The 57,671-nt window shown below is 58.5% G+C and carries 46 protein-coding genes and 1 pseudogene (1 of these 47 running past the window's edge); 29 read left to right on the top strand and 18 right to left on the bottom strand.

The window, feature by feature from the left end; genetic code table 11:
* The 4 genes from ACIOU6_RS08040 to ACIOU6_RS08025 form a co-directional block, all read left to right on the top strand.
* Window positions 1-2,146 carry the 3' portion of a hypothetical protein gene (locus ACIOU6_RS08040; protein ID WP_401135233.1) on the top strand. Its footprint begins 1,034 nt before the window's first position, so only the last 2,146 of its 3,180 coding nucleotides appear in the window; its start codon lies beyond the left edge, outside the window; the stop codon is at window positions 2,144-2,146.
* A 146-nt stretch (window positions 2,147-2,292) separates the two neighbouring features.
* Complete coding sequence (locus ACIOU6_RS08035) at window positions 2,293-5,937, top strand: Tc toxin subunit A (RefSeq protein ID WP_401135230.1); 3,645 nt, start codon at window positions 2,293-2,295, stop codon at window positions 5,935-5,937.
* Between the two features lie 53 nt (window positions 5,938-5,990).
* The gene (locus ACIOU6_RS08030; RefSeq protein WP_401135228.1) at window positions 5,991-10,094 is read left to right on the top strand and encodes a neuraminidase-like domain-containing protein; all 4,104 of its coding nucleotides are present in this window, start codon (window positions 5,991-5,993) and stop codon (window positions 10,092-10,094) included.
* Complete coding sequence (locus tag ACIOU6_RS08025) at window positions 10,087-14,112, top strand: hypothetical protein (protein WP_401135225.1); 4,026 nt, start codon at window positions 10,087-10,089, stop codon at window positions 14,110-14,112. Before ACIOU6_RS08030 ends, ACIOU6_RS08025 begins: the two co-directional genes overlap by 8 nt.
* A gap of 8 nt (window positions 14,113-14,120) precedes the next feature.
* Here ACIOU6_RS08025 and ACIOU6_RS08020 read toward each other — a convergent pair whose 3' ends face one another.
* The 6 genes from ACIOU6_RS08020 to ACIOU6_RS07995 are packed head-to-tail and all read right to left on the bottom strand — an operon-like array spanning window position 14,121 to window position 20,840.
* Window positions 14,121-15,452 carry a DUF58 domain-containing protein gene (locus tag ACIOU6_RS08020; protein ID WP_221730658.1) on the bottom strand — a complete coding sequence of 444 codons (1,332 nt, stop codon included), beginning with the start codon at window positions 15,450-15,452 and terminating at the stop codon, window positions 14,121-14,123.
* Window positions 15,449-16,450 carry an AAA family ATPase gene (locus ACIOU6_RS08015; protein ID WP_401135222.1) on the bottom strand — a complete coding sequence of 334 codons (1,002 nt, stop codon included), beginning with the start codon at window positions 16,448-16,450 and terminating at the stop codon, window positions 15,449-15,451. The genes ACIOU6_RS08020 and ACIOU6_RS08015 overlap by 4 nt, the downstream gene beginning before the upstream one ends.
* Window positions 16,447-17,610, bottom strand: a complete 1,164-nt coding sequence (locus tag ACIOU6_RS08010; RefSeq protein WP_401135220.1) for a DUF4350 domain-containing protein — start codon at window positions 17,608-17,610, stop codon at window positions 16,447-16,449. The genes ACIOU6_RS08015 and ACIOU6_RS08010 overlap by 4 nt, the downstream gene beginning before the upstream one ends.
* Window positions 17,607-19,154: a DUF4129 domain-containing protein gene (locus tag ACIOU6_RS08005; RefSeq protein ID WP_401135218.1), complete on the bottom strand. Its 1,548-nt coding sequence runs from the start codon at window positions 19,152-19,154 to the stop codon at window positions 17,607-17,609. The genes ACIOU6_RS08010 and ACIOU6_RS08005 overlap by 4 nt, the downstream gene beginning before the upstream one ends.
* The gene (locus ACIOU6_RS08000; RefSeq protein WP_401135215.1) at window positions 19,141-20,118 is read right to left on the bottom strand and encodes a stage II sporulation protein M; all 978 of its coding nucleotides are present in this window, start codon (window positions 20,116-20,118) and stop codon (window positions 19,141-19,143) included. Before ACIOU6_RS08000 ends, ACIOU6_RS08005 begins: the two co-directional genes overlap by 14 nt.
* Window positions 20,115-20,840, bottom strand: coding sequence for an RDD family protein (locus tag ACIOU6_RS07995; RefSeq protein ID WP_401135213.1), 726 nt, complete (start codon window positions 20,838-20,840; stop codon window positions 20,115-20,117). The genes ACIOU6_RS08000 and ACIOU6_RS07995 overlap by 4 nt, the downstream gene beginning before the upstream one ends.
* A gap of 181 nt (window positions 20,841-21,021) precedes the next feature.
* On the opposite strand from ACIOU6_RS07995, the gene sbcB reads away from it, so the two are divergent.
* Window positions 21,022-22,452, top strand: coding sequence for an exodeoxyribonuclease I (gene sbcB, locus ACIOU6_RS07990; RefSeq protein ID WP_401135210.1), 1,431 nt, complete (start codon window positions 21,022-21,024; stop codon window positions 22,450-22,452).
* 99 nt (window positions 22,453-22,551) lie between these two features.
* Here sbcB and mvaT read toward each other — a convergent pair whose 3' ends face one another.
* A complete protein-coding gene (gene mvaT, locus ACIOU6_RS07985) occupies window positions 22,552-22,929 on the bottom strand; it encodes a histone-like nucleoid-structuring protein MvaT (protein ID WP_221730665.1) in 378 nt (125 codons plus the stop codon).
* 312 nt (window positions 22,930-23,241) lie between these two features.
* On the opposite strand from mvaT, the gene purU reads away from it, so the two are divergent.
* Together purU and ACIOU6_RS07975 are read left to right on the top strand one after the other, a co-directional pair.
* Entirely contained in the window at window positions 23,242-24,090 is an 849-nt protein-coding gene (gene purU, locus ACIOU6_RS07980) for a formyltetrahydrofolate deformylase (protein ID WP_221730666.1), read from the top strand.
* Between the two features lie 86 nt (window positions 24,091-24,176).
* Window positions 24,177-24,371, top strand: coding sequence for a hypothetical protein (locus tag ACIOU6_RS07975; RefSeq protein ID WP_401135206.1), 195 nt, complete (start codon window positions 24,177-24,179; stop codon window positions 24,369-24,371).
* On the opposite strand, the gene ACIOU6_RS07970 is transcribed toward ACIOU6_RS07975, so the two are convergent.
* The 5 genes and pseudogenes from ACIOU6_RS07970 to ACIOU6_RS07950 form a co-directional block, all read right to left on the bottom strand.
* A complete protein-coding gene (locus ACIOU6_RS07970; protein ID WP_401135203.1) occupies window positions 24,337-25,335 on the bottom strand; it encodes a YbhN family protein in 999 nt (332 codons plus the stop codon). The genes ACIOU6_RS07975 and ACIOU6_RS07970 overlap by 35 nt on opposite strands.
* Complete coding sequence (locus ACIOU6_RS07965; protein WP_401135200.1) at window positions 25,332-26,108, bottom strand: DUF2334 domain-containing protein; 777 nt, start codon at window positions 26,106-26,108, stop codon at window positions 25,332-25,334. The genes ACIOU6_RS07970 and ACIOU6_RS07965 overlap by 4 nt, the downstream gene beginning before the upstream one ends.
* The gene (locus tag ACIOU6_RS07960; RefSeq protein ID WP_221730670.1) at window positions 26,101-27,213 is read right to left on the bottom strand and encodes a glycosyltransferase family 1 protein; all 1,113 of its coding nucleotides are present in this window, start codon (window positions 27,211-27,213) and stop codon (window positions 26,101-26,103) included. Before ACIOU6_RS07960 ends, ACIOU6_RS07965 begins: the two co-directional genes overlap by 8 nt.
* Before the next feature lie 230 nt (window positions 27,214-27,443).
* Window positions 27,444-28,208 carry a methyl-accepting chemotaxis protein gene (locus tag ACIOU6_RS07955; RefSeq protein WP_401135294.1) on the bottom strand — a complete coding sequence of 255 codons (765 nt, stop codon included), beginning with the start codon at window positions 28,206-28,208 and terminating at the stop codon, window positions 27,444-27,446.
* Window positions 28,209-28,301: 93 nt separating this feature from the next.
* Window positions 28,302-29,333: pseudogene (locus ACIOU6_RS07950) on the bottom strand (cache domain-containing protein); the annotation flags it as partial.
* A gap of 188 nt (window positions 29,334-29,521) precedes the next feature.
* Here ACIOU6_RS07950 and ACIOU6_RS07945 point away from each other — a divergent pair.
* Entirely contained in the window at window positions 29,522-31,009 is a 1,488-nt protein-coding gene (locus ACIOU6_RS07945) for a helicase HerA-like domain-containing protein (RefSeq protein ID WP_221730672.1), read from the top strand.
* A gap of 45 nt (window positions 31,010-31,054) precedes the next feature.
* Here the strand turns inward: ACIOU6_RS07945 and ACIOU6_RS07940 are convergent, their stop codons facing one another.
* Window positions 31,055-31,510: a DUF721 domain-containing protein gene (locus tag ACIOU6_RS07940; RefSeq protein WP_221730673.1), complete on the bottom strand. Its 456-nt coding sequence runs from the start codon at window positions 31,508-31,510 to the stop codon at window positions 31,055-31,057.
* Between the two features lie 307 nt (window positions 31,511-31,817).
* On the opposite strand from ACIOU6_RS07940, the gene secA reads away from it, so the two are divergent.
* The 4 genes from secA to ACIOU6_RS07920 all read left to right on the top strand — a co-directional run bounded on the left by secA (window position 31,818) and on the right by ACIOU6_RS07920 (window position 37,558).
* Complete coding sequence (gene secA, locus ACIOU6_RS07935; RefSeq protein WP_221730674.1) at window positions 31,818-34,553, top strand: preprotein translocase subunit SecA; 2,736 nt, start codon at window positions 31,818-31,820, stop codon at window positions 34,551-34,553.
* 122 nt (window positions 34,554-34,675) lie between these two features.
* Window positions 34,676-35,893 carry a bifunctional glutamate N-acetyltransferase/amino-acid acetyltransferase ArgJ gene (argJ, locus tag ACIOU6_RS07930; protein ID WP_221730675.1) on the top strand — a complete coding sequence of 406 codons (1,218 nt, stop codon included), beginning with the start codon at window positions 34,676-34,678 and terminating at the stop codon, window positions 35,891-35,893.
* 91 nt (window positions 35,894-35,984) lie between these two features.
* The gene (locus ACIOU6_RS07925) at window positions 35,985-36,617 is read left to right on the top strand and encodes a glutathione S-transferase family protein (RefSeq protein ID WP_401135194.1); all 633 of its coding nucleotides are present in this window, start codon (window positions 35,985-35,987) and stop codon (window positions 36,615-36,617) included.
* Complete coding sequence (locus ACIOU6_RS07920; protein WP_221730677.1) at window positions 36,614-37,558, top strand: Nudix family hydrolase; 945 nt, start codon at window positions 36,614-36,616, stop codon at window positions 37,556-37,558. The genes ACIOU6_RS07925 and ACIOU6_RS07920 overlap by 4 nt, the downstream gene beginning before the upstream one ends.
* A 118-nt stretch (window positions 37,559-37,676) precedes the next feature.
* Here the strand turns inward: ACIOU6_RS07920 and ACIOU6_RS07915 are convergent, their stop codons facing one another.
* Genes ACIOU6_RS07915 through ACIOU6_RS07905 form a run of 3 tightly spaced genes read right to left on the bottom strand, consistent with a single transcriptional unit; the run spans window position 37,677 to window position 41,264 of the window.
* A complete protein-coding gene (locus ACIOU6_RS07915) occupies window positions 37,677-38,261 on the bottom strand; it encodes a cob(I)yrinic acid a,c-diamide adenosyltransferase (RefSeq protein ID WP_401135192.1) in 585 nt (194 codons plus the stop codon).
* 3 nt (window positions 38,262-38,264) lie between these two features.
* Complete coding sequence (locus tag ACIOU6_RS07910) at window positions 38,265-40,301, bottom strand: ATP-binding protein (protein ID WP_401135190.1); 2,037 nt, start codon at window positions 40,299-40,301, stop codon at window positions 38,265-38,267.
* A gap of 45 nt (window positions 40,302-40,346) precedes the next feature.
* The gene (locus tag ACIOU6_RS07905) at window positions 40,347-41,264 is read right to left on the bottom strand and encodes a putative 2-dehydropantoate 2-reductase (RefSeq protein ID WP_401135187.1); all 918 of its coding nucleotides are present in this window, start codon (window positions 41,262-41,264) and stop codon (window positions 40,347-40,349) included.
* 140 nt (window positions 41,265-41,404) lie between these two features.
* Between ACIOU6_RS07905 and ACIOU6_RS07900 the strand changes: the two genes are divergently transcribed.
* The gene (locus ACIOU6_RS07900; RefSeq protein ID WP_027619814.1) at window positions 41,405-41,890 is read left to right on the top strand and encodes a YajQ family cyclic di-GMP-binding protein; all 486 of its coding nucleotides are present in this window, start codon (window positions 41,405-41,407) and stop codon (window positions 41,888-41,890) included.
* Between the two features lie 185 nt (window positions 41,891-42,075).
* On the top strand, window positions 42,076-42,918 hold the full coding sequence (locus ACIOU6_RS07895; protein ID WP_221730681.1) for a mechanosensitive ion channel family protein: 843 nt from the start codon (window positions 42,076-42,078) through the stop codon (window positions 42,916-42,918).
* A 156-nt stretch (window positions 42,919-43,074) separates the two neighbouring features.
* On the opposite strand, the gene ACIOU6_RS07890 is transcribed toward ACIOU6_RS07895, so the two are convergent.
* A complete protein-coding gene (locus tag ACIOU6_RS07890; RefSeq protein ID WP_221730682.1) occupies window positions 43,075-44,346 on the bottom strand; it encodes an OprD family porin in 1,272 nt (423 codons plus the stop codon).
* A gap of 896 nt (window positions 44,347-45,242) precedes the next feature.
* Between ACIOU6_RS07890 and ACIOU6_RS07885 the strand changes: the two genes are divergently transcribed.
* Entirely contained in the window at window positions 45,243-45,668 is a 426-nt protein-coding gene (locus ACIOU6_RS07885; RefSeq protein ID WP_401135291.1) for an HIT family protein, read from the top strand.
* 3 nt (window positions 45,669-45,671) lie between these two features.
* Window positions 45,672-45,878: a SlyX family protein gene (locus ACIOU6_RS07880; RefSeq protein WP_221730683.1), complete on the top strand. Its 207-nt coding sequence runs from the start codon at window positions 45,672-45,674 to the stop codon at window positions 45,876-45,878.
* Window positions 45,879-45,948: 70 nt separating this feature from the next.
* Here the strand turns inward: ACIOU6_RS07880 and ACIOU6_RS07875 are convergent, their stop codons facing one another.
* Window positions 45,949-46,551 carry a cold-shock protein gene (locus ACIOU6_RS07875; protein ID WP_221730684.1) on the bottom strand — a complete coding sequence of 201 codons (603 nt, stop codon included), beginning with the start codon at window positions 46,549-46,551 and terminating at the stop codon, window positions 45,949-45,951.
* Between the two features lie 311 nt (window positions 46,552-46,862).
* Here ACIOU6_RS07875 and ACIOU6_RS07870 point away from each other — a divergent pair, with 311 nt between their 5' ends.
* The 13 genes from ACIOU6_RS07870 to tolB all read left to right on the top strand — a co-directional run bounded on the left by ACIOU6_RS07870 (window position 46,863) and on the right by tolB (window position 57,571).
* A complete protein-coding gene (locus tag ACIOU6_RS07870) occupies window positions 46,863-47,333 on the top strand; it encodes a Dps family protein (RefSeq protein ID WP_007912745.1) in 471 nt (156 codons plus the stop codon).
* Window positions 47,334-47,515: 182 nt separating this feature from the next.
* Entirely contained in the window at window positions 47,516-47,830 is a 315-nt protein-coding gene (locus ACIOU6_RS07865) for a ribbon-helix-helix domain-containing protein (RefSeq protein ID WP_221730685.1), read from the top strand.
* 155 nt (window positions 47,831-47,985) lie between these two features.
* Window positions 47,986-48,207, top strand: a complete 222-nt coding sequence (locus tag ACIOU6_RS07860; protein ID WP_064119106.1) for an FmdB family zinc ribbon protein — start codon at window positions 47,986-47,988, stop codon at window positions 48,205-48,207.
* A gap of 108 nt (window positions 48,208-48,315) precedes the next feature.
* Window positions 48,316-50,091, top strand: coding sequence for an aspartate--tRNA ligase (aspS, locus tag ACIOU6_RS07855; RefSeq protein WP_221730686.1), 1,776 nt, complete (start codon window positions 48,316-48,318; stop codon window positions 50,089-50,091).
* A gap of 128 nt (window positions 50,092-50,219) precedes the next feature.
* On the top strand, window positions 50,220-50,966 hold the full coding sequence (locus tag ACIOU6_RS07850; RefSeq protein WP_122589593.1) for a YebC/PmpR family DNA-binding transcriptional regulator: 747 nt from the start codon (window positions 50,220-50,222) through the stop codon (window positions 50,964-50,966).
* Window positions 50,967-51,124: 158 nt separating this feature from the next.
* Window positions 51,125-51,652, top strand: a complete 528-nt coding sequence (ruvC, locus tag ACIOU6_RS07845; protein ID WP_007962095.1) for a crossover junction endodeoxyribonuclease RuvC — start codon at window positions 51,125-51,127, stop codon at window positions 51,650-51,652.
* Window positions 51,653-51,766: 114 nt separating this feature from the next.
* Window positions 51,767-52,375, top strand: coding sequence for a Holliday junction branch migration protein RuvA (ruvA, locus tag ACIOU6_RS07840; protein ID WP_123467207.1), 609 nt, complete (start codon window positions 51,767-51,769; stop codon window positions 52,373-52,375).
* Window positions 52,376-53,437 (top strand): Holliday junction branch migration DNA helicase RuvB, encoded by a 1,062-nt coding sequence (ruvB, locus tag ACIOU6_RS07835; protein WP_221730687.1) that lies wholly within the window; start codon window positions 52,376-52,378, stop codon window positions 53,435-53,437.
* 128 nt (window positions 53,438-53,565) lie between these two features.
* Window positions 53,566-54,033 carry a tol-pal system-associated acyl-CoA thioesterase gene (gene ybgC / locus ACIOU6_RS07830; protein ID WP_123530109.1) on the top strand — a complete coding sequence of 156 codons (468 nt, stop codon included), beginning with the start codon at window positions 53,566-53,568 and terminating at the stop codon, window positions 54,031-54,033.
* The gene (gene tolQ, locus ACIOU6_RS07825; RefSeq protein WP_007912733.1) at window positions 54,023-54,718 is read left to right on the top strand and encodes a protein TolQ; all 696 of its coding nucleotides are present in this window, start codon (window positions 54,023-54,025) and stop codon (window positions 54,716-54,718) included. The genes ybgC and tolQ overlap by 11 nt, the downstream gene beginning before the upstream one ends.
* Before the next feature lie 23 nt (window positions 54,719-54,741).
* Window positions 54,742-55,194: a protein TolR gene (gene tolR, locus ACIOU6_RS07820; protein ID WP_221730777.1), complete on the top strand. Its 453-nt coding sequence runs from the start codon at window positions 54,742-54,744 to the stop codon at window positions 55,192-55,194.
* Complete coding sequence (gene tolA, locus ACIOU6_RS07815; protein WP_401135177.1) at window positions 55,194-56,273, top strand: cell envelope integrity protein TolA; 1,080 nt, start codon at window positions 55,194-55,196, stop codon at window positions 56,271-56,273. Before tolR ends, tolA begins: the two co-directional genes overlap by 1 nt.
* A gap of 17 nt (window positions 56,274-56,290) precedes the next feature.
* The gene (gene tolB / locus ACIOU6_RS07810; protein WP_221730778.1) at window positions 56,291-57,571 is read left to right on the top strand and encodes a Tol-Pal system beta propeller repeat protein TolB; all 1,281 of its coding nucleotides are present in this window, start codon (window positions 56,291-56,293) and stop codon (window positions 57,569-57,571) included.
* The last annotated feature ends 100 nt before the right edge of the window (window positions 57,572-57,671 follow it).

The following is a 57,671-nucleotide window of genomic DNA, read 5'->3' as shown; positions in this document are numbered from 1 at the left end:
GGGCCGCAACGGATTGCTCGGCGCCCTGATCGAGGTCTTTGAGGATCAGAATACGCGGGTGTATGGCACGAGCAGGGTGTCTGCGGAAAATGGTGATTGGAGTGTGTCGGTCACCGGACTGTCGCCCGGCAATATCGGCCTTGTTGTTGAACAGTCGGTAGGCAACATGCGATCGGGTCGTGGTAACCCCCGTGCCTTTAAAATCCGCCCCCCGGTATTGGAAAGTGTTGACATCAATTTCCCCACTGATACATCGGCGACTTTCTTCGGCAGCGGCCATTTCGATGGGAGGCTTGAGACCCAGATCCAGTTCACCGTCAAGAGTGGCCCAGGGACTGCTCCCCCCAATACCAAGGTTAACCAGGACGGTAAGTGGCAAACGGCTGCGACGGACTGGCCCTTTGGCACCAGCACAGTCGAGGTCATTCAGAAAGTTCCCGATGGTGACAGTGGCTGGATCGAATCACATCCGTATGGTTTCGTGGTCACAAGATCGTTGACGAATGTCGAAGACATCACATTCACCCCGCAATACCGACCGAGCTTCAGTGGTAAAGGCTTCAGCGGTGCGACGGTCAGGCTGGTTGAGTCAGACCTCAACACGCCCATTGCTCCCGCCGTGCAAGTGCAAAATGGCAAATGGTCGAGCGCGGCGCTTGAGGAATGGGGGCCGACGTTCGAGCGCAAAGTCTATTTAAAGCAGTTCAAGGATGAGCATCAGTCACCGGACTGGATCGAGTTGCTGGTCAATATTCCACCCCTGGCACCGGGGGTAAACGAGCCCATCGAAGACGGTCTTTCGCCGAAGTTCAGTGGTACATGCTGGCCGGGAGCCCAGGTCAATTTGATATTCAACGACAATGGCTTAACGGAAAACGCGGTCACGTCCAATGACACTTGGACATACCAGCGACCCACCCCGTTTGCTCCAGATGTTGAGCATACCGTCGCCGTTTACCAGATTGCTGCCTGGCAAAAATCTGTGTCTGAGGTCAAAAGCTTTAGGGTTTCCGAGGCCATGCGCCAACCGATCATCACCTTTCCCCAGAGTGATACCCAGGTCGGCCGCGACGTGACCATCGAAGGAACCTGTGGAATGAGGGGCGCCACGCTGCAGTTGTGGGATGCGCAATACGGCTGGGAGTTGGGCGAGCCAAAAGTGTTGGAGGAGGACGGTGAGTGGGCGATAGAACTCACTGACCTGAAATTTGGTCCGTTCACGATCTACGCGGTGCAAAAGCGCAATGAACATGAGTCCGAACGCAGTGAATACTGTCGGTTTGAAGTGGTGCTGCTGCCACCACAAATCACCACCCCGGCGCCCGACGGCAGGTTGACGCGCACCGCGAAGCTGGAAGGACGTGGTATGCCGTCCGGGCAGGTCGAGGTCTGGCGCGTGGGCGAGAACGAACCCTGGCAGCGCGATATTTTGGTGGGCGCGGACGGTGTTTGGGCGCGTGAGGTGACGTTGCCAGTGGGCCTCCACACCCTTCGGGCGCGACAGACGTTCGTTAACGACGGCAAGCCTTACGAGTCCGACTTCACGCCGCTTTTGACCTACGCCGTGGTCCCGGCGGCGCCTTTTGTCGAGACCCCGGTCGCAGGTGAATCGGTCGGGCAGCGGGTGGTGGTGTCGGGGTTTGGTGTGCCGGGCGATACCGTCGGCGTGACGCTGGGTAGCGGACCGCGAGAGATCGGGGTAAGCAGCGCTGTGCTTGAGGATCGCACCTGGTCGGTGACGCTGGAACTTGATCAGCCTGATGGCAATTACGTTCTGGGCGCTGTGGCCACGTGTGACGGTTTTGAGTCGGCCGTCGCCCGGCGATCAATCGTACTGGGCACCTATCGGCCCAGTATCGATGAACCGACAGCGGGGGGGTGGGTCAGCGATCCGGTGTCCTTTGCCGGTCAAGGTCGAGAGGGCAGCGGACAAGTCGTGAGCTGGTTCAATCCGGATGTGAAGTGGTCGCCGCTGCTGTCCGTTTCCGAAGAGGGATGGCGCGGCGAATACACGGTGGCGCGAACGGGCGGCCAGTGGTGTCGGTTCCGGCAGACGTTCAATGACGAAACCGGCAAGACAACGTTTTCCGCTTGGGTCGACAGTGCGCGTTTTGACGTGCAGTCCGCCCCCTTGAAGAAGACTTGAATCCAGAGCCGACGAACGGTCATTAAACCTGTCAGATCTGACAGTAGACGGTAATCGTCATTCGGCGCCAAATCCTGATGAATGAAATGACTGCCGGGCGAAACGCCTGGCCGTTCTGGCCGGTTATCGACCCAAGGAATTTGATCATGGCTGATCCTCGCCGCCCTGGCTTGCAACTGTTTGATCAGTTGTTCCCCTCAGAAGAGCAAAACGTTCAGAACGCAGGTTTGAAAAAGCTCAGGGATTACCTTGAACAAGGCGGTTCGATTTTATCGCTGGTCGCAAAGGGCGTGCAGGGCATGGTCAGGGACGAGCAGGTGAGTCCGCAGGACGCTAAACGGTTTTTGTACCGTGCCAACAGCATGGCGACTTTCCTGCGTCGCCAGTACATCGAGTGCACGCTTGGCGGTGGCAACGTCGATGATCAGAGCGGCTTCGCATCACTGGTCGACGGACCGACGTTTGAAGTGCTTTTCAAACCTAATTTCAACGCCATGTGTCCGCCCGATGCGCTGGAGTCTCTGGCATCACCGGTGGCTTATCTGATGGACCTGCTGCGCTGGCTCGTCTTCAGCATCGAGCCTGATCGGCGCGAGTTGAGCTATGCGATCGACAAGCGCCGTCCAGACTTGATGCCGCAGATGATCGACTTCAATGCGGTGTATCAGTCAGTGTCCTCGGTGGAAATCATTGTTCGGGTGCTGGAGACGTTTATCAATGAGCACCGGCCAGTGGGCCAGCCGGGGACGATCGAGGATGCTTTGATCGAGGCGCGTTATCCCAATGGTCTTCCTTACTATCAGCATTGGGTCACGCTTGACGGCATTGCGGGTCTCAAAAAACTGTCGGTCGGCGATTTTGCCCAGACGGTCGATCTGGCCTATCCCTACTTCTTGCGGGCGCAATTGCAGGCGCCAGATTTCGAGCGGGCGCTGGCGCATGCATCGCGGTTGGGGCCCTATCAGCGCAAGTTGCTGACCGAGCCAGGGCCGGATTCCGATAGGGAACGTCTGAACCAGTTCTATCTGGATAACTTTGGTACAACCGAAACTAAAGTGGCCGACCTGGGCCGGATCGAGTTTTTTGCAAAACATACAAAGCTCGATACACAGGGAATCGAGCGCTTGTTATCGATCAGGGATTTTGCACCGGTGCGTACGAGGAATGAGCACCCCCCCTACCCAGTACCTGAAAAACCGGAAAGCGGTCTCTGCGGCTCGGTTTACATCAATGCCCACTCCAGCACGCCAATTGACATCCTCCGTGGCAGTTCAAACGTTTCCGTTATGCATCGCCTGTCAGTGGCGCCTATCGCGGATTTTGCCGCATTCGACCGGATGAATCGCATGATTCGCCTGTGCAACTGGCTGGAACTGCCCAGTGACCAGGTGGATGCCGTGCTGGCCGCTGCGATGAGCGCTGACGTGCGCGGCGGTGCAGAAAACGACTGGTGGATAACACCCAACGTTGTGCATGCCCTTGGCCTGTTTCAGACATTGCGCGAGCGTTACAACTGCACCGCTGCGGAGTTCGCGGCGTTTGTCGATCATCTGTCGATTTACGGGCGGGGGGAGGCACTCTCGCAATTCGATCAGTTGTTCAACAGCCGAGAAGGCTACGCCGAGCCTTTGAAGCTGAATGACGGGGTGTTTCCCGTGACGCCGGAGCCGGGGCAAATCGATCTGACGATCAATCGGTTGTGCGAGGGCTTGGGTATTGATCTGCAAACCTACCAATATCTGGCAATGACGGTAGCCAGGGCACACGGAATTGAAAACAACGTGCTCTCGCCCAGCCTGCCCATCCTGTCCAGTTTTTATCGACTGACGAGATTGCCCCGGATGCTGGGGATCAAACCAGTCGAAGGTGTGCTGATGCTGAGTCTGCTGGGCGCAGACGAATGGCTCAATGGTCTGGCGGGCGAGCCACGGATTTGCAACAGCACCGACGGTGCGGTGGACGTGCTGAAAATTATCGGGGCCATGCAGGCGTTTGTGCAGTGGTGTAACGAAAACAAGCTGGAGGTGACGTGGGTGATGCAGCATCTGGCCGTGCCGCAACCCGCCTCCGAGGTCTCCGAACAGGATCGGCAGTTGTTCGATCAGATACGCGGTTTGCTGCCGACGGCTCAGCTTACCAATGCGACGGTGCTGATGGCGGGGGTACCTCCCGCCGGAGCGGCCAGTTGGCTCGACTTTTTGGCGACGGAGGGCGTTGAGGGGCCGACTGTTATTGATAGAGACGGGCTGGTACTGGCAGCCGTCGGTACGCCGCAACAGTATCTGATCGATGCCCGCGTACGGATCGATTGGGCGGTCAGGAACGCCCTTGGGGATCTGGAAACGGACGTACACACACACATTGTCGACACCTTGCTCACATTGCTTGTGGATGCCCGGGATGCTCAGGTGTCGCTGGTGAAAGAAACACTCGCGGTCTATGCAGGGGTCGGGGTCGATCTGGCGATACCGGTATTGAACTGGGCCAACTCAACGGTTTACGACTTGCTGCGGCAAGTCAGCGACCTTGTTGATCCGGACGAGCAATCGCTGCGCCAGCGTCCAGTCAATACGAATGCTGGGGCCCTTCGGTTGGCCGAAATACGGCGACTTGGCGACGTAGCGGCTGCATTGAGGATCAGCGCCGCCACGTTGCAGGAGTTTCTGGATTACGGCCATCAGGCTTGGCTGGATCAGTCCGACAAGCATGCGTTCTCGGTGTCCACCCTTTATGGCTTGATGACGCTGACCCGGGTTATTGAGTTGCGCTTGCAACCGGAGCAGGAGTTGCTCGATTACCTGCGTGATGTCAACGAGCTTCCACCGATTCTGGGCGCAGATGCCAAGCGCTTGGCGCAACAGGTCTCGGCTATCCGACTGGCCGGTATCTGCGGCTTGAGCGTGCAGGAGGTGCTTGAGTGTGTTCATCGCGTGGCGCCCCAAATGCCAATCCTGAAAAACCTGACCCAACTGGATCTGTTGATGCGTGTGCGTGAACTGTCCGCAAAAACGGGGATGGATGCGCTGACGATTTTCCAGATCGGTAACTTGCCGGAAGACGTGGATAACGAAAACAGAAACATCTACGCCGAGGCCGCCGAACTGGCCTTGCTGAGCGAGTCGGGCTCACGTCCATCGCCTGTCCAGGTGTCGGGAGCTGTGAAACAACTGGTGAGCACTGAGTCTTCTGTCGTGCCTACCGAAATCGTCGCCGGATCTGAGCAAACCGCCACCTACACGGTATGGGTCAAGGACGCCGACGGGACGCCATTGAGCGGTGTCAGGGTCAATTTCCGCGCAAGCCTTGGCACTGTCGAGGCGAGCGCCGACACAAACACAGATGGCGCCGCCAAGTTCACCTATACCCCCGGCACGACGATGGGAACAGACATCCCCGTGTATTGGCTGGATCTGTTCGAGCCTGAGAATGCCTGGCCCATCAATCTTATTTCCGATAGAGATAGCCTGGGATTTGTGCTGCGGCTGAGGTCGCCGGTGCCATCGGGTGTTGTGCCCAAAGGCCAGGAAGTCGAGCTCTACGCAACACTTCAAGACACCTACAAGAACCTTGGGAAGGACGAGATAGTGGATTGGGGCTGGAGCACGCAACACCGGCAATCAAAAGCGCAGGTTCGCCCTTCGCACATGAGAACCAATCAGGAGGGGCTCACACGGGTTTTTGTCTCCAGCCTCAGCGGTGGAACCTATACGTTCAGTGTCATCTGCCAAAAAAGCGCAAAGGTGGCCATCTTCGGGCCGATCGAGTTTGAAGGGGGTGGCCCCGCGCAGTGATACATCGCCGCCTCAGCGTTTAGCCCGCAATTCTCACTCAAGGAGCAAGGATCATGGCACTGAGCAACATTGCCAGTCTGCTGGAACAACGTCGCTCGGCACTGCTCGAGTATTGCATCGGACATGCCACCAGAGCGGATTACTCTATCGTCGAGACGTCGGCCGATCTGCTTGAGCTGTTACGCCTGGATCCGCTTGACACCTACGCGGTGCAAAGTTCTTGGGTGGCTGAAAAGACCAGTTGTGTGCAGCAGATCATGCATGCCGTGTTCAGCGGTCAGGAACCCGGGTTTGCGGGGTACGAGTTTGCCCCTCAGGATCTCGCTCAATGGTCGCTTTACAGCAACTATCCCGACTGGGCGGCTGTTCAACTGATTGCGCTTTACCCGGAAAACTACATCAGTCCGTTCGTTCGTCAACGCAAAAGCAGCCTGTTCAAAAACCTGGAAAACGACCTCAACCAGGCGCGCCTGACCACCGACTCGGTTCAGGTGGCCATGCGCAACTACCTGCAAGCGTTCGAGCAGACCTGTGATCTGGATGTCATCAGTTGCTACATGCACGGCGACAGGCCGTACCGCGCCGATTACTACTTTGTCGGGCGTCAGCGAATGCCACCGTTCCAGTATTTCTGGCGCAAGGCCGAGATTGAACTCACGCCCACCTGCGTTGCGGTCAATCCGGCGGCCTGGAGTGAATGGCAGGCCGTGGAAATTCAGCCGGCCAACCGGGTGATCGAGATGCGCCCGGTGTTCTGGAATGGCCGGTTGTGCCTGGTCTGGGCGGAGTGGCGCGACGAGGTGAAGGGGTCGACCGATCAGTCCCTGCCTCATAAGCTGGACGTCAACCTGGCCTTTATGACGCAGAACGGTCAGTGGTCAGCGCCGCTGAGTTTGTACAGTGCCGAGGTCGATGAGAGCCATGCAGAGGCGTTCCGACTGATCGCCGTCGTGCGCACCGATACCCTTGATCCCAAGGGCAAGTTGGGGGTTTTCATCTCAGGGGGAAAAACCCCGGAAACTGATACCTCGACGGTGAAGACATCACGGGTTGCGGAGCCTCTCAAGGTGCCCATGATTTACGATGTTTTGATGCGTCTCGACCACAATGACGCCGGTGAGTGGCTGGAGGATGCGCAGGGCCGGTTCACGACGCCCGAAACGGTGCAGCACTCACTGGGCAGCCAAGTGTCGATGACCTCCGAGGCCAAGCCACACGGGTCTATCTCGAGTTACCTGGAACTGAACGCCGTGGCCTTGCGTGAGAACGATAACGATGTACTGACGGTGAACGGTTATTGCAGACCGACCGGGTTGCCTGAAGGCGTTGACCCTGTCTTCAAATTGACATTGGTGAACCCGACCGGAGGTGATGCCCCACCTTTAGTAAGCCCCTATTCACAGGCTGGCGGCTGGAAAACCGGCTCGATGAGGTTCATACGTAGCAAGGGGTCATGGCCCCAACCCACCCGATTCACTTTCGGGACTGACCTGCCTGAGTATGGCAGCCGTGAATTCCAGCTCACGATTGTCGATCTGGCGTCTTTCGAAGCGCCAGTGCTGTTGAAAAACGCGGGCGATGCAGCGCAGTTTCTTTCATTCAACCTGCCTGATCCGTACCTCAAATGCACTCGCTTGAACTCGCTGTTCGGCCCGGAACTGGTGCAGCGCTCGAATATCTCCGTTGATGCCGTACTGGACTGGGATACCCAGTTTCTCGCCGAGCCGCCGCCCACAGGTCAAGTGTTTGAGGAGTTCAATGGCGCATTTGACGGCGCCAACGGCCTGTTTTTCTGGGAGCTGTTTTTCCATCTGCCGCATCTGGTGGCCACGCGTCTGCGTGATGAAGAACGCTTTGCCGATGCGCAATCCTGGTTGCAATACGTGTTCAATCCACAGGCCAGTGAGAGCTCTGCGAAGACGGCGCCCAAAGTGGCGTACTGGCGCTGCCGGCCGTTGGCCAATGAGGCGGGTAATGCCGGTTGTGAATCGCTGGCTCCTATCGACCCCGATGCCATCGGCTACTCGGCCCCCAAACACTTCAAAATCCTGATGTTTTGCGATTACGTGAAGAATCTGATGGCGTGGGGCGACTGGTATTACCGTCAACTGACCCGCGATAGCCTGGTGGCGGCCAAGCTGTGTTATGTGCAGGCGGGATCTCTGATGGGCAACGCGCCCCTGGCCCGTGCGGTGACTCGCTGGCAAACCGATTCTGTGGAAAATCTGTTGGCCATGAGTTGCACGCGTTCGGCGCTTGAGCAGTTTGAACAGACACTGGACTTCAGCCTGGCGGATGTCCCCGCGGGTTCCGATGCCGCACCCATGCTCGGCCTGTTGGCCTGCGAGCCTTTCAAAGCACCGCTCAACCAGCCTTTGCTTGACTTGTACGCAGCGCCTGAGCAACGCCTCTATACCTTGCGCAACAATATGACCATTGACGGCAAACCGCTGGATATTCCGTTGTTCAGCCCGCCGACAGACCCGTCCCAGTTACTGGCCGATCTGGCGGCCGGTGGCGTCGGTGGGCCACGTCCGATGGGCGGGCGACCGGTGGTCAACGCGTTCCGCTGGCGAGTGACGTACGAAGTCGCATTACGCGCGGTGCAAGCACTGCAGGATTGGGGTAGCCAGGTGCTTAATCTGCTCGAACGCCGTGATCGAGCCTTGCAGGAAGAACTGCAGCAATCTCATCTGGTGGAATTGGGCAGCTACGCCCAGACCGTACAGGAGCAGTCTATCGCGCAACTGGAAGCGAACGTGACGGCACTAGCGCAGAGTCGGGCCGTGGCGCAGCAGCGGGCGCAAGCCTACGCACAGCGCTATGACGACAACGTCTCGGCCGTTGAGTATCAGGTCATGGCGAGCCTGAAATTGTCGAAAGTGTCTGCGTTACAGGCAAAAGTCCTCAAGGTGACCGCCGGCGTCACTGCGGCGTTGCCGAAAATCATTGGCATGTCCAACGGCGGCATGAAACCCGAGAATGCAATTGAAGCGGTGAGTTTCGGTCTGGAGGTCGCGTCGTCGCTGTTGCAGATCGATGCCGACACCCAGGCCACCACCGAAGGCTACCGCCGTCGTCGCAACGAGTGGGGGCTGCAACGTGACCAGGCGTTGGCGGAAGTTGAAGCCATCGATGCGCAAATCGAGGCGCAGCAGCACGCTGTCGCGGCAGCCAGAACCAGCCTGGCGCAAACCCTGCGGGCCAACGATCAGGCGTTGGCGGTTTACAACTTCCTGAAAAAACGTGCGACCAATGCCGAGCTGTTCGGCTGGATGCTGGGTCAAATGAAGGCCTTGTATTATCAGGCCTACGACGCCGTGATCAGCCTGTGCCTCAGCGCCCAGGCATCGATGAACGCCGAAACCGGCGATTATGACGCACAGAGGCCTCTGCCCAGGATGTGGCTGGATCAGTTTCACGGGATGGCGGCGGGCGAGCATTTGCGCTGGTTTTTACTGTCTCTGGAACGCGAGTATGTGCAACGGTACGAGCGACGGCTGGAGTTGGTGAAAACCGTTTCTCTGCGCAAGTTGTTTGAGGACAAGGTAGACCCACAGGCAGACTTCGACGGCTGGGCGGCAGCGCTGCAGCAGTTACGGACTACCGGCGTACTGGAATTCCAGCTGAGCCAGTTGCTGTTTGACCGTGATTACCCGGGACATTACTGCCGGCAGATCAGTTCGGTGGAAATAGACCTGCCGATTCTGACCGGGCCTTTTGAAGATGTACGGGCCACCTTGCTGCAGATCGGTAGCATGACGGCTATCCGGCCCACAACGCAGTCGGTGCAGTATCTGTACAAGCCAGAAGGTCAGGCACCACTGGATGTGTTGTTCAATTTACGCAGCGCTCAGCAGATCGCCCTGTCGGTCGGCATCGCCGACAACGGCGTGACAACGATGAAGCCCGATGAAGGCTTGCTCCATTCCTACGAAAAAACCGGGTGTGTTTCTTGCTGGCAACTGAGTTTTCCGCGAGCCGGAAAAGAGCCGCAAGTGAGCATGCTCCAGTCTTTGAACGACGTCATCGTCCGTATCCGCTATACGGCCAAAGCCGGCGAGCCGACCTTTGCCCGTAAAGTCGAAGATTTGGTCACCGAGGCTGAAGAAGCCAGAGAAAATGCCAAGACCCAGGGAGCGGACAGTCATGCGTGAACCTACCGTTCAAGCGAACCAGAATCTTGTACTCAATGGTGACTTCAAAAAAGGAACGGTTGGCTGGAAAACAACCGGTACCGCAATCGGCGTTGACCTGGAATTTTATGACGACGAGCCAATCCCGGTCCTGGCCCTCTCTCATGAAAGTTGGGTCAGTCAGTCATTTCAGATACCCAGCACGCCTGGGCTCCAGGTGCAGTACTCACTGAGTTTCCTGTGGCAGACGCACCACACCGAATCGGGCTGGCTGCGCATCTTCAAGGCTCAAACGGTGTTACACGAATTCGAGCTCAAGCCAACGCCCCCGCAAGATAGGCAACATGAACGGTCGCCACTGACGGCCGGGCAGTCACTGAAGTTTGCTCCGGAGGAAGGCACGCTGACGCTGGATTCGTTATTCGCTGCCGGCGATACGCTGCGCATCGAGATACGCAGTCCGAAGAACGTCCCGAATGACGACGACTCGAAAATACAGGTCACCCGCCTCGACCTGCAATTGCGGCTGGAGCCGTTGAGCCTGCAGGAACTTGATCTGGACGGAATGATTTGGGCGCCGAACACGCAAAACCAGTTGTACCTGTGCCTGGGCGCAACAGGCCTGCAATCTCACCGATTGAGGTTCACACCCGTACCGGACAGCCCGTGGCTGGACACCGAGGCGTCTTTGTCGGTAGCCGATAATCCACAGGGAGCGATCATCGTTACACCGGCAGAGGATGCCGAGCAGTTGCTGACCCTCCCATGGTTGCTCGACTGCCCGATTGTCGGGGATGAGGATCGGTATGCGTTCACGCTGAATCTGATCAACCGCTACAACGCCGAGCCTTGCGCCTTTGCTGTCTCGCTGGGGCATCATCGCTTGGTATTTCGCGAGACTCGTGGCGCTGACTATTACCCGGTACTGGGCCAAAGCGTCCGCCTTGGGGTTCAGGTCGCGTCTTTTTATACCGGTCAGCCCCTCGATGGGCGCACGATTGACTGGTCGGTGTCAGGGCAGGGCGTGAAAAGCGCCAAGGTCAGTGATGAACACGGCTGGGCCTGGTTCGAGTTTGAGACCGACACGGCGGGGGATGTTGTAGTCGAAGCGTCGGTCGACAGCCCCTATTACATCAATGCCAAGTTGACGGAAACGTTCAATATCAAGGTTTTGGCGACCGATCCGTGGCGTCAACTGGTGGCGGTGGTCGACGAGAGTGAGAGGCCTTGGGTGGGGACCGACTATCCCAACCGGGGCTCTTCGCATAAGGTCCAGATCCGATTGCCTGATAACACGCCTTTGCGTGGTTCTATGTTGTCGCTGCACTGGAGCGGTGATTCTCAGAACCAACTCGGGGTGGAAGTCAGCCCGGCGCTCGGGGAGCCGGTGCTCGTCGATAAAGACGATTTGATCTGGACGCTGACCAGCGCAGATCGTCTCGATGGTCAGTTTGACTTGTCGTTGGTCAGCTCTAGGTTGTTGGATTCGTCGCCGAAAAGACGCATGTCGCTGGCGCGCAATCGGGTGAAGATCGCCGATGTACGCGAGGCCAACAAGAGTCCGGTGGTGGATGAGCAAGAAAGCGTGTTGTTGCGGGTGCAGGTCGTGCATGCCACCGAAAGTGGTGACGGCGAGCCTGTCAGCAATGCACGGGTCACCTGGCTGACCCCCGAAGACGATGTTCCTGCGCAAACCGGCACAGGCGGCTGGGCGAGCTTGCTGTATACGCCAACAACCGCAAAAACGCATGAAATCACCGCCAGCGTCAAGGCGCACCCGGAGGCTGAGCCGATCGATTGCACGTTCGAAGTGGTCGCGATTCAGAGCAGTCCCTGGAATGACAATGTCCGGGTCCTGCTCGATGAGGTGGAGGTCGACCGCAATACGCTCGGCGTGCTCTGCCGAAAAGGTCAGACACCCATACTGAGCGTCATACCTGTGCCCGGCAGTCTGTGGATTGACAGAAATATCAGTTTGCATTGGCGCGGTGCTGATCCCCAGATCGGGCTCGTTCCCGGTGATTTGGAACTGCCCAGGAAGTTGGTGGCGCAGGGTGTGCAGTGGACACTTGACGCTTCAGCGGGTACCAGCAGCCTCTTTGATCTGGAGCTTCGGCTTGATCTGGCAAATGTACCCCCTCGGGAGCTGTCCGGACGTTTGGTGTCGACCGATCTGGCCGAAGAGGTGGGGCTGGTGCTCGATCAGATTCGCGGCGAAGTTGACGAACAAACCTTTTATCCATGCCTGCGCGCCAGGCATTGCTTTAATGTGTTACCCAACGCCTTGAGCCCGCTGGTGGGATTGCAAGCTTCGCTGACATGGTCGGGAACGCCGGCAGATGAGTTAGGTGCGACGGTGCTGCCCGCGCTGGATACGTCACAAACCCTGAATGATGGCGGCGCACTTTGGGCACTGGACTTTTTTGATAGTGCGCAGCCTGGCCGGTTTTCTCTGACCCTGACGCTACCGCAGTTGGGTTTTGTCGCGACAGCCAAGCCTATGCAGCTGGACCACAACAAAGTCAGGATCATAGCCACGCGTGAATCATCGGTGAATCCGGTGGTGGGTCAGGAGCCGGCCTGGATGTGGGTAAAAGTGGTATCGGCCTTCACAGAAGAACCCGTGGATCAGGCGCCCGTGAGCTGGATCGTTGACGAACAGCCCCAGCAGAAAAAAACAGCGGGTGATGGCTGGAGCGGTTTCCCTTTTGTGGCCGTGACGCAGGGGGGCAAAACGATCGAGTGCCGGGTGAAAAGTCCCTATGACGGCTTCGAAGAGTCCCGTTCATTCACATTAACGGCGCTGGAACGCGACCCGTGGGACGGGCTGATGGTCAGTTTTGACGGCCTGCCGGCAAGGCCCTGGGGGCAAACCTTGTTCCCGCGTCGCAAGGGCCAACACAGGATCGATGTGACTGCTGAGGCGGGCAGCGCGTTGTTTGATCAACTGCTGACACTGGGGATGACCGGGACCGGACCTGCCGAGTTGGGTATTCGCTTCAACTCGCCTGGGCTTGGCGAACCGAGATATTTCAGCGAGGTGGGGTTGGACTATTACTTCTCGGTGGGTGACTCGAAGGACGGCAGCTTTGCTCTGTGCCTGGCGTCCGAGCGGCTGGCGAGTCTGTCGCCGGCAAACGGGATGTCGGTGGGGCAGGGCGAGCAGGTGATGAAAATCGCAGAACGCCAGCGGATCAATCAGACGTTGCTGTGGGGGGCGGCGGTGACCGAACAGGTCGCGGTGATCTCGACGGTGAGTGGCAAACCGATGGTCGGAGTGACTGTGACCTGGCGCAGTCCGGACCTTGGTGTCGTGACCTCGACCACCAATTTTTACGGGGTGGCGAAGATCGATTTTGTGCCCACTACACCAGGGGCGATGGAGTTGACTGCATCGGTGGGCGGCGCGGTCCATTCGGATTCGATTTCGTTACCGTTTTTCCTCAGCGAGCCACGTCAGATAAAAGCGTTGCTCAGCGATCATCCCGGCGGTTATCCCGGGCAGGAAATCAGCGCAGACGTTTGGGTGGTATCGGCCATTACGGGTGAGCCTTTGGCAGATGTCGAGGTGCTGTTGGAATACGACAATCAACCGTTGCCGTCACCATTCACCGACGGCGATGGAAAGGCGACGGTTCGCTTCGTGCTGGGGGCGGCTGGCGAAGCTTCTTTATTGGCCGCAGTGAAGGGCGGATTAGCCGGGTGGGACGTGAAGTCACTGTCGTTGTCTGTACTTGAATGGGATCATGCGGCTGTCGAGTCCGTTGTCGCGTCGGTGAATCCGGTTCCGGTGAACAGCTATGTCAATATGACCGCGCAGATTGTGGACAGGGAATCCCGTCAGCCAATGGCAGGCAGGGCTATTCTGGTTTCCCGAAATGGCGCGCCATTCATCGATGCCACTACCGACCGCAAAGGACAATACCTTCACTATTGGTGGCCGATGGACACATCGGAAGTTGTGTCCCTGGCGGTGAAGGTCGAGAACGCTGATGGCTCCTCCGACAGTGGCGCCGTTTATGTCACGGTCGTGAGTTGATCGACAGTTTAAAGCGCGGCACTTCGTTTCCAACCGAGATACTGCGTCACCAGTTCGGCCCCCAGTTCGGCGGGCCGAACGTCCATCACCGGAACGCCATGGGCGATCAGTCGCTCATGGAGTTCTGCGCGTTCATTCACATAATTCACTGTCGCGCAGTAGGCCAGTGCCTCGGGCAAGGTTTGCACCGGCGTGTTGCGTAAGCTATCGAGTGTCTCTTCGCGCAGGCTCGCCACCAGCACGCGATGGCGGGTGCGCAGGCGTTTGACCGCGCTCAGCAGTTCGTCATCGTCCTCATCGCGCAGATTGGTGACCAGCACCACCAGTGCCCGGCGTTGTTGTCGGGCGAGTAACTGGTTGGCAGCGGCCTGGTAGTCGGCGGGTCGCTGGCTGCTGTCGAGATCGTAAACGCTGTTGAGCAGCACGTTCAGTTGCCCGGAGCCTTTGACCGGCGCGAGATGGCGGGATTGGTCGCCAGCGAAAGTGCTCAACCCCACCGCATCGCCCTGGCGCAGGGCCACGTAACTGAGCAGGAGACAGGCGTTGAGCGCATGGTCGAAATGCGACAGCTCATCGTCCTGGCTGCGCATGCGTCGGCCGCAATCAAGCATGAATATGATCTGCTGATCGCGTTCGTCCTGATACTCGCGGGCAATCGGCGTACGCTGGCGTGCGGTGGCTTTCCAGTCGATCTGGCGCAGGCTGTCGCCCTCACGGAATTCGCGCAGTTGATGGAACTCCAGACCTTGGCCACGACGTTGCCGTTGGCGCACGCCGAGCTGGCTGAGCCAGTTGTCCACCGCCAGCAATTCACTGCCATAAAGCCTGGCGAAATCCGGGTAGACGCGGGTGTTGTCAATGACCTTCAGCAGGCGTTTGCCTGACCACAACCCCAGCGGACTCGGCAGGCTCACTTCGCAATGTTCGAAGATGAAGTGACCGCGTTTGAGCGGGCGCAGGCGATAGTTGATCTGGCTGCTTCGACCGGGCTGCAACTCGACGCTTAGCGGCAGGTTTTCAAAGCTCAGGCCATCCGGGACATGGTCGAAAATCTGCACGTTCAATGAATCGGCGAAGTCATGTTCAACCGTGAGTTGCACGTCTTTCCCGCGCCCGAGTGCAAGGCTGCCGGGCATCTGGCGTTTGATCCGTAGTGCCGGCAGGCGCTGGAGGCGCAGCGCATCGAATATCGACAATGCCAACAGGGCCAGCAGCAATCCCCAATTGATCGCCAGCAGACTCGCCGGGACGTCGAGGTCCAATGCCTGCAAGGTGCCCAGCAGTGTGCCGATGACCAGCAGCAGAGCCAGCCAGATCAGCAGCAGGCGCGAGGGTTTCACAGGCGCGGCGCCGGAACTTGGTCAAGCAATTGCTGGAGCACTTGATCCACTTGCAAGCCTTCGATGTCCAACTCCGGGGCAATGCGCACGCGGTGGCGCAGCACGGCCAGGGCGCAGCCCTTAATGTCATCCGGTATCACGAACTCGCCACCGCGCAGCAGCGCTCGCGCTCGGGCGCAACGCACCAGGGCAATCGAGGCGCGCGGCCCCGCGCCGAGGGTCAGGCCCGGCCAGGTGCGCGTGCTGCGTGCCAGACGCACGGCGTAATCGAGCACCTGATCGTCCAGCGGCAAATCGCTGGCAATACGCTGCAAGGCCTGCACGTCCTTGGCTTGCAACACCGTGCGCAGCGGCTGCACATCGAGCATGTCGGCGCGGGTCGAGCGGCTGACCTGACGCACCATGTTCAGCTCTTGATCGGCGTCGGGATAATCCATACGCACCTTGAGCATGAAGCGATCAAGCTCGGCTTCGGGCAGTGGGTAAGTGCCTTCCTGTTCGATCGGGTTTTGCGTGGCGAGGACCATGAACGGTTGCGCAATCGGCAAGGCGCGACCTTCGAGGGTCACTTGACGCTCCTGCATGGCTTCGAGCAGTGCCGCCTGGGTTTTCGCCGGGGCGCGGTTGATTTCGTCGGCCAGCAACAGGTTGGTGAACAACGGGCCTTTGCGCAGCTTGAACTGCTCGGTGTGCAGGTCGTACACAGCGTGGCCGGTGACGTCGCTGGGCATCAGATCCGGGGTGAACTGAATGCGCGCGAACTCACCGCCGAAACACCGCGCCAATGCACGCACCAGCAGGGTTTTACCCAGACCGGGAACGCCTTCAAGCAACACATGGCCGCCGGCGATCAGTGCGGTCAGCACGTCGTCGATCACCGCGCTCTGGCCGATCAGGACTTTGTGCAATTCGCTGCGCACCGCTTGAGCCAATTGACTGGCGCGCTGGCGTTGCTGGGCGGCGTGGCTGGCGCTGCCGGGCTCGATCTGTTCAGTCATAGCGTGTTCCTCAAGGTTTGCAGGTGGGCGACCTGGCGACAGAAGTCGGCGCTGGACATCCGCCGGTTCGACACCGGGCTCATGGCCTGGCTGATGGCTCGGGTGGGTTGCCGGGTCAGGCGCGACAACGCCAGCCATTGTTCGGCAACGTTCAATTGATCGAAACCGGGATGACGGCGGCGGGCGCGGCGCAACACGTCTTGTTGCAGAGCTTGCAACAGCGTTTGCTGACCGTTGTGGCGCAGGGTGAAATCGGCACTGGCGCGCAGGTGCTCCTGCAACTGCCGACGGCCACCGGGGGCGGGCGCCAGAAGCGGGCCATGGCACACAGACACATGCCAGAACCACAGGCCGATCAGCGCTAGCAGGGCGACAATGGCCTGTGGGAAATAGCGCCAGAGCAACGTCAGCAGACCCTCGTGCTCGGTGTTATAGACCAGCGTGACGTCGGTATCGGCGCTCAGGTACCAGAGCAGCCAGGCGTTGTCGTACTCGGCAATGGCGGTGGTTTTCCACAACTCGGCATCGGTGACCACTGTGATCGAGCCAAGGCTGTAGGGCATTTGCATCATGTGCGTAGCCTTGGCGCTGTTGGCCCAGGCTTGCGCGAGATTCTTCGGGTCGTCGAGGTGCAAGTCCGTATCGAACCCGGCGTAGGCCGGTGCGTCTTCATCTTCCAGGTAGAGCTTGGTCAATTGGGGATAACGATCTTGCTCCAGATCGGCGGGTGGGTCCTTCAGATCCTTGCTCAGGGACTGATGCAGTTGCACCCGGTCGAGCAGCAAGTCGTTGCTTTGTCTGGCCTGCGCATCCCACAGCGATTCGGCGACGAACACCAGTCGCCCGCCGGCCCGCGTCCAGTTCAGCACTTGATCGACCTGACGCGGCGTCATCCGTGTACGTTCATTGAACAACAGCAGTGTGTGGCCCCGAGGATCGATGTCCGGCAGCACCGCGAGGCTTTCGGAATGCGTGACGTTGATACCGCGCTCGCGCAAAAACATCTCCGCCGCCAGATAAGGATTCGCCTGCACGGCCGGTGAGGGGCCGTGATCGATATCTTTCTGATAAGGCTGGGCCTTCATGTACAGAAAAACGCTCAACGTGCCCAGCAGCGCAACGAGCAACGCGCCGATCCACCACAGCGTACGGCGGTTCAACGAGACGCTCCTGGGCCGAAAGTGGCGCGCCAGCCATCGCACAATTGCTGCTGCAGATGCGCAGCCGGCACGCGATGCCCATAGGCCATGTTCTGCCAGTGAGTGGTCAGGGTACGGCTGAAGGCGAGCAGTTGCGGACGCTGGAGTTGTTCAATGCGCGCCAGTACCTGATTTTCGGTGTCGGCGTCTTTCAGGGCCAGACCGAAGTCGTGCAGCAAATGGCTGAGCAGGCCACGATAGAGCAGGCTCAACGCTGCACGGGGCTGAGTCTGCCAGAGCTGTTCGGCATCGGCGGCGATATCGTCGGGCAACGTGTCGCGGTTCAGATCCAGACCGAAAACTTGTTGGGGCGATGACCGCTTTGCCCGTGCAGGCAGTGTCGGGCGGCGGCTGACGAATGCTTGCAGAAACTCGCGATAGCGCCAGATCAGCCAGGCGAGCGCGGCAATCACCGCACCCCACAGCAGCACTTCGATCACTTTGGCCAGGGCATTGAATTGCTGACCGTCGAGCCAGCCGAGCAGGGTTTTGAGCCACTGTGGGGCTTCGCCTGCTTCGTTGGACTTGGCCGCAGTTGCCGGGTCGTCCCCAAAGCGGTAGCGGGTGACGGACTCCTTGTTCTTGAACGGCGGTTGTTCGAGCAGTGCCTTGATGCTGTCGCGTGATGCCTGACTGGTCAGCGGCTGATTCAACAAGCGAGGTGCGTCCGGGCGACTGTCGGGTTCAGCCGCCCAGACCGAGGACACGTTTGGCAGCACCAGACACAGTGCCAGCAACACGCCCAACACGCTGTTGTTCAGGCGTTGGCGCAAGCGGCGGAACACCAGCTCAATGTCCCATGCCTCCAACTGCGTGCGCCGATTCAGATAGAGACTGAATCCGCAGGCCACATAAATCGGTTCCCAGACCACCAACACCAACGCATAAAAAGCATTGGTCAGATGCTCCAGCCAGCGCCAGTCCTGATCCGCTGCAAGCATCAACGACTGCCAGTCCCAGTCGGTTTCGATCTGTTGCGGCACAAGCATGTAGAACAGCACCATCAGGCCGATCCACAGCGCCGTTTCCAGATGTACGCCGATGAGGGTCAGCCATTGCGCTGCGCCGGCGTTGCGTTGCAATAACACCTGCAAGCGCTGCTGACGTGCGTTGCCATCCAGACCTTCAAGTTGCACCACCGGCATCAGAAAGCTGCGGCTCAAGCTCAGGCGCCGCCAGGTCAGGCTGGCCAGCAATTGTGGTTTGAGCAGGCGCGGCCATGCGTGCAAGGCCTGTTTGAGCGTCGGCGTTTCGCCGAACAGCGCTTTGGACAAGATGTACAGTGGCAGGCGTTCGTAGGCCGGTTTCAGCCACCAGAAAATAAACACTGCCAGTGACGGTGAGTCCCAGAACAACACGCTGAGCAGAGCGAACAACGGCAGGGTGACGATCGCCCAACTGATCATCAACAAGCGCCGATGTTGCTGACTCATGAGCACGCCAAGGTCCATGGCTTCCCAGGTCGAGCGCGGGCGAATCACAACGGTCGCGTCACTCAGGCGCATGGGGTGTCCTTCCAGCGAGCAGCAGATAAGCCGCGACCGATACCCAGAGCCCGGCACCGACCAGATATTTGGTCAGCGGCGCGACGCTGGTTTTCGACGACCAATAGGCCTCGATGAAAGCGGCGATCAGCAGGAACAGCATGACCCCGCCAATCAGCAACACGCTCTTGCGCGCGGCGCGTTTCAACGCTTCGGCGCGGGTCAGTTGTCCCGGCGCGATCAATGCCCAGCCCAATTTCAGACCCGCTGCGCCGGCCAGGGCAATGGCCGTCAGTTCGAAGGCACCGTGGGCGATCACGAATGACCAGAAGGTCTGGCCAAAGCCGATTTCGGTCAGGTGCCCGGCCACCGCACCGATGACCAGACCGTTGTAGAACAGAAAAAACGCACTGCCCAGCCCCATCAGCAAACCGCTGGCGAAAGTCTGAAAGGCAATGCCGATGTTGTGCATCACGTAGTATCCGAACATCACCCAGTCTTCGCTGGCCGCGCGTTCGGCAGTGCGCCCCAGGTGCCCGGCCACCGGATCGTACATGCCCTGCATTTCACGTACTTGCTCGGCGGGCATCAGGTTGTAGATGAGATCCGGAAACAGATAAACCAGCACACCGACGCCGATCAGGCTGCCGAAAAACAGCAGACCGGCGACCAGCACGAAGCGCCATTCGGCTCTGACCATTCGAGGGAAGTCAGCCAGGATAAAACTCAACAGGTTGGCACCCAGTCGGCTGCGATGGCGGTAAAGCTGTTGATGCCCGCGCAGCACTTGTTGCTGCAGCGAGTCGATCAGAAAACTGCTGTAACCGCGCTCCTGCGCCAGTGCCAAGTGCTGGCAGAGACGTCGATAGGCCTTGGGGAAACCGGCCACTTGCGAAGTTTCCTTGCCCCGTTCAAGGCGTTCAAGGGCCTGCGTAAAATGCGCCCATTCGGCCTTGTGGCGAGTTTCAAAATGGCTTTGCTTCATGCTGGCCCCAATAAGCCGCGGGCGATGCTGTTGAGTTCACCAACGGCTTTGGGCGCGGAAATATGTAAGGGCTGGGCCAGCAGTGCTGCCAGTTCGTTGACCCGTGCCGGCGTCAGCTCGCCCTGACGCTCGGCGAACCCGAGCAGGGCGCGTTGTTCGCTGAGGGTGAGTGCAATCGGCGCACGGTGTGGTTCGGCGTCAGGCAGTTGCGGGCGGGTCAGTGGACGTTCGCTGTAAACCACCAGTGTGCCGGCAGCGATGTCGCCCAGGCGTTTGAAGGTCGGGTGTTGCAGGCAACTGATGGCGCCGAGGAAGTAACCGAATGGCAACAGATCGACAAAGCGCAGGAGGTTGCGCAGCAGGGAGGCTGACCAGCCGATGGGGGTGCCGTCATCGTGCACCACGCGAAGCCCCATCCATTGTTTGCCCGGCGAACGTCCCTGACGCAGCACTTCAAACAGCACCATGTACCACCAACTGATCGCGAACAGCAAAAGCGAGCCGAGGCCCATGCCAAGCTTGCCGAGAAATGCCAGCACGATAAACAGCACGCCCATGAGCACGCCGCGGATGCCCAGATCAATCGCGAAGGCGATGGACCGCACCATCAACCCGGCCGGACGCAAGGGCAAGTCGATGCCTTCCGGTGTTTCGACCTGATGCCGCGTATCCAGCGGCGGGGCCAGCGATGCTTTCCTTGGCGGTGCTGTGGGTTCGAGCATGGGCTACCTGATGTTCGCCTGTTCGGGGTGCAAGTGGCTCCGATGCTAGCAGCCTCTCGGGGGAAAACGACATAACTATGTATTGCACCGCGTGTGGCGTGAAGTGCTTGAATGACGCGAGGCTGGCCGCGACCGCGGTTGAACGCCTAGACTTTGCCGATCTTCAGTTCAGGAACCGCCCGTGACTTCCATCTTCTGGTACGACTACGAAACCACTGGCATCAATCCCCGTTGCGACCGTCCGCTGCAGGTGGCGGGGATTCGCACCGACCACGACCTCAACGAAATCGATGAGCCGGTCAACCTCTACTGCCAGCCCAGCGAAGACATCCTGCCGCACCCGGCGGCGTGCGTTATCACTGGAATCACCCCAAGCCAACTCGCCGAAAAGGGTTTGAGCGAAGCCGATTTCATGACCCGGGTGCACGCGCAACTGGCCGCCCCTGGCACTTGCGGCGCGGGTTACAACACGTTGCGCTTCGACGACGAGATGACGCGCTACAGCTTGTATCGCAATTTCTTCGATCCTTACGCCCGTGAATGGCAGGGCGGCAACAGTCGCTGGGACCTGATCGATGTGGTACGTGCCGCCTATGCGCTGCGCCCGGACGGCCTGGTCTGGCCGACCGATGAAGAGGGGCGGGTAACGCTCAAGCTCGAACGTCTGACGGCCGCCAACAATATTGATCATGGCAATGCCCATGAAGCGTTGTCGGACGTGCGCGCGACCATCGCCCTGGCGCGGTTGATCCGCGAGAAACAGCCAAAACTGTATGACTGGTTGTTCCAGTTACGCAGCAAGCAAAAAGTCATGGATCAGATTCGTCTGTTGCAGCCTTTGGTGCACATTAGCGGGCGATTCTCTGCGGCGCGCAGTTATATCGGTGTGGTGCTGCCGCTGGCCTGGCACCCGAAAAACCGCAACGCCTTGATCGTCTGCGACCTGCACCTTGATCCTCAGGGCTTGCTCGACCTGGATGCACAAGCCTTGCGTCAGCGTCTGTACACCCGCCGTGACGATTTGCTGGAAGGTGAGTTGCCAGTGCCGCTCAAGCTGATTCATATCAACCGTTGCCCGGTGGTGGCGCCACTGTCGGTATTGCGTGCGCAGGATCAGCAACGGTTGGGGTTGGACATGGCGCTTTATCAGATGCGAGCGCTGCGACTAACTGACGCACAACAAGTTTGGAAAGATAAAGTGGCGGCGATTTATACCGGTGAAGACTTCACGCCCAGCGAGGATCCGGAACAGCAGTTGTACGATGGATTTATCGGTGATCGCGACCGGCGTCTATGTGAGCAAGTGAGAGCGGCCGATCCTGCTCAATTAGCGCAAGAGCAATGGCCTTTCGATGATGAACGTTTGCCTGAATTACTCTTTCGATATCGAGCACGCAACTTTCCTGAAACGTTGACTTTTGAAGAACAGGAGCGCTGGAGAATATTTTGTCAACAGCGTTTGTCCGAGCCGGAATGGGGCGCACCGAATACCTTGCAATCTTTTACAGAGAGCGCAGAGCAATGGACGCTTAATGCCACACCGATGCACAGAGCCGTGCTTGATGAATGGCACAATTATGTCCAGGCATTACGCAAACGTTTGAATCTTTGAAATCGAACATGCCGGGGCTAAATGCCGGGCATAAAAAAACGCCAGCACTCGCTGGCGTTTCTTTTTCGTCGCAGATCGTTCTGCAACGGGCGTTGCGGCTTAGCCCAGCAGGGTAGCCCAGCCTTCAACCACGTCACCGCCCCACTTGGCTTTCCACTCTTTCAGAGTCTTGTGGTTGCCACCTTTGGTTTCGATGACTTCGCCGTTGTGCGGGTTTTTGTATTGTTTAACTTTGCGAGCACGCTTGGTGCCGGTAGTTTTTACTGCACCGCCGCGTGGGGCTTTGGTTTTCGAATCCGGATCCAGCAGCGCGATGATGTCACGCAGGGATTTGGAGTATTCGCCCATCAGGGTGCGCAGCTTGCCTTCGAATTCCAGCTCGGCTTGCAGTTTGTCGTCTTCGGACAGGTTCTTCAAACGGGCTTGCAGCTCTTTGATAGCTTCTTCGGTGGCGCGATATTCGTTGATCAAGGACATGATTACTACCTTAGTAAAGTGCTGAATGGCAGGGGACAGTGTCGCAATAATAGTCAGGCTGTTTCATCAAGTAAACATTTAACCGGCGTTTTTATTTAAATTAGTTACGGGATTTAGCCGCGGATTGAATGTTCAGTTAAATAATGTGATGCAGTCATCACGGATATTCACAGTTATCTGATCAAACAATGATCGCCCTGCGCACAAAAATGTGCGTCAGGGGCCGCGTCCATGCCTGCGTTCATCAATACTGCAGTTTTCCTGCGCAGTCGCTAGAATGGCGGCCTTTGCGAAGTTCTGGAGTTCCCCCTCATGCGCACTTTTCGGCTGGTGATTTCTTGCCCGGACCGCGTTGGCATTGTTGCCAAAGTCAGTAATTTTCTGGCAGCCCACAATGGCTGGATCACTGAAGCAAGCCACCACTCGGATAATCAGGTCGGCTGGTTCTTCATGCGTCACGAGATTCGTGCCGATTCGCTGCCGTTCGGTATTGATGTATTGCGCGAGAAGTTTGCGCCGATCGCCGAAGAGTTCTCGATGGACTGGCGCATCACTGACACCGAGCAGAAGAAGCGCGTTGTGCTGATGGCCAGCCGCGAATCCCATTGCCTGGCTGACTTGTTGCACCGTTGGCACAGCGACGAACTGGACTGCGAAATCTCCTGCGTCATCTCCAACCACGACGACCTGCGCAGTATGGTCGAGTGGCACGGCATTCCTTATTACCATGTCCCGGTCAATCCACAGGACAAGCAACCGGCTTTCGCCGAAGTGTCGCGTCTGGTCAAACAGCACGACGCTGAAGTGGTGGTGCTGGCGCGCTACATGCAAATCCTGCCGCCGGAACTGTGCCGTGAATACGCACACAAGGTCATCAACATTCACCACAGCTTCCTGCCGTCGTTCGTGGGCGCCAAACCGTATCACCAGGCCTCTCTGCGCGGCGTGAAGCTGATCGGTGCGACCTGCCACTACGTGACCGAAGAGCTGGACGCTGGTCCCATCATCGAGCAGGACGTTGTCCGCGTCAGCCACAGCGACAGCATCGAAGACATGGTGCGTTTCGGTCGTGACGTCGAGAAGATGGTATTGGCGCGTGGCCTGCGTTATCACCTGGAAGACCGAGTGCTGGTGCACGGCAACAAGACTGTGGTGTTCTGATCGAACTCACGCATGCTTGAATATCAAAGGGCCTGGGCGTTCAATCGCTCCAGGCCCTTCGCCGTTTCAGCCCTTGAGGAAATGCCATGAGCGATCCACTGGACAAAGCCACTTCCAAAGCGCCCGCCACCTTGGGGGAAGGTTGTTTGAGCCGTTATGACCCGGATGACATGAGGGAGGAGGATGGGACGGAGTTTCCCGGCGCCGCCGAGTTGTGGGAGCAAATAAAAGAAGAGCAGGATGGGCCTAAGAGGCCTGCCGCGCCTTCATCAGCTTCTTGAGCAGTGGTCTGCCGAACATCAACAGAAACACCGGACCGCCGACCAGTAGATAAAAGTAGTACGTCACCACCCGCCAGATCAGAATGGCCGCCGCCGCGGTGGATTTTCCCACCATTGGCGCCAACAGTGCCGCCGAGGTCAACTCCGCAGCGCCCGCGCCACCAGGCAACAGACTGAGCTGTCCGGCGCCCAGCGAGAGCATCTGCACCAGAAAACTCCAGGCCCACTGCAAGTCCGCGCCCAGTCCACGCAACGCCAGATACAGCACGCTGTAGCGCAGCAGCCAATGCACGCAGGTGAGGGCGAACACTTTGCTCAACGTCTGCCAGGGCAACTTCAGTGCATTGATGAAGTCGGCGAGAAAGTGCAGCACTTTGCGCGTCCAGCGACGGCGAGTGCTGGCGGGCACGTTCATTCTGGCCAGTAGCCGTCCGCTCAGGCGAATCAGTGGGCGGTGGTAACGTGCCAGCAGTACGCAACTGAACAGCCCACCGAACAACGATACGGCGCTGACGATCAGAAGCCATTCGAGACGATCACTCAGGTGCTGGAACACGGCGTAGATCAGAATGCCGCTCAAGGCGCACAGAAAGAACAGCAGGTCGCTCAACTGATCCATGGCAAACACGGCGCTGCTGCGGGACGGGCGCACGCCGTAGCGGGCCAGTAGTGCCATGATCGTCAGGGGGCCGCCGCTGCCGCCCGGTGTCGCGCAATAGGCAAATTCAACGGCCATGACCACGCCCAGGCTCTTCATCGGCGTGATGCGATTACGCTGATCGCCGAGCAATAAGCGCAGACGCAGGGTGTTGATGCCCCAGCAAAGCAGAATCATGGCGAACATGATCAGCAGCCATTGCAGCGGAAAGTTTTGCAAGCGCGCCCAGATCCCGCTGCCACCGAGCAGCAGTGGGATCAGCGCGGCTGCGAGCAGACCAAGCAACAACACAAGGCCGCGACTCATGCGGCGCGTTCCCGTTGACCGCGCTGTTGTGCAAGCCAGTTCACCTTGGTCATCGGCACTCGTCCTGCCGCCAGCAGCCGCTGGAGGGTATTGAGCCAGTAATTGCGGGAATAGCCATGACGCATGTCCACCGGGTGCAAGCCTAGACGAATCACTGGGGCGTGACGCCAGCGGTGTTCGCGCTGATCGCTGACCATCTTCGACAGACCACGACGCCAGGCGCTGCGCGCACTCCACACCAGCCCCGGCGCATCGACAGGGGTGAAGTCCGGCAAATGATAAAGGTGCTGAGGATCGCTGGTGTAGCGCAGCGGCAATTGGCGCAGAGCTTCTCGCGTGCCTTCGCTCATCAACCAGGCTGGGGCAACGAAGCCGTGCAGCGGCCATTCGTAGCGCTGGAACAGTTCTATGCCGGTGCGCAGGCGGGCGAGCGCGGCGTCGTGGGATAAACGATAGAACTCGCCCTCATGGGTATAGAGACGGCGCATGAACCAATCGCGTGGCGTGGTCGGGTAAGGTTCCTGGTCATCATGAAAATAACCGTGCAGGACCAGTTCATCGCCGCGGGCGAGGCGGGTGCTCAGCAGTCGACGAAAGTCCGGGTGAGCGTCGAGGGCGTCGTGGCGATGAAAATCCGGCACCACCAGCCAGGTCATCGGCACATTGCCTAAAGCATCGACTGCTTCTACAAAAGGTCGGTAATCCGCCCAAGTCGAGGGGGCCACGTCGTGCAGCGTCAGCAGTACGGCGGGGCGATTCAGGGAATCAGCCATTGGCCACCTTCCGCGTTACGTGGCCGAGGACGGCGCGGTAGTGGCTCAGCAAACTGTCGACCACGGTATCCCAGGCGTAATGCCGTTCGACATGTTGGCGCGCCTGTAGGCCAAGTCTTGCGCTGTCGCGACTGAACAACTCGCGCACGGCGTTGGCCATGGCTTGTGGGTTGTTCGGCTCACACAGCAGGCCGCAGGACTCTGGCACGATCTCTTGAAAAGCCCCGGCCGCCACCGCCACAACCGGAATACCGCAGGCCATGGCTTCGAGGATCACCAGACCGAAGGTTTCCTGATCGCCGGCATGCACCAAGGCATCGGCACTGGCCATCAGCCGGGCAACGGTCGGCGCCGGGCAGAATTCATTGATGACGCTGACGTTGTCCGGCACCACTGCGGGCATCGATGAACCCACCAGCAGCAGGTGATAGCGCGGGCCAAGGCGTTGCATGCATTTGAGCAGGACCGGCAGGTTTTTCTCTTTCGAGCCGCGCCCGGCGAAGATCAGCAGGTGCGTGTCTTCGTCGATCCCCAGTTCAGCGCGCAGGCCTGGATCTGCGGCGCCCGGGTGGAAATTTTGCAGGTCAACGCCCAGCGGTTGCACGAAAACGTTGCGCACCCCCAGGCCAGTCAGCTTGTCAGCCATTACCTGGCTCGGCGCCAGTACCCGATCAAAGTTGCCGTAGAGCTTGGTGACATAGGCCTCGACGTTGGGCGTAACCCAATGTCCCATGCGGTTACTGGCCAGCAGCGGCAGGTCGGAATGGTAAAAACCGATCACCGGTACATCCAGTTGGCGCCGGGCATCCAGTGCGGCCCATGCGGTGAGGTACGGGTCGCCCACTTCAATCAGATCGGGTTGCAAGTCCTGCAGGACGTTTCGCCAAGGGGCCAAACGCACGGGGAAGCGGTAACCCTTGCCAAAGGGCAGGGCGGGAGCGGGAACCGTGTAAACACCATCGTTTTCGCCGAAATGCGCACCAGGGATCAGCAGGCTGTGACGAGTCCCGGGTTTGACGCCCAACCGGCGGTGTTTGGCGTCAAGATAAGTGCGTACGCCACCGCTGGCCGGGGCGTAGAACATGGTGATGTCGGCGATGTGCACGGTGACCGTCCCTCCGCAGCGTTGCTCTCCCTTGGTTGACCTTTATCCACAATAGATGTTCGGTCGGGATTTGTGCGGTGCAACGAAGCGCAGCCCTATCCCAGAAGGAGAGGGCTGCGCGAAGTGTTTGGGCTTGATACATCGACCAGAAAGTTTGAGCCGAACTCAGGTTTGAAACGCTTGAAGATCAGCGCCCTTTCCTCTCACACCCAGGGGTGAGGTTTTTGATCTTAAATGCGGAAACTGCCCACCAACTGCTTCAACCGCGAAGCCTGCTGCTCCAGGTCCGAACAGGCACGCAACGTCGCCTGCAGGTTCTCAACGCCTTCCTGGTTCAGCGTGTTGATCTCGGTGATGTCCACGTTGATCGACTCGACCACGGCGGTTTGCTCTTCGGTCGCGGTGGCCACCGATTGGTTCATCCCGTCGATCTCGCCAATGCGCTGGGTCACGCTGTTCAGACGCTCGCCTGCAAGATTGGCGATTTCCACGCTGTCCTGGCTGTGACGCTGGCTGTCACTCATGGTACTCACCGACTCACGGGCGCCGACTTGCAACTCCTCGATCATGGTCTGCACCTGTTGCGCTGATTCCTGGGTGCGGTGTGCCAGGTTACGCACTTCATCCGCCACCACGGCAAAACCACGCCCGGCCTCACCGGCACGCGCCGCTTCGATCGCCGCGTTGAGCGCGAGCAGGTTGGTTTGCTGGGAAATACTGGTGATCACCTCGAGAATCTGGCCGATGTTCACGGTTTTGCTGTTCAGCGACTCAATGTTGCTGCTCGATGCGCTGAGCATGCTCGACAGTTGATTCATCGCCTTGATGCTGCGATCCACCACTTGCTGGCCGTCCTCAGCGAGACCGCGGGCGTCGCTGGCCTGATTCGAGGCTTGCGCGGCATTGCGGGCGATTTCCTGAGCCGCGGCACCTAGCTCATTGATCGCGGCGGCGACACTGCTGGTGCGCGAAGCTTGCTGATCAGAGTTGTACATCGACGAGTTCGACGCGGCGACCACGCGCAGCGCGACTTCGTTGACTTGCCCTGTGGCCGACGACACTTCGCGGATCGAGCGGTGGATGCGCTCGACGAAGCGGTTGAACGCGGTGCCGAGGATACCGAACTCATCGTTATTGACGATGGTCAGGCGTTTGGTCAGGTCGCCTTCACCATCGGCGATGTCTTCCATGGCGCGGGTCATGACGTGCAGCGGCTGGATGAGGATACGGATCAGCATGCCGAGCAGGGCAATGATGATGGCTACCGCGATAACCGTCGCAATGACTGCCGAGGCGCGGAATTCGCTGAGCATCGCGAAGGCTTTGTCCTTGTCCACCGACAAGCCAATGTACCAGTTCACCGACGGCAGGCCTTTGATCGGGGCAAAAGTGACGATGCGTGTTTTGCCATCGACGGTGACTTCACTGAAGTCACTGCTGATGCGCGGGGTGTCCTGCGGATACGCTTCTTTCAGCGATTTCATCACCAGCGCTTTGTCCGGGTGCACGAGGATCTTGCCGTCGGCGCTGACCAGGAACACATAACCCATGCCGTCGAAGTCTCGGGCGGCGAGGGTGTCGACCAGCGATTGCAGGCTCAAGTCGCCGCCAACCACGCCGACGCTCTGGCCGGCCTTTTTCGAGGCGGTGGCAATGGAAATGATCAGTTGGCCAGTGGCCGCGTCAATGTAGGGCTCGGTCAGGGTCGGGGTACTGCTGCTCTCGGCACCTTTGTACCAAGGGCGAACCCGTGGATCGAAACCGTCCGGCATCTTCACATCCGGGCGGATGGTGAAATGACCGGTAGCATCGCCCAGGTAGGTGGCCATAAACGTCGAGGTCAGGGCCTTCTGGTCCAGCAGACTGGCGACATTGGCGGGCTCGGGGTTGATGGCGATGTTTTGGGCAGCGTTCTCGACCAGCAGAATGCGGCCGCTGAGCCACGTTTGAATATTGCCGGCGGTGACTTCGCCCATTTCGTTGAGGTAATTGTTCAGGTCATCTCGAATCGCATTGCGCTGGAGCCAGTCGTTATACAGCGTGAACGAGGCGAAGGCGGCAATGACGATGAGGGCGGCGGCAAGCAAAATTTTATGGCTGAAGCGCAGATTTTTGTTCATGGCTTGGGGTTCCGCTAAGGTCTTAATGTCCAAGGCGTGCTTTTATAGCAGCGCGCTAAATGGGCAAGGATGAAAGTAAGCTGATATTTCCGTCTCTCCTTAGGGAAATGTCTGTCCTGACTTTTGGTCGGGTTCTCACCTTTCTTTATCGGCCATGCAGAATCAAAGATTAACCAACGGGTGACAAAATGCCTGACTCATCGCAACTCGTAATCGGCGCCGATCTCGCGGGGCAACCGATCGCCCAGGCCATGCGTCTGGCGAATCGACACGGGCTGGTCGCTGGCGCGACCGGCACGGGTAAAACCGTCACCTTGCAGCGTCTGGCCGAAGCCTTCAGTGACGCGGGCGTCGCCGTATTCGCTGCCGACATCAAGGGTGATCTGTGCGGTCTCGGTGCTGCCGGCAACCCGCAGGGCAAAGTCGCCGAGCGCATTGCCGGGATGCCTTGGCTCAACTACAAACCGCAGGCTTATCCGGTGACGTTGTGGGACATCCACGGCGAGTCGGGTCATCCGCTGCGCACCACGCTGAGTGAAATGGGCCCGCTGCTGATCGGCAGCCTGCTGGAACTCACCGACAGCCAACAAGCGGCGCTGTATGCCGCGTTCAAAGTCGCGGATCGTGAAGGGCTGTTGCTGCTGGATCTGAAGGACCTGAAAGCGCTGCTCAATCACCTCAAAGACAATCCGCAAATGTTGGGTGAAGACGCCGCGCTGATGACCACAGGTTCCAGTCAGGCGCTATTGCGTCGGCTGGCAACCCTGGAACAGCAGGGCGCCGAGGCGTTGTTTGGCGAGCCGGCGCTGCAACTCGAAGACATCCTGCAACCGGCCGCCGATGGCCGTGGGCGCATTCATCTGCTTGACGCCAGCCGTCTGGTGCATGAGGCGCCGAAGGTCTACGCGACGTTCTTGCTGTGGCTGCTGGCCGAGTTGTTCGAACAACTGCCGGAGCGCGGCGACGCTGATAAACCGCTGCTGGCACTGTTTTTCGATGAGGCGCATTTGTTGTTCGGCGACACGCCCAAGGCCTTGCAGGAGCGCTTGGAGCAAGTGGTGCGGTTGATTCGCTCCAAAGGGGTTGGGGTGTATTTCGTCACCCAATCACCGGCTGACTTGCCGGATGATGTGCTGGCGCAGCTTGGTTTGCGCATCCAGCACGGTTTGCGCGCCTTCACCGCCAAAGAGCAGAAATCCCTGCGCGCAGTGGCGGACGGGTTCCGGCCCAACCCAGCGTTCAACAGTTTGTCGGTGCTGACTGAGTTGGGTATCGGCGAGGCGCTGGTCGGCACACTCGCGGACAAGGGCACGCCGGAAATGGTTGAGCGCGTGCTGGTCGCGCCGCCGCAGTCACGAATCGGGCCGTTGACAGACACCGAGCGCACGATGCTGATAGCCGGCTCCCCCTTCAAGGGGCGGTATGACAAGCCGATTGATCGGGAGTCGGCTTATGAAATTCTGATGGGGCGTAAAGGCTTGGCACCGGAGGCTGAAACACCGGCGGGCAAGCCTGCCGTGCAAGAGCCTAGTCTGGCCGATAGGGCGGGGGAGTTTCTTGGTACGGCGGCAGGGCAGGCGTTGAAATCAGCCATGCGCCAGGCTGCCAACAACCTGGGCAAACAACTGGTACGCGGCCTGATGGGCTCCCTGCTCGGCGGCAGTAAACGCCGCTGATCAAACGGTGGGAGCGGACTCGCTCGCTCCCCCATTAGATCGATGTCAGGTCTTGGCTTTGGCGTGCGCGGCAAGGCGCTCCAGCGCTGCGCGCAACCCCGGATCAGTGATCCCGTCCGCCGTCGCCTGAATCGTCGCGGCTGCATCCGTCGACAAATCCATGGTATGCCCGGTCGCACCGCGCTGAACCGTTGGCGGCTGCACCTTGAACAGAATCCGCGTGAGGCTGGCGAACTCGTCGAACATTTGTAATTGCCGTTGCAGACGCTTTTGCTGATAACGCAGACGTGTGGCCCAGTGGCCGTCAGTGACAATCAGCAACAGACTGCCTTCACGCCACGAAGCGACATGGCAGTGCTCACGGGCAGCGGGTTGCAGTTGGCTTTCAAGTAGACGCTGCAGATGACCCAAACGTTGGGCATGGCCGAGGATGGCTTTGAGCGGCTTGGCTTCGCGCAGTAGAACGGCGGGTGCTCTGGCCGTAAGAGGGCGAAATGCCATGATCGAACACCTGAAGTAACAGAAGCGCCATGGTAGCAGAAAGCAGCGAAATCACTCGCCCATTGCTTTTGCAATTGCTTTGCCCATTAAATCAACGACTAACTTCTTTTCTGTGTGACTTGAAGTTGAGCAAAACGCCCCTATTTTAAGTGAGCCCCGTCAAAGCGCAGTGCCAGCATCGTGGAACATCGCCACTTTCCTCACCACCGTTTCCGGGTAGAATGCTCGTTCGCATGCGGCCATGAGGGCTGCACGGGCGACTCACGGGGCCGCCCTCCATCCCTTTAGTGTGGAAGATCCTGCCGATATGTTTGCGCCTTTGTTAAAGAAACTTTTTGGAAGCAAGAACGAGCGTGAAGTCAAACGCATGCTCAAGACGGTGCAGCTCGTCAATGCCTTCGAAGAGCAAATGGTGGCCCTTTCGGACGATCAATTGCGCGCCAAGACCGATGAGTTCAAGGCCCGCATCGCCAAAGGGGAAACCCTCGACAAGCTGTTGCCAGAAGCCTTTGCGGTTGCTCGTGAAGCCGGCAAGCGCATCATGGGCATGCGCCACTTCGACGTACAGCTCGTCGGTGGCATGACCTTGCATGAAGGCAAGATCGCCGAAATGCGTACCGGTGAGGGTAAAACCCTCGTGGCTACCCTGGGTGTTTACCTCAACGCACTGTCCGGCAAGGGCGTGCACGTTGTGACGGTGAACGACTACCTGGCCCGCCGTGACGCCAACTGGATGCGTCCGCTGTATGAGTTCCTCGGCCTGACTGTCGGCGTCGTGACGCCGTTCCAGCCGCCGGAAGAAAAGCGCATTGCTTACGCTGCCGACATTACTTACGGCACCAACAACGAATTCGGTTTCGACTACCTGCGCGACAACATGGCGTTCAGCATGGAAGAAAAATTCCAGCGCGAACTCAACTTTGCCGTGATCGACGAAGTCGACTCCATCCTTATCGACGAAGCGCGTACCCCGCTGATCATTTCCGGTCAGGCCGAGGACAGCTCCAAGCTGTACATCGAGATCAACAAACTGATCCCGCAACTGGAACTGCACGTTGAAGAAGTCGAAGGCGAAGTCACCAAGGCTGGCCATTACACCGTCGATGAGAAGACCCGTCAGGTCGAACTCAACGAAGCCGGCCACCAGTTCATCGAAGACATGCTTACCCGCGTCGGCCTGCTGGCTGAAGGCGAGAGCCTGTACTCGTCGCATAACCTGGGCCTGCTGACCCACGTCTATGCCGGTCTGCGTGCGCACAAGCTGTTCAATCGCAACATTGAATACATCGTGCAGGACGGCCAGGTCGTACTGGTCGACGAACACACCGGCCGTACCATGCCGGGCCGTCGTTTGTCCGAAGGCCTGCACCAGGCCATCGAAGCCAAGGAAAACCTGAATATTCAGGCCGAAAGCCAGACCCTGGCCTCGACCACGTTCCAGAACTACTTCCGTCTGTACACCAAGCTGTCCGGCATGACCGGTACCGCCGACACCGAAGCATTCGAGTTCCACCAGATCTATGGCCTGGAAGTCATGGTCATTCCGCCGAACAAACCGTTGGCGCGTAAAGACTATAACGACCTGGTATTCCTCACCGCCGAAGAGAAATACACGGCTATCGTGGCGGACATCAAGGAAAGCATGGCCGCTGGCCGTCCGGTGCTGGTGGGTACTGCCACCATCGAAACCTCCGAGCACATGTCCGCACTGCTCGTGAAGGAAGGCATCGAACACAAGGTTCTGAACGCCAAGTTCCACGAAAAAGAAGCCGAGATCATCGCTCAGGCCGGTCGTCCGGGTGCACTGACCATCGCCACCAACATGGCCGGTCGTGGTACCGACATCCTGTTGGGCGGTAACTGGGAAGTTGAAGTCGCTTCGCTGGAAAACCCGACCCCTGAGCAAATTGCCCAGATCAAGGCCGACTGGCAAAAGCGTCACCAGCAAGTGCTGGAGTCCGGCGGCTTGCAGGTCATCGCCTCCGAGCGTCACGAATCCCGCCGTATCGACAACCAGTTGCGTGGTCGTGCCGGCCGTCAGGGTGATGCCGGTTCCAGCCGCTTCTACCTGTCGCTGGAAGACAGCCTGATGCGCATCTTCGCCTCTGACCGGGTGAAGAACTTCATGAAAGCCTTGGGCATGCAGCCGGGCGAAGCGATCGAGCACCGCATGGTGACCAACGCGATCGAGAAGGCGCAGCGCAAGGTTGAAGGGCGTAACTTTGACATTCGCAAGCAATTGCTCGAGTTCGATGACGTCAACAACGAACAGCGTAAAGTGATTTATCACATGCGTAACACGTTGCTGGCCGCCGACAACATCGGTGAAACCATCGCCGATTTCCGTCAGGACGTGCTCAACGCGACCATCAGCGCCCACATTGCGCCGCAATCGCTGCCAGAGCAGTGGGACGTGGTCGGCCTGGAAGCAGCGCTTGCCAGCGACTTTGGGGTGAAACTGCCGATCCAGCAATGGCTCGATGAAGACGATCACCTGTACGAAGAAACCCTGCGCGAGAAGCTGATGAACGAGCTGATCGCCGCGTACAACGAGAAAGAAGATCAGGCCGGTGCCGAAGCACTGCGCTCCTTCGAGAAGCAAATCGTTCTGCGTGTGCTGGACGATCTGTGGAAAGATCACCTGTCGACCATGGATCACCTGCGTCACGGCATCCACCTGCGTGGCTACGCCCAGAAGAACCCGAAGCAGGAATACAAGCGCGAGTCGTTCACGCTGTTCTCCGAGCTGCTCGATTCGATCAAACGCGACTCGATCCGCGTGCTGTCGCACGTTCAGGTGCGCCGCGAAGATCCGGAAGCCGAAGAGCAACGCCTGCGTGAGGAAGCTGAAGCACTGGCTGCCCGCTTGCAGTTCGAACATGCCGAAGCTCCTGGTCTGGATCAACCGGACGCGTTGGGTGAAGAGGTCGATGTGGCCCTCGCCACCGCCCCGGTGCGCAACGAGCAGAAGCTGGGCCGCAACGAACTGTGCTACTGCGGTTCGGGCAAGAAATTCAAGCATTGCCACGGGCAGATCCAGTAAAACCCGTTACAACGGCTGAAATACCCGCGCCGCGACCGGCTTCTGCCGTCGCGGCGTTTTGCCATTCAAGTCACCGTCCCAACGATGGGCGGTGCTGACATCATTGAGTAAGGAGCGCATTCATGGCTGTTGGTCTTGGTCCTTTGCCAACGTTGCACCCGGTTGCCGGTTTTGAACTCGGTATCGCCTCGGCCGGCATCAAGCGCCCTGGGCGCAAAGATGTCGTGGTGATGCGCTGCGCTGAAGGTTCGACCGTGGCGGGCGTGTTCACGTTGAACGCTTTTTGTGCTGCGCCTGTGATCCTGGCGAAACAACGCGTGCAGAACGCTGTGCGCTACTTGCTGACCAACACCGGCAATGCCAACGCCGGCACCGGCGAGCCAGGCCTGGCCGCTGCTGAGCGCACTTGCGCCAGATTGGCTGAGCTGACTGGCGTCGACGCCAATCAGATCCTGCCGTACTCCACCGGTGTCATCGGCGAGCCACTGCCGGTCGAAAAAATCGAAGGTGCCTTGCAAGCCGCGCTGGATGATCTGTCCGAAAACAACTGGGAAGCGGCCGCCACCGGCATCATGACCACCGACACCCTGCCCAAGGGGGCCAGCCGCCAGTTCCAGCATGACGGCGTGACCATCACGGTAACCGGCATCAGCAAAGGCGCAGGCATGATTCGCCCGAACATGGCGACCATGCTCGGCTACATCGCGACCGACGCCAAAGTCGCCCGCGACGTGCTGCAAAATCTGATGCTCGACGGCGCCAACAAGTCGTTCAACCGCATCACCATCGACGGCGACACCTCGACCAACGATTGCTGCATGCTGATTGCCACCGGCCAGGCTGCTCTGCCGGAAATTACCCGTGCCGAAGGCGAACTGTTTGCCAAACTCAAGCAAGCGGTGTTCGAAGTGTGCATGGACGTGGCCCAGGCCATCGTGCGTGACGGCGAAGGCGCGACCAAGTTTGTGACCGTTGAAGTCAACGGCGGCGGCAATCATCAGGAATGTCTGGACGTCGGTTACACCGTGGCGCACTCGCCGCTGATCAAGACCGCACTGTTCGCCTCCGATCCGAACTGGGGTCGCATCCTGGCCGCTGTCGGCCGTGCCGGCGTGCCGGAACTGGATGTGAGCAAGATCGACGTGTTCCTTGGCGATGTGTGCATCGCCAGCCGTGGCGCTCGTGCTGAGACCTACACTGAAGCGCAAGGCTCGGCGGTGATGCAGCAGGAAGAGATCACGATCCGTATCGAGCTGGGTCGCGGCGATTGCAGCGAAACGATCTGGACCACCGACCTGTCGCATGAATACGTGAAGATCAACGCCGAATACCGGACTTGATCCAATGGCCGGGTGTGAGCTGCTCGCGAAGACGGCAGTCCAGACACCACAAGTCCCAAAGCTTTTCCTCTGACGAAAAGGCGCCAAAACCATGTCCATGCACCTGATCATCGGCGACAAACTGCTTTCTTCATGGTCGCTACGTGCCGCCCTGGCCGTTGAACTGACCGGCGCGCCTTACAGCGAAGAACGGGTCAAACTCGGCAAGCCCGACACCCGTGAGCAACTGCTCAAGCATTCACCGACGGCCAAGGTGCCGCTGCTGAAAACCGCGCGCGGCACCATCGCCGATTCGCTAGCGATTGCCGAATACCTGGCCGAGCAGTTCCCGTCCGAGTCACTCTGGCCGACCGACATCGCGGCCCGCGCCCAGGCCCGATCCGCCTGTGCACAAATGCACAGCGGCTTCTTCGCCATGCGTAACCACATGCCGTTCAACCTGAGCCACGATGCGCCGCTGAACCCGGTGCCGCCGGAGGTGAAGGTCGATATCGAACGCATGCTCGCGTTGTGGGCCGAATGCCGTGCTGTCGCCACCGAAGAAGGGCCGTACCTGTTTGGCCGCGTGAGCCTGGCCGATGCGTTCTTCGCCCCGATTGCCGTGCGTCTGCGCACCTATCAGGTGAAGCTGCCCGCGGCTGACGAAGCCTATGTTGAAACCGTCTACCAATGGCCGGCCTTCAAGGCATGGCAGAAGGCTGGACTGGAGGAATTGACCCCGTGAAACGTGTACACGTCGCTGCTGCCGTCATCCGTGACGACAGTGGCAAGATTCTCATCGCCCGCCGTGCCGATACCCAGCATCAGGGTGGTTTGTGGGAGTTCCCCGGTGGCAAGGTCGAGGCTGGCGAATCAGTTGAAAGCGCGCTGGCCCGTGAGCTGCAGGAAGAGTTGGGTATCGTCGTTGGCGCTGCCCGGCCATTGATCAAAGTGCGCCATGACTATCCAGATAAGCAGGTGTTGCTGGATGTCTGGGAAGTCTCGAGCTTCAGCGGCGACCCCCATGGCGCCGAAGGCCAGCCATTGGTCTGGGTGAGCGCCAAGGAACTGGCGAATTATGAGTTCCCGGCCGCCAACCAGCCGATCGTTGCGGCGGCGCGGTTGCCTGCTGAGTACCTGATCACCCCGCAAGACCTGGAAACTGCGGCGTTGTTGCGCGGCATCCAGAAGGCGATTGCTGGCGGGATCAAGCTGATCCAGTTGCGCGCGCCCAATGGCTATGACCCGAAGTACCGCGATCTGGCGGTAGACGCCGCCGGTCTGTGTGCCGGTAAAGCGCAGTTGATGATCAAAGGGCCGTTCGAATGGCTCGGTGATTTCCCGTCTGCGGGTTGGCATATCACTTCTGCGCAGTTGCGCAAATACGCCGCGGCGGGTCGCCCGTTGCCGGCGCAGCGTTGGTTGGCGGCGTCTTGCCATAGCGCAGAAGAGTTGGCTCTGGCCGAGCAGATGGGGGTGGATTTCGTGACCCTGTCGCCGGTGCAGCCGACGTTGACTCACCCGGATGCGCCGCCGCTGGGCTGGGAACAGGCTTCGGCGTTGATCGAAGGTTGCAGCAAACCGGTGTTCCTGCTCGGCGGCGTTGGTCCGGCGCAGCGGGAGAAGGCTTGGGGGGTTGGTGCTCAGGGTGTGGCGGGGATTCGGGCGTTCTGGCCAGAGAGCTGAAATATGTGGTGATGCTGCTGGCCTCTTCGCGAGCAAGCCCGCTCCCACAGTTGATCGGGTTCCTTTAATTGGAATGCAATCACCTGGGGGCTTGCTCGCGAAGGCGTCCGGTCAGGCGCTACTGTCCTGAAGGTTTTGCAGCAGGCTGCCAAAGAATCTCCGCCACCCCCTGCCGCCGCGCAATCAACCGCGCCGCGACAAACAACAAATCCGACAGCCGATTGATATACGCCAGCCCAACCCCGGCCAACGGCTCAATTGCGTTCAAATGCTGACAGCGTCGCTCGGCACCCCTGGCCAGGCTTCGACACACATGGGCCTGAGCGATCAACATCGAACCGCCTGGCAGAATGAAATTCTCCAGCGGCCCCAACTCCTCATTCCACACGTCAATCGCCGTTTCCAGCCGTTCGATTTCCGCTGCGTTCAGCGCCTGATATTCCGGCATTGCCAACTCGCCACCCAAGTCGAACAGCCGATGCTGACAAGGCGCCAATACCTCGATCAGTTCACTCAGGCGCGGATAGGTCTCGCGCTCGGCAATCAGGCCGGCCAGTAATACGCCGACCTGACTGTTCAGCGTATCAACCTCGCCAATCGCCTCGATGCGTGGGTGATCCTTCGGCACGCGGCGGCCATCGCCCAGGCCGGTTTCGCCGGTGTCGCCGGTGCGGGTGTAAATCTTCGACAGGCGAAAGCCCATGGGTTACCTCGATAGTTGATGGGTTTCAGCCGCAATGGGCGCAGGTTGGGCCAACGGAAGGCGCAGGGTGAAGCAGGTGTCCTGGCCCGGCGCCGATTGCACTTCCATCTGCCCTTTGTGGTTATTGGTGATGATGAAGTACGACACCGACAACCCAAGGCCTGTGCCCTGGCCGACTTCCTTGGTGGTAAAGAACGGTTCGAAAATGCGTTTACGCACGTTCTCGCTCATGCCGATGCCGTTGTCCTCGACCTGAATCTCGGCCCACGGTGGATTGAGCTTGGTACGCAGAATGATTCGCCCCGGCTCGCTGTCGTCTTCGCGCTGGTGAATCGCTTGCGCGGCGTTTTTCAGCAGGTTGAGCAGGACTTGTTCCAGTTCGTTGGCCGTGCCTGGAACCGGGCCGAGCGCAGGGTCGAACTGACGGATGATCGCCTGTCCCTTGAAGTCAAAACCGATGGCCAGATCGAAGTCGTTGCCAGCGATTTCCACCGCTTGATCAATCAGCGCCGGCAAATCACACGGGGCCAGTTGTCGGGTGCTACGACGGCTGAAGCTGAGCATGTGGGTGACGATTTTCGCCGCCCGGGCACCGGCCTGCTGAATGCCATCGAGCAATTTCGGGACTTCTCGGCCCTGCAGGTAGCGGTTGACCGTGTCGAGTTCAATGCCCAACTGTTCGGCGGTTTCGAGGTTCTTCGGCAGGTCCGGCGACAGGCGCCGGCGGATGTTCTGCACGTTGTGCAGGATTGCGCCCAGCGGGTTATTGATTTCGTGGGCCATGCCTGCGGCGAGACCGCCGACCGAGAGCATTTTCTCGGACTGCACCATCATTTCTTCCAGCGACAGGCGTTGGGTGATGTCGTCGATGCGGATCACCACGCCCCGCCCGGCGCCGCCCATCAGCGGGTAGAAGGTCAGGGCGTAGTGCTTGGGCTCGTCGTCCTTGAACCAGGTTACGCGCTCGATTTTCGCTACCGTGTGTTGCTCGACGGTTTCCTTGAGCTGCGGCAGAAACGGCTTGAGCGGTTCGAACGCCAGGAAGATCGGCTGGTTCAGCGCTTCGTCGAGTCGCGTGCCGGACAGGGCACTGGCTTCCTGGTTCCACTGGGTGACGTAGAGCTGCTCGTCGAGGGCGATCAGCGCCGAGGGCATGGAGTCGATGATGCTGTTGAGGTAGTTCTGGAAACCGGTGAGTTTTTTCTCGATCTTGCTGCGCACCTGGACTTCCAGTTCCAGTTTACGGTTGGTGTGCCGGGTTTCTTCGGCAAGCCCCTGGGCCTGATCGAAAGCGGCTTGTGAGTCGTCGCGGGCGCGTTTGAGCTGCTGTTCGCGGGCTTCGATGCGCGAGAGCATGGTGTTGAACGCCTCGGCAAGGCTGCCGATTTCGTCGTGGTTACCGCGCGAAGCACGCAGGGCGTAGTTCTCTTCGCGGGTGACTTGGCGCGAGAGTTCTTCAAGTTCGTGGATCGGGCGGGTGATCAGGCGTTTGATCTGCCGGGCAATCACCAGCCAAAGCAGCACACTGAAAATCAGGATGCCGAGACTCGCGGTGAGCGTGCCGGTGTAGAACGCCATCGGCAATTCGCTGCTGGCCACCAGCAACAGATGACCGGGTGAAGTGCCAGGGCGGGGCAGGGTGATCAATTGATTGCTGCGAAACTCGGTCAGTTGCCAGGCTTCGATGTGCCGATCGTGTTCCGGCAAGTTGAGCTTGTCACCATGCTGCACTTGCGCCAGTCGTTCGCCATTGCCGTCATACAGGGCGGCGGCGCGTAATGGTGAATAGCTGTCGAGCTCCTTGAGCAGTCGTTCGGCGCTCTGCGGTGATTGCAGGGCTTCGCTGACCAGACTTGGGTTGGCAATCAGCCGGCCGATGGTCTGCAAGGCTTGCGGGGCCATGCTTTCCTGGGAGATGTAATAAGCGGCGCTGATAAAAGTCAGGTTGGCGACGAGCAAGACAGTGGTCAACAGCACCAGCAGGGCGGCCAGCAGTTTCTGGCCGACGGGCAGGTTTTCGAGGCGCTGGCGCAATGGCATCAGGTTTATCGCAGCAAAGGAACAAGTGGCCAGCGTAGCCGCTGCTCAGTCGCTGGGCAATCCGAGGCTGCGCAGATGAGCGACCAGTCGATGCTGCAATTGGCTGAGGTGCGGCAGATTCAATTGGTGGCGTGCGGCGACTTTGCAGGCGTGGCCCAATAGATAGCTGATCTCGGTGCGGCGCTGGTTGGCCACGTCCTGATACATCGATGAGTAATTGGCGGCGGTGGCCTGGATCACTCGTTCCACTTCCTGTTGCAGGTTGTCGGCGGCTGCCGGTTGGCCGCAACGCTGAAGCAACTCCGCCAGTTCTGCGCACAACGTGGCCACTTCGCAGTGGTGCTCCTGCAAGCCGCCGTTGCGGCAGTTGTGCAGCACGGTCAGCGGATTGATCGCGCAATTGAGCGCCAGCTTGCGCCACAACCGGGTGAGGATGTCGGTGCTCCATTCATGGGGGATGTTCGCTGCGTCCAGATCATCCAGCCAGATCGGCGCTACCGGGTGAGCGGCATCGCCGAGCCAGGTGTAACCGTGGCCGGCAAACACCACGCGCCAGTCACCATCGCGGAACGCGCCTTCGGTGCTGGAGGCACTGATGCAGCGTGCTTGCGGCACTTGCGCGGCGACAGCGTCCTGGCTGCCCAGGCCGTTTTGCAGCAGGATCAGTTCGGCATCCGGCGCCAGGCGCGGGGCGAGCAGGGCGACAGCGCTTTCGGCATCGTAGGCCTTGCAGGCCAACAACAGGCGACGGATCGGTTCTGGGCTGTCCGGCGTTTCGCCGGGAACTGCATAAGTCTTGGCTTGTCCTTGTTCCACGAGGGTTAATCCGCCGGCTGCCTGATAGCTGTGCAAGCGCATCGCGTCCCGCACGATCAGCCGGACCGGCAAGCCAGCGCGAGCCAGCCGCGCAGCCCAAAGGGTGCCGAGACTGCCGGCGCCAAGAACATGCCAAGGGATAGACATCAGTTTTTTGCTCGATTGGTTGCAGGCATGTGCGGCTCGCCGTGTCGGTAAGAAAAGACCCGTTATAATGAGCCCGATTTTAACCGCAAGCCAAGCGCGCTCGATCCTCATCGAGCGCGCCTTTTTATTGGAGAGATTACATGCCGTCGTTCGACGTGGTATCCGAACTGGACAAACACGAACTCACCAACGCGGTCGAGAACGCCGTGAAGGAACTCGATCGTCGTTATGACCTGAAAGGCAAAGGCAGCTTCGAGTTCAAGGAAAAAGACCTGACCGTCAACCTGACCGCTGAAGCCGATTTCCAGCTGGAGGCGATGATTGAGATCCTCAAACTGGCCCTGGTCAAGCGCAAGATCGATGTGCAGTGTCTTGAGGTCAAGGACGCTTACGCATCGGGCAAACTGATGAAACAGGATGCCGTGCTCAAGGAAGGTATCGACAAGGAACTGGCGAAGAAGATCGTCGGCCACATCAAGGACGCCAAGCTCAAGGTACAGGCCGCCATTCAGGGCGAGCAGGTGCGCGTTACCGGCAAGAAGCGTGATGACCTGCAAGAAGCCATCGCGGCTCTGCGTGCCAAGGAATTCGGCATGCCGCTGCAGTTCAACAACTTCCGCGACTAAGCGCTATCCGCGCAATCTGTGGGAGCGGGCTTGCTCAAGCACGCGGTGTGTCATTGAGCAATAAGGTTCACTGAGGCACCGCCTTCGCGGGCAAACCCTCTCTCACTCGGATTTTATTTTCCCCGGCGGGTCTTTGCGCTACTTATTCTTTGCGTGCCGCGTAGCCGGAAATCAGGAGATACAACATGGATTTGAATGCTGAGGTGGACAACCTGGTCAGGGTATCCCAAGCGTGGATCCCGATGATCATGGAATACGGCAGCCGTGTGCTACTGGCAGTGATCACGTTGGCCATCGGCTGGTGGCTGATCAACAAGGTCACGCGCAAGCTCGGTGGCTTATTGGCTCTGCGTAACGCCGACCTGGCGCTGCAAGGCTTTATCAGTAGTCTGGCCAACGTCATTCTCAAAGTGCTGCTGATCGTCAGCGTCGCTTCGATGATCGGTGTGGAAACCACCTCGTTTGTTGCAGCCATCGGTGCTGCCGGCCTGGCCATCGGTCTGGCATTGCAGGGCAGCCTGGCTAACTTTGCGGGCGGCGTGCTGATTCTGCTGTTCCGTCCGTTCCGTATCGGTGACTGGATTGAGGCGCAAGGCGTGTCGGGTACGGTCGACAGCATCCAGATTTTCCACACCGTGCTGCGGACCGGCGACAACAAAACCATCATCCTGCCGAACGGCAACCTGTCGAACGGCATCATTACCAACACCAACCGTCAGCCAACCCGTAAGGTTGTGTTCGATGTGGGTGTGGATTACGAAGCCGATCTGCAGCAGGCGCGTCAGGTGCTGCTGGATCTGGCCAAGGATGAGCGTGTTCTGCAAGATCCAGCGCCACAGGCGGTGATTTCGACCTTGGGCGACAGTTCGATCACGGTTTCCCTGCGAGCGTGGGTTAAAACCGCGGATTACTGGGATGTGATGTTCATGTTTAACGAACAATCACGGGATCGCTTGAAGGCTGCAGGGATTGATATTCCGTTTCCACAGCGAGTCATTCGTGTGGTTCAGGAAACGGCGCCGCAATAACATCTGAGTTACAACCTGAAGGTTTCGTCAGTGTTGCATTGTTAGGTTGCTATCTAACTAGCAACAATTAAAGACTGTATGAAACCAGATACAAAAAAAACGCTCACCTGGATCAGGTGAGCGTTTTTTTGTTGCCGTCTTCGAACTAGCGCTGAATTACAAAATGCTCAGCGGGTATTCGATGATCAGGCGGGTGTCGTTGTTGTCGTTGCCGTTGATGCCGTTATAAGAGGAGTTTGCACGGTAGATCGCGCTACGCAAGCGGAAAGACAGATCTTTGGCCGGACCGCTTTGCATAACGTACTTGGTTTCGAAGTCGAACTCGTGTTCTTTACCTTCTTCGGCGCCTGTGGTGATGTTGTCACCCCGGACGTAACGAGTCATGAAGCTCAGGCCAGGAACGCCGTAGGTTTTCATGTTCAGGTCGTAGCGAGCCTGCCAGGAACGCTCATCTTGGCCGTTGAAGTCGGAGTATTGGATGGAGTTGGCGAGGAAGATAGTGCCGCCGCCGTCAACGCCGTAAACATAACCGGTGTCACCGGTAGAGCGCTGGTGAGCCAGGGTGAACTTGTGAGCGCCGATGCTATAGGCAGCTGCGAGGGACCAGATGCGGTTGTCAACATTGCCGCTCAGTTCTTGACCCTGGCTCTTGGAGCGATAGCCGTTGAAGTCGAAGTTCAGGGACTGATCTTCGTTGATCGGCAGGGTGTAGTTAGCGTTTATGTATTGCTTCTTGAAGTAGTCATCTACATCGGAAGCAGCCACGCCAGCTACAAAGTTGTCGGTGAACTGGTAGGTAGCGCCGGCAATGTTGGCACTGGTCAGGCCTGGGTTGTGCGGTCCGTTGATGCTGTCGCGGCCCATACCAGTCTGCGAGCTCAGAGCGGAGAAGCGACCGGCGGTCAGCTCCAGACCTTTGATTTCTTTACTAGTGATGATGGTGCCGGTAGCAACTTCTGGCAGCAAGCGGCTGTCGTCTGTCGAGAAGACAGGGCTGGCAACGTATTGGTTACCATATTTCAGGACAGTGTCGGACAGACGGAACTTAACTGCACCGCCAACCTTCGATTGGGTGTCTTCTGGCCGGCCTTCGCTATCACGACCGAACATGCCGTTACCGGTACGGCCACGGCCGCTGTCCAGTTTGATCATGCCATTGGCCAAGGCATCTACACCGACACCTACGGTGCCCTGAGTAAAGCCCGACTCGTACGTAGCACGTAGGCCGAGACCAGTCTCTTCGCGATAACTTTGCGAAGTGCTAGGGTTGTTTTTGAAATCACGGTTCATGTACAGCATACGGCTGTGAACATTCAGGCTCTGATCTTCAAAAAAGCCCTTGGATTCCTCTTGGGAAGACGCCATTGCGAACTGCGAGGTGCCTGCTGCAACAGCCAGGGCGATCATGCTCCACTTCATCACGCGCATCGTGATTTGCTCCTTTGGTTTTTAGAAGAGTACTGCCGTCCCACCTGTTTTATTATCTGGGCGGCTCTTTCTTTTTGTGTCGGCGCAAACTTATATCACGCTGACAATGTTGGCGATACTTGCGAGTCCAACCTTTCACCTTCTTTACGACACTGTCGCAGATGGCTGGGTAGATGTCGCAAATTCACAGTACCGATGCAATCGGACCGACAACTTTTCGCTGTTTTTCTAGCCTTTTGCATCGCTAAAAAAGAGTCCCTGGCAAAACACTTGAATCTCCATCGGGCAGCCTTGCCACTGTTTTTGTTGGTCTTAAGGCTCCCACGTCCCGTGGTGCGCTTAGAGTCCATATGAGTACGAATGCAACAAGCGTGCACAAACCGCAATTTCGGTGTGGCTTTTTTTCTGAACGCCTGTTTTTACCTGTAAAAGCCTCATAAATACTGGGCGAAAAGCCCCTCGGTTCTCAGGGCTTGACGCGATTGTTCTTATGGTGTTGCCGTGCCGTTGCAAGCGCGTGACAACCAAAAACGTTACCGGTTCACCCCACAGGTGAGTATTTTGCGGATGCCCTGCGCACTGAGCGTAGACGCATTGTGCGGTTTTGGTGCAAAAAATTTAACAGGCTGTACCGGATTCATGCAGTTCGGGTTGAGGTTGATCGCTAGTGCTTCAGGATTTTCGGTCCATTTTGTGTGCTGCTCTTCAATTCGGGGGCCGTGCTGGTGCAGGGTGTCGATAAATGTCCCATCTCGGGGCGTTCGGATAATGTCCAGCGGCGTTGTCGTCGTGAAGACGGGCGCATTCGCAGGTATGCTGCCTGTCTGTCGCTTGGCGCGCCGCCCTCGGGCGAGGCCGCTAAGCTGAATTATGTAGATCAGCCGGGAGTGCGCGCAGTGTTTGCTTTAGATTCACGACTACAACAGGACACCCTTGCCATCGGCGACTTTCCGCTCTGCCGGCTGTTGCTGTCCAACGACGCCAGCTACCCGTGGTTTATCCTGGTGCCTCGTCGTGACGATATCAGTGAGTTGTTTCAGTTGGATGTCGCCGATCAACAGCAGTTTTGGTTGGAAACCACCGCATTGGCCGAGTTGCTCAAAGACTTGTTCGATGCCGACAAAATGAATGTCGCAGCGTTGGGTAACGTGGTCAGCCAGTTGCACATGCATGTGATAGTGCGAAAACGCGATGACGCCGCTTGGCCAGCGCCTGTGTGGGGCAAGCACCCGGCCACGCCTTATAGCAGCGAAGAGGTAGCTGCTATTCGCGATCGATTGCGTGTCGTGCTGACCGATGATTTCACCTTTGTGGAGGGCTGAGGCATGAGTCTGGAACAACGCGTTAACGATCTGGAAAGCCGTTTGGCGTTTCAGGATGACACCATTCAAGCGTTGAACGACGTGCTGGTGGCGCAACAACGGGTAGTCGAGCGCCTGCAATTGCAGATGGCCGCACTGCTCAAGCGTCAGGAAGAAATGGTCGGGCAGTTCAGCTCTTTCGAAGAAGAAGCGCCACCACCGCACTATTGAGGTGGGCACTTTTCGTTGGGCAAAAAAAACCGCGAACAGCAAGCTGTTCGCGGTTTTTTTATGCCTTGGATCAGCGACGCGGCAGAGCCGCGATCACGTCCTCGGCTTGCAGGCCCTTGTCCCGGTTCATCACCGAGAACTCTACGCGCTGGCCTTCGACCAGAACGCGGTGGCCTTCGCCACGGATCGCGCGAAAGTGCACGAAAATATCATCGCCGGAATCCCGGGAGATAAAGCCGAAGCCTTTGGACGTGTTGAACCACTTGACGGTGCCGGTATCGCGGTTGGTCATGTCGTAGCTGGTTGGCGCCGCGGCAGGTGAAGATCTATAGAAGCTGACGGCCAGGTGCAGGATTACGGCTGTCAGGGCAATCACCAGGCTGAACAACACGGCTGGTTGGCCGGCGATGACGGGCATCGGCGCGATCAGGGTCAAGGTTTGCAGGACGACAGTCAGCACCAGAAGCGCACTGACCAGGTTTTGCAGATGCTGGCGCGGGCCTTTGTTCCAGTAAGGAATCACTGGAGCAATCACCAGGTTCAGCAGGCCGAAAAAGGCCAGGTAAAGTGCATCGGGTTGTTGCAGGTAAGGAACGGCTTCGGATTTCAAGCTGGGTATGAACGACAGCAGCAATGCTGCTGCGCCCATTAGCAGGTGGACGATTTTCAACATTTTGAATGGCTCACTTTATAACGGCTCACAAGGAAGAGCTGAAGATGCACGGTTCGCTTCGGGACAAAATAAGAGGCGGTGGACACGTACACGGCATCAGCCTATGCGCGAAACCCCGAAAAATGGGGCGTAGCGACACACTGCCTATTTAACAGCAAAGCCTGCTGCTACTCAAATCAGCCCGGCCAGCGGCACAGCACCGGTCTTTTTGTCGCAGCCTGTTCAGGTTTTCGAGGCTGCGGGCTGGCGACAGCCTTGCTAGAGTGGGCCTGCACCTGTTGGATGAATTCAATCGCCGTTAGGGGGTAAACATGGCAATCGATATCGGTATCAGTGAAGAGGATCGCAAGTCCATCGTCGAGGGACTGTCGCGTCTGCTGTCGGACACCTACGTGCTGTATCTGAAAACCCATAACTTCCACTGGAACGTCACAGGTCCGATGTTCCGTACGCTGCATTTGATGTTCGAAGAGCAGTACAACGAGCTGGCGCTGGCCGTGGATCTGATCGCCGAACGCATTCGCGCGCTGGGCTTTCCGGCGCCGGGCGCCTATGCCACTTACGCACGTCTCTCCTCTATCAAGGAAGAGGTGGGCGTGCCAAGCGCCGAGGACATGATCAAACAATTGGTCGACGGGCAGGAAGCCGTGACCCGCACCGCGCGCGGTATCTTCCCGCTGCTCGACAAGGTCAGCGATGAGCCGACTGCCGACCTGTTGACCCAGCGCATGCAGGTTCACGAGAAAACCGCTTGGATGCTGCGCGCTTTGCTCGAAGCATAACCCTGGCACGCGAGCAGGTCTGCGGACTGCTCGCGTGCTGTCCGGATTCGTACCTGTGTCGTTGGCTTATCCTACGGTGATGGTCACCAAGTCATCTGGATATAACTTTGCGTCTGCGCTTTTATGAAGTCACAGGATGTGGCTTTGAAAACAAGCAGAGATGGCAAAGGAGTGTCACCGATATGGTAGAGGGAGACAGGCGGGGCGACAGGATTGTCGGCTTGCCACATGAGTTGAAAGTCGATCCGTTCGTCAACGAATTCGATATGTCATTGATTCAGCCGTTGTCCCGATCCGTGCGTTTGAACGGATACGCGACATGCCTGCGACTTGAGCAGGTTTACTGGAACATCCTCGGCAATATGGCCGCAGACAATTGTTGTTCGATCAGTTCGCTGTTGTCCCACGTTGATCGTGAGGTGCATCTGCGTCATGGCGGCGTGAAAAATTTCAGCGCTCTGGTTCGAGTGGTGTGCGTCATGAACGGGGTCAAGTAAACAACACCGGTCAATTCGCTCTGACACAGTGGTTGCAAACGAGGTCGCGGCCTGTGCAGTCTTACGGCTGCACAGGCCGCATTTAATGGATATAATCCCGCTCTTTCGCCGCAAAGCCCTGCTCGCGGTGGCAATCTGATCGCCGAGACACCCCCATGCCGATGTACGATTATCAATGCGCTTCCTGTGGTCATCAGTTGGAAGCCATTCAAAAGATCAGCGAGGCACCGCTGGTCGACTGCCCTGCCTGCCAGGCGCCAGAGCTCAAGAAACAGCTGTCCATGCCCGGCTTTCGCCTTAGCGGCAGCGGTTGGTACGAAACCGATTTCAAGACCGGAACCAAGAAGAATCTGGCCGGTGGCGACAAATCTGACTAGGGTTCAAACCCCGGTCGAACGACACGCGTGAGTTTCCGTCAGTCGCACAATGCTTGAGTGCGGCCGGATCTCCACCGAATTTCGAATTACGAGAAGCGAACCACTACCATGATGCGCAGCCACTATTGCGGCCAACTGAACGAAAGCCTGGAAGGCCAGGAAATTACCCTTTGCGGATGGGTTCACCGTCGTCGCGACCACGGCGGGGTGATTTTCCTCGATATCCGTGATCGTGATGGTCTGGCTCAGGTGGTATTCGATCCGGATCGCGCCGAGAGCTTCGCCGCCGCCGATCGCGTGCGCAGTGAATACGTCGTGAAAATCACCGGTAAGGTTCGCCTGCGTCCGGCCGGTGCCACCAACGCCAACATGGCGTCGGGCATGATCGAAGTCCTGGGCTACGAACTGGAAGTGCTGAATGAGTCGGAAACCCCGCCGTTCCCGCTGAACGAGTTTTCTGACGTTGGCGAAGAAACCCGCCTGCGCTATCGCTTCCTCGACCTGCGTCGCCCGGAAATGGCCGAGAAGCTGCGTCTGCGTTCGCGCATGACCACCAGCATCCGTCGCTTCCTCGATGAAAACGGCTTCCTCGACGTGGAAACACCGATCCTGACCCGTGCTACTCCGGAAGGCGCGCGTGACTATCTGGTGCCGAGCCGCACCCATGCCGGTTCGTTCTTTGCTCTGCCGCAATCGCCGCAACTGTTCAAGCAACTGTTGATGGTGGCCGGCTTCGACCGTTACTACCAGATCGCCAAGTGCTTCCGCGACGAAGACTTGCGCGCTGACCGTCAGCCGGAATTCACCCAGATCGACATCGAGACCAGCTTCCTCGATGAAAAAGAGATCATGGGCCTGACCGAAGAAATGATCCGCAACCTGTTCAAGGAAGTGCTGGGTCTGGAATTCGGCGATTTCCCGCACATGACTTTCGAAGAGGCCATGCGTCGTTACGGTTCCGACAAGCCAGACCTGCGTAACCCGCTGGAACTGGTCGACGTTGCCGATCAGTTGAAAGAAGTCGATTTCAAGGTGTTCAGCGGCCCGGCCAACGATCCGAAATGCCGTATCGCTGCGTTGCGCGTTCCAGGCGGGGCGAGCATGCCGCGCAAGCAGATCGACGATTACACCAAGTTCGTCGGCATCTACGGTGCCAAGGGCCTGGCGTACATCAAGGTCAACGAGCGCGCTGCTGGTGTTGAAGGTCTGCAATCGCCGATCGTGAAAAACATCCCGGAAGACAAGCTGAACGTGATCCTCGATCGCGTTGGCGCAGTCGATGGCGACATCGTGTTCTTCGGCGCCGACAAGGCCAAGATCGTCAGCGAAGCGCTGGGTGCACTGCGCATCAAGCTCGGTCACGACTTGAAGCTGTTGACCTGCGAGTGGGCGCCAATGTGGGTCGTCGACTTCCCGATGTTCGAAGAAAACGACGACGGCAGCTTCTCTGCGCTGCACCACCCGTTCACCGCGCCGAAGTGCACGCCGCAAGAGCTCGAAGCCAACCCGGCTGGCGCTCTGTCGCGCGCGTACGACATGGTGCTGAACGGCACCGAACTGGGTGGCGGTTCGATCCGTATCCATCGTAAGGAAATGCAGCAGTCGGTGTTCCGTCTGCTGGGTATCAACGAAGCGGAACAGGAAGAGAAGTTCGGCTTCCTGCTCGACGCGCTGAAGTACGGTGCGCCGCCGCACGGTGGTCTGGCCTTCGGTCTGGACCGTCTGGTAATGCTGATGACCGGCGCCCAGTCGATCCGTGAAGTGATCGCCTTCCCGAAAACCCAGAGTGCTGCCGACGTGATGACGCAAGCACCGGGCGTGGTGGACGCCAAGGCATTGCGTGAGCTGCACATTCGTTTGCGCGAAACGCCAAAGGCTGAGTAAGACGGGCCTGAAGGCGCATCTTCGGATGCGCCTTTTTTCTTTCTGTAGAAAGCAGGTCGAGATTTTTTGTTTGCTGGCTGCGCGACGTGCGCGGCGGGCGACGTTTCAAAGAGAATTCGGAGCGAGTTATGGCAGGTCATTCCAAGTGGGCGAACATCAAGCACCGCAAAGAACGTCAGGATGCCAAGAGAGGCAAGATTTTCACCAAGTGGATCCGCGAGTTGACCGTTGCGGCCCGTCAGGGCGGCGGTGATCCGGGTTCCAACCCGCGTCTGCGTCTGGCCCTGGACAAGGCGCTGAGCGCGAACATGAGCCGCGACATCATCGATCGTGCCGTTGCGCGTGGCGCCGGTGCGACCGAAGCGGACAACGTCGAAGAGCTGACCTACGAAGGATACGGCCCTGGCGGCGTGGCGGTGATGGTTGAATGCATGACCGACAACCGTAATCGCACAGCAGCAGCGGTACGCCACGCGTTCAGCAAATGTGGCGGTAACCTCGGTACTGACGGTTCGGTGGCGTATCTGTTCGAACGCAAGGGGCAGATCAGCTTCGCGCCGGGCGTTGACGAAGACGCGTTGACCGAGGCGGCTCTGGAAGCCGATGCCGACGACGTGGTCACCCACGAAGACGGATCGATCGATGTTTTCACCTCGTTCACCAGCTTCTACGCCGTACGAAACGCGCTGGAAGCGGCCGGGTTCAAGGGGGATGACGCGGAAATCGTCATGCAGCCGACCACCAGCGCTGAACTGGATCTGGACGGCGCGGAAAAGGTGCTCAAGCTGATCGACATGCTTGAAGACCTGGATGACGTGCAGAACGTCTATTCCAACGCGGACATCCCGGAAGACGTGGCCGCTCAGCTCGGTTAAGAGCGACTAGGCTTGAATGTGGGAGCGGGCTTACTCGCGAATGCGGCGTATCAGCAGATTTAAATGCTGAATGACACACCGCTTTCGCGAGCAAGCCCGCTCCCATATTGGTTATTCGTCGTTTTGAAATTCGTGTTTTCACCGAATCTGCAGGCGTTATGACTTTAATTCTTGGTATCGACCCCGGTTCGCGTATCACCGGCTACGGCATTGTTCGCGATACCGGACGCGGCGGCTGCATTTATGTGGCCTCGGGTTGCATTCGCACCGGTGCTGGCGAATTGCATGAGCGTCTGCAAATCGTCTATCGCGGTGTGCGTGAAATCATTCAGACCTACGGTCCTGTCACCATGGGCATCGAAAAGGTGTTCATGGCGAAAAACGCCGATTCGGCGCTGAAGTTGGGGCAGGCCCGTGGAGCCGCGATTGTCGCCGGCGCAGAAGAATGTCTGGAGATTGCCGAATACACGGCGACCCAGGTCAAGCAGGCCGTAGTCGGCACTGGCGCGGCGAATAAAGAGCAGGTGCAGATGATGGTCATGCACATGCTCAAGCTGACCAGCAAACCGCAAATCGATGCATCCGATGCCCTGGCGATTGCCATTTGTCACGCGCACACCCGCTCCAGCCTGTTGCCGCATGGCTTGGGAACAGCACGCAGTCGTGGCGGGCGCCTGCGTCTCTGATAGCATCAGCATCAAATTTACGGAGTGAGAGGTTTGGCGCCTGTGTTGTCGGCCCGACTTCTTCGCTCTGACTGTCGCTAGCCCACGGCTGGCCAACGCTCAAGGATCTGAAACGTGATTGGACGCTTGCGCGGCACCCTGGCTGAGAAACAGCCGCCGCACCTGATTCTGGATGTAAACGGCCTCGGGTATGAGCTGGAAGTGCCCATGACCACCCTTTACCGCCTGCCGTCGGTCGGTGAGCCGCTGACCCTGCACACCCATTTGGTCGTACGCGAAGACGCGCAGTTACTCTATGGTTTTGCCGGCAAGCGTGAGCGAGACTTTTTTCGCGAGTTGATCCGTCTCAATGGTGTCGGGCCAAAACTGGCGCTGGCATTGATGTCGAGTCTGGAAGTCGATGAATTGATCCGCTGCGTGCAGTCCCAGGACACTTCGGCGCTGACCAAGGTGCCCGGCGTCGGCAAGAAAACCGCCGAGCGTTTGTTGGTCGAACTGAAAGATCGCTTCAAGGCCTGGGAAACCTCGCCGGCCATGTTTGCCCTGGTGCCGAACCAGCCGGACGGCCCGGCGCCGGTCAATACCGCCGAAAACGATGCGGTCAGCGCACTGATTTCCCTGGGCTACAAGCCGCAGGAAGCGAGCAAGGCGATTTCCGCGATCAAGGACAAGAATCTGAGCAGTGAAGACATGATCCGCCGCGCCCTGAAGGGAATGATTTAAGTGATTGAAGCTGATCGTCTGATTGCTGCCGCGCATAGCCCGCGTGAGCGCGAAGAAGTCCAGGATCGGGCCATTCGTCCGGTCAGCCTGGCTGACTACATTGGCCAACCGACCGTGCGCGAGCAGATGGAACTGTTCATCCAGGCTGCCCGTGGCCGTAGTGAATCGCTCGACCACACGCTGATCTTCGGTCCGCCGGGGCTGGGTAAAACCACGCTGGCCAACATCATCGCCCAGGAAATGGGCGTGTCGATCAAGAGCACTTCGGGCCCGGTGCTTGAGCGCCCCGGTGATCTGGCCGCGTTGTTGACCAATCTTGAACCGCACGATGTGCTGTTCATCGACGAAATCCATCGTCTGTCGCCGATTGTCGAAGAAGTGCTGTACCCGGCAATGGAGGATTTCCAGCTCGACATCATGATCGGTGAAGGGCCGGCGGCGCGTTCGATCAAGCTTGATCTGCCGCCGTTCACCTTGGTCGGTGCGACCACCCGCGCCGGCATGCTGACCAACCCGCTGCGGGACCGTTTCGGTATCGTTCAGCGTCTTGAGTTCTATAGCACGGCGGATCTGTCGACGATTGTCAGTCGTTCGGCGAATATCCTTGGCCTGCCGCTGGATCCGGAAGGCGCCTTCGAAATTGCTCGTCGTGCCCGTGGTACGCCACGCATTGCCAACCGCCTGCTGCGCCGGGTGCGCGATTTTGCTGAAGTGCGGGCCAAGGGGCATATCACCAAATCGGTTGCCGATCTGGCGCTGAACCTGCTGGATGTCGACGAACACGGTTTCGATCATCAGGACCGGCGTTTGCTCCTGACCATGATCGAGAAGTTCGATGGCGGTCCGGTCGGGATCGACAGCCTTGCTGCCGCGATCAGCGAAGAGCGCCACACCATTGAAGATGTGCTGGAACCTTACCTGATTCAGCAGGGCTACATCATGCGCACACCGCGGGGCAGGGTAGTGACGCGCCATGCGTACCTGCATTTCGGTTTAAATGTTCCGTCACGAATGGGTGAGATGCCCGTGGTAGACGAGTTTCTCGATGCTGTGGACGATTAATACACATTTGTTGTCGATTTATTCAGGGTTTGTACTGTCAGAGGACGGTACTTTTGCGGCAAAGCCTTTGAACAACGAAAAAACAGTTGCCTGGCCGGATTGGCAACCTGAGGAGTAAGCACTAGAGTATGCGCGCGCAAAACGGGCTTGAGCCGTTCGCACATCGTTGTCGCGTTTATTACGAGGACACCGATGCGGGCGGCATCGTGTATTACGTTAATTACCTCAAGTTTATGGAACGGGCTCGAACCGAGCGGCTCCGCGAGCTGGGCTTTGCCCAATCGCAGCTGGCAGGGGAGGACCTGTTGTTTGTCGTGCACTCCAGCGAAGCGCGCTACCACGCGCCGGCGCGACTGGACGACGAATTGCTGGTAAGCGCTGAAGTAATCGAATTGAACCGTGCCAGCCTGCGCTTTAAACAGCAGGTCAGGCGGGCTACGGATAATGTGCTGCTCTGTGAAGGGCAGTTTTTGGTGGCCTGTGTGCGCACTAACAGTTTGAAACCCCGGGCCCTTCCCGAAGACCTGCGTGCGGCCTTTGCCGACGCGGGTGGCCCGGGTACACACTCAAAGCAGGAGATAAAGCGTGGAAGCTAACGTCGTCGACCATTCCTCCATGTGGAGCCTGGTCAGCAATGCCAGCATCGTGGTGCAGTTGGTAATGTTGACTCTGGTGGCCGCATCGGTGACCTCATGGATCATGATCTTTCAGCGCAGCAACCTGCTGCGTGCCGGTCGACGTGCCCTGGAGAGCTTCGAAGAGCGCTTCTGGTCGGGTATCGACCTGTCCAAGCTATACCGTCAGGCGGGCAGCAACCCGGACCCGGATTCGGGTGTGGAGCAGATTTTTCGCGCCGGCTTCAAAGAGTTCTCCCGTCTGCGCCAGCAGCCAGGTGTCGACCCTGAAGCGGTGATGGAAGGTGTGGCCCGAGCCATGCGCGTCGCCATCTCCCGTGAAGAAGAGAAACTGGAGCAGAGCCTGCCGTTCCTCGCCACTGTGGGTTCGGTCAGCCCGTACATCGGTCTGTTCGGTACCGTTTGGGGCATCATGAACTCCTTCCGCGGTCTGGCCAGCGCCCAGCAAGCGACCCTCGCCACGGTGGCTCCGGGTATCGCTGAGGCTTTGATCGCCACGGCGATCGGTCTGTTCGCCGCGATTCCGGCCGTTATTGCTTACAACCGTTTCTCTGCACGCAGCGAAACCTTGCTGAGCCGCTACTACACCTTCGCCGATGAATTCCAGGCGATCCTGCACCGCAAAGTGCACACCAGCGAAGAATAAGCAGGTAATTTCCAATGGCTTTAATCGCTCGAGCTCGCAAAAAGCGCAAGCCGGTTGCCGAGATGAACGTAGTGCCCTACATCGACGTGATGTTGGTGCTGCTGGTCATCTTCATGGTGACCGCGCCGATGCTCAATCAGGGCGTGAAAGTTGATCTGCCCAAGGTTTCCAGCGAAGCCTTGCCGCAGGACAACAACACCCAGGTCCTGACCATTTCGATCAAGGCTGACAAGACCTACTACTGGAACCTTGGCAGTGAAGTCGACACCGAGAAGCAACAGGACAGGGCCATGACCCTGCCGCAAATGACCGATGCGGTGACCAAGATCATTCGTGCCGGCAACGAAGGCGGCAAGCGTACTCAGGTCTTTATCCGTGGCGACAAAACCGTTGACTATGGTGCCGTCATGGGCGCCATGGGCGGGTTGCAGAAAGCCGGGGTCGGTAATGTTGGTTTGATTACCGAGGCCCCCTGATGCGGCAACAGAGAGAGCCGTCCGCCTCGGAAAGCTTCTTCTGGCCTAGTGTCTGGGCGATTGTCTTGCACGTGCTGGTGTTCGGCATGCTGTTTGTCAGTTTTGCCTTCACACCGGAACTGCCTCCGGCCAAGCCGATTGTCCAGGCGACCCTGTATCAACTGAAATCGAAAAGTCAGGCAACCACCCAGACCAATCAGAAGATTGCGGGTGAGGCGAAGAAATCCGCCGCACGCCAGACCGAAGTCGAGCAGATGGAACAGAAAAAGGTCGAGCAGGAAGCGGTGAAAGCTGCGGAACAAAAGAAAGAAGAAGCGGCTCAAAAGGCCGAGGAAGCCAAGAAGGCCGACGAGTCTAAAAAAGCGGACGAGGCGAAAAAGGCTGATGAAGCCAAGAAAGCCGATGAAGCGAAGAAGACCGCCGAAGCCAAGAAGGCAGAAGAGAAACAATTGGCTGATATAGCCAAGAAGAAAGCCGAAGAAGAAGCGAAAAAGGCTGCTGAAGAAGAGGCTAAGAAAGCGGCCGCTGAACAAGCCAAAAAGAAGATCGTCGAAGACGCGAAGAAGAAAGCCGCCGAAGACGCCAAGAAGAAAGCTGAAGCTGAAGAGGCGAAGAAGAAAATCGCCGACGACGCGAAGAAGAAAGCGGCTGCCGATGCTGCGAAGAAGAAATCGCAGGAAGCGGCACGTAAATCTGCTGAAGAGAAAAAGGCTCAGGCCCTGGCAGATTTGCTTTCCGATACGCCGCAGCGCCAGCAGGCCTTGCCTGATGAGCAGGGTGACGAAGTCGCGGGCAGTTTCGATGACTTGATTCGTGCGCGAGCAGCGGAAGGCTGGGCACGCCCACCTTCAGCGCGCAAAGGCATGACGGTCGTGTTGCAAATCGGCATGTTGCCGGACGGCACGGTGACTACGGTCAACGTGTCCAAGTCCAGTGGCGATGGTCCGTTCGATGCTTCGGCAGTGGCGGCAGTGAAGAATATTGGACGTTTGACAGAAATGCAGGGAATGAAGCCGAGCGATTTCGCTCCGTATCGTTCATTCAAGATGACATTCACACCTGAGGATCTAGCCTTGTGAGAAACCTTCTTCGAGGAATGCTGGTCGTGATCTGCTGCATGGCAGGGATCGCGATGGCTGATGAAAAGAACATTCTGGTCACCAGCGGTAGCGATCGGGCCACCCCGATCGCTGTAGTGCCGTTCGGTTTTCAGGGCGGTGCTGTTCTGCCGGACGACATAGCTGAGATCATTGGTAACGATTTGCGTAACTCGGGCTACTACTCGCCGATTCCAAAGCAAAACATGATCAGTCAGCCAAGCCAGCCGAGCGAAATCATCTTCCGTGACTGGAAGGCGGTAGGTGCTCAATACATGATGGTCGGCAGCATCGCTCCGGCAGGCGGTCGCCTGCAGGTCCAATGGGCACTGTTCAACGTTGCCACCGAGCAGAAAGTCGCTGACGGCAGTGTTTCCGGTACGACTGAGCAACTGCGCGACATGGCGCACTTCATCGCTGACCAGTCGTTCGAAAAGCTCACCGGTATCCCGGGTGCGTTTTCGACGCGTCTGCTTTACGTGACGGCGGAGCGCTTCTCCGAGAAGAACACTCGCTACACCCTGCAGCGTTCGGATTATGACGGTGCCCGTGCCGTGACTCTGCTGCAATCGCGTGAGCCGATCCTGTCTCCGCGTTTCGCTCCGGATGGTAAACGCATCGCCTACGTGTCGTTCGAGCAGAAGCGTCCGCGCATCTTCATGCAGAACATCGACACCGGTCGCCGTGAGCAGATCACCAACTTCGAAGGCCTGAACGGCGCGCCAGCCTGGTCGCCAAATGGCGATCGTCTGGCATTCGTGCTGTCCAAAGACGGTAACCCGGATATCTACGTGATGAACCTTGCTTCACGTCAGATCACCCGTGTAACCGCAGGTCCTGGCATCAATACCGAACCGTTCTGGGGCAAAGATGGCTCGACCATCTACTTCACCTCGGACCGTGGCGGCAAGCCGCAGATCTACAAAACCAGCGTAAGCGGCGGTGGTGCTGAGCGTGTGACCTTCATTGGCAACTACAATGCCAACCCGAAGCTTTCGGCTGATGAGAAGACCTTGGTGATGATCCATCGCCAGGACGGTTTCACCAATTTCAAGGTGGCGGCCCAGGATTTGCAGCGCGGCAGTGTAAAGATCCTCACTGATAGCACTCTGGACGAGTCACCCACTGTTGCGCCCAACGGCACCATGGTAATCTACGCCACCCGCCAGCAGGGCCGGGGAGTCTTGATGCTCGTGTCCATTAATGGACGCGTTAGGCTCCCGCTTCCTACCGCTCAAGGCGAAGTCAGAGAACCGTCCTGGTCCCCTTACCTGAAGTGAGCGGGCGCTACACGTTTTACTTAACACACTGGGGTTCATTAGGAGTTTCACGATGGAAATGCTGAAGTTTGGTAAATTTGCTGCGCTGGCTCTGGCCATG

The sequence above is a fragment of the Pseudomonas sp. NPDC087615 genome (genome assembly GCF_044743445.1).
Classification (GTDB): domain Bacteria; phylum Pseudomonadota; class Gammaproteobacteria; order Pseudomonadales; family Pseudomonadaceae; genus Aquipseudomonas; species Aquipseudomonas baetica_A.
Note: the sequence above shows the minus strand (reverse complement) of the source record. Positions and strands in the feature narration are given on the sequence as shown.

Bases quoted from the DNA above. Each gene is read 5' to 3' on its own strand.
- argJ (WP_221730675.1), top strand. From the start codon at position 34,676: ATGGCTGTTGGTCTTGGTCCTTTGCCAACGTTGCACCCGGTTGCCGGT.
- ACIOU6_RS08005 (WP_401135218.1), bottom strand. From the start codon at position 19,154: ATGCGCCTGAGTGACGCGACCGTTGTGATTCGCCCGCGCTCGACCTGG.
- ACIOU6_RS07895 (WP_221730681.1), top strand. From the start codon at position 42,076: ATGGATTTGAATGCTGAGGTGGACAACCTGGTCAGGGTATCCCAAGCG.
- mvaT (WP_221730665.1), bottom strand. From the start codon at position 22,929: ATGTCCTTGATCAACGAATATCGCGCCACCGAAGAAGCTATCAAAGAG.
- ACIOU6_RS07925 (WP_401135194.1), top strand. From the start codon at position 35,985: ATGTCCATGCACCTGATCATCGGCGACAAACTGCTTTCTTCATGGTCG.
- tolA (WP_401135177.1), top strand. From the start codon at position 55,194: ATGCGGCAACAGAGAGAGCCGTCCGCCTCGGAAAGCTTCTTCTGGCCT.
- ACIOU6_RS07910 (WP_401135190.1), bottom strand. From the start codon at position 40,301: ATGCCATTGCGCCAGCGCCTCGAAAACCTGCCCGTCGGCCAGAAACTG.
- ACIOU6_RS07890 (WP_221730682.1), bottom strand. From the start codon at position 44,346: ATGCGCGTGATGAAGTGGAGCATGATCGCCCTGGCTGTTGCAGCAGGC.
- ACIOU6_RS07850 (WP_122589593.1), top strand. From the start codon at position 50,220: ATGGCAGGTCATTCCAAGTGGGCGAACATCAAGCACCGCAAAGAACGT.
- ACIOU6_RS07940 (WP_221730673.1), bottom strand. From the start codon at position 31,510: ATGGCATTTCGCCCTCTTACGGCCAGAGCACCCGCCGTTCTACTGCGC.
- ybgC (WP_123530109.1), top strand. From the start codon at position 53,566: ATGCGCGCGCAAAACGGGCTTGAGCCGTTCGCACATCGTTGTCGCGTT.
- purU (WP_221730666.1), top strand. From the start codon at position 23,242: ATGCGCACTTTTCGGCTGGTGATTTCTTGCCCGGACCGCGTTGGCATT.
- ACIOU6_RS07900 (WP_027619814.1), top strand. From the start codon at position 41,405: ATGCCGTCGTTCGACGTGGTATCCGAACTGGACAAACACGAACTCACC.
- ACIOU6_RS08030 (WP_401135228.1), top strand. From the start codon at position 5,991: ATGGCACTGAGCAACATTGCCAGTCTGCTGGAACAACGTCGCTCGGCA.
- aspS (WP_221730686.1), top strand. From the start codon at position 48,316: ATGATGCGCAGCCACTATTGCGGCCAACTGAACGAAAGCCTGGAAGGC.
- ruvC (WP_007962095.1), top strand. From the start codon at position 51,125: ATGACTTTAATTCTTGGTATCGACCCCGGTTCGCGTATCACCGGCTAC.
- tolB (WP_221730778.1), top strand. From the start codon at position 56,291: ATGCTGGTCGTGATCTGCTGCATGGCAGGGATCGCGATGGCTGATGAA.
- ACIOU6_RS07875 (WP_221730684.1), bottom strand. From the start codon at position 46,551: ATGTTGAAAATCGTCCACCTGCTAATGGGCGCAGCAGCATTGCTGCTG.
- ACIOU6_RS07965 (WP_401135200.1), bottom strand. From the start codon at position 26,108: ATGGCTGATTCCCTGAATCGCCCCGCCGTACTGCTGACGCTGCACGAC.
- ACIOU6_RS07995 (WP_401135213.1), bottom strand. From the start codon at position 20,840: ATGCTCGAACCCACAGCACCGCCAAGGAAAGCATCGCTGGCCCCGCCG.
- ACIOU6_RS07865 (WP_221730685.1), top strand. From the start codon at position 47,516: ATGGTAGAGGGAGACAGGCGGGGCGACAGGATTGTCGGCTTGCCACAT.
- ACIOU6_RS07955 (WP_401135294.1), bottom strand. From the start codon at position 28,208: ATGTACAACTCTGATCAGCAAGCTTCGCGCACCAGCAGTGTCGCCGCC.
- secA (WP_221730674.1), top strand. From the start codon at position 31,818: ATGTTTGCGCCTTTGTTAAAGAAACTTTTTGGAAGCAAGAACGAGCGT.
- ACIOU6_RS07905 (WP_401135187.1), bottom strand. From the start codon at position 41,264: ATGTCTATCCCTTGGCATGTTCTTGGCGCCGGCAGTCTCGGCACCCTT.
- ACIOU6_RS08025 (WP_401135225.1), top strand. From the start codon at position 10,087: ATGCGTGAACCTACCGTTCAAGCGAACCAGAATCTTGTACTCAATGGT.
- ACIOU6_RS07915 (WP_401135192.1), bottom strand. From the start codon at position 38,261: ATGGGCTTTCGCCTGTCGAAGATTTACACCCGCACCGGCGACACCGGC.
- ACIOU6_RS07945 (WP_221730672.1), top strand. From the start codon at position 29,522: ATGCCTGACTCATCGCAACTCGTAATCGGCGCCGATCTCGCGGGGCAA.
- ACIOU6_RS07970 (WP_401135203.1), bottom strand. From the start codon at position 25,335: ATGAGTCGCGGCCTTGTGTTGTTGCTTGGTCTGCTCGCAGCCGCGCTG.
- ACIOU6_RS08035 (WP_401135230.1), top strand. From the start codon at position 2,293: ATGGCTGATCCTCGCCGCCCTGGCTTGCAACTGTTTGATCAGTTGTTC.
- ACIOU6_RS07880 (WP_221730683.1), top strand. From the start codon at position 45,672: ATGAGTCTGGAACAACGCGTTAACGATCTGGAAAGCCGTTTGGCGTTT.
- ACIOU6_RS08000 (WP_401135215.1), bottom strand. From the start codon at position 20,118: ATGAAGCAAAGCCATTTTGAAACTCGCCACAAGGCCGAATGGGCGCAT.
- ACIOU6_RS07975 (WP_401135206.1), top strand. From the start codon at position 24,177: ATGAGCGATCCACTGGACAAAGCCACTTCCAAAGCGCCCGCCACCTTG.
- ACIOU6_RS07860 (WP_064119106.1), top strand. From the start codon at position 47,986: ATGCCGATGTACGATTATCAATGCGCTTCCTGTGGTCATCAGTTGGAA.
- ACIOU6_RS08015 (WP_401135222.1), bottom strand. From the start codon at position 16,450: ATGACTGAACAGATCGAGCCCGGCAGCGCCAGCCACGCCGCCCAGCAA.
- ACIOU6_RS07870 (WP_007912745.1), top strand. From the start codon at position 46,863: ATGGCAATCGATATCGGTATCAGTGAAGAGGATCGCAAGTCCATCGTC.